The 55,631-nt window shown below is 63.7% G+C and carries 56 protein-coding genes (2 of these 56 running past the window's edge); 28 read left to right on the top strand and 28 right to left on the bottom strand.

The window, feature by feature from the left end; translation table 11 throughout:
• From rsmG to glmS, 15 genes are all read left to right on the top strand, one after another.
• Positions 1-449: the 3' portion of a 16S rRNA (guanine(527)-N(7))-methyltransferase RsmG gene (rsmG, locus tag LLJ08_RS20930; protein WP_014822276.1), read on the top strand. Its footprint begins 199 nt before the window's first position; the window shows 449 of its 648 coding nt (coding positions 200-648); the start codon falls outside the window, past its left edge; the stop codon is at positions 447-449.
• Positions 450-467: 18 nt separating this feature from the next.
• A complete protein-coding gene (locus tag LLJ08_RS20925) occupies positions 468-1,256 on the top strand; it encodes a ParA family protein (protein WP_014822275.1) in 789 nt (262 codons plus the stop codon).
• Between the two features lie 9 nt (positions 1,257-1,265).
• Positions 1,266-2,138: a ParB/RepB/Spo0J family partition protein gene (locus LLJ08_RS20920; protein ID WP_014822274.1), complete on the top strand. Its 873-nt coding sequence runs from the start codon at positions 1,266-1,268 to the stop codon at positions 2,136-2,138.
• Between the two features lie 127 nt (positions 2,139-2,265).
• Complete coding sequence (locus LLJ08_RS20915) at positions 2,266-2,670, top strand: F0F1 ATP synthase subunit I (RefSeq protein WP_371104282.1); 405 nt, start codon at positions 2,266-2,268, stop codon at positions 2,668-2,670.
• Between the two features lie 14 nt (positions 2,671-2,684).
• The gene (gene atpB, locus LLJ08_RS20910) at positions 2,685-3,539 is read left to right on the top strand and encodes a F0F1 ATP synthase subunit A (RefSeq protein WP_023446456.1); all 855 of its coding nucleotides are present in this window, start codon (positions 2,685-2,687) and stop codon (positions 3,537-3,539) included.
• Positions 3,540-3,596: 57 nt separating this feature from the next.
• Positions 3,597-3,824, top strand: coding sequence for a F0F1 ATP synthase subunit C (atpE, locus tag LLJ08_RS20905; RefSeq protein ID WP_003290909.1), 228 nt, complete (start codon positions 3,597-3,599; stop codon positions 3,822-3,824).
• Positions 3,825-3,916: 92 nt separating this feature from the next.
• Positions 3,917-4,387, top strand: coding sequence for a F0F1 ATP synthase subunit B (locus tag LLJ08_RS20900; RefSeq protein WP_014822271.1), 471 nt, complete (start codon positions 3,917-3,919; stop codon positions 4,385-4,387).
• A 12-nt stretch (positions 4,388-4,399) separates the two neighbouring features.
• A complete protein-coding gene (locus tag LLJ08_RS20895; protein ID WP_003291824.1) occupies positions 4,400-4,936 on the top strand; it encodes a F0F1 ATP synthase subunit delta in 537 nt (178 codons plus the stop codon).
• 15 nt (positions 4,937-4,951) lie between these two features.
• Positions 4,952-6,496 (top strand): F0F1 ATP synthase subunit alpha, encoded by a 1,545-nt coding sequence (gene atpA / locus LLJ08_RS20890; protein ID WP_003291823.1) that lies wholly within the window; start codon positions 4,952-4,954, stop codon positions 6,494-6,496.
• Positions 6,497-6,546: 50 nt separating this feature from the next.
• The gene (gene atpG / locus LLJ08_RS20885) at positions 6,547-7,413 is read left to right on the top strand and encodes a F0F1 ATP synthase subunit gamma (RefSeq protein WP_014822269.1); all 867 of its coding nucleotides are present in this window, start codon (positions 6,547-6,549) and stop codon (positions 7,411-7,413) included.
• A 30-nt stretch (positions 7,414-7,443) separates the two neighbouring features.
• The gene (atpD, locus tag LLJ08_RS20880) at positions 7,444-8,820 is read left to right on the top strand and encodes a F0F1 ATP synthase subunit beta (protein WP_003303688.1); all 1,377 of its coding nucleotides are present in this window, start codon (positions 7,444-7,446) and stop codon (positions 8,818-8,820) included.
• Positions 8,821-8,894: 74 nt separating this feature from the next.
• Positions 8,895-9,323 (top strand): F0F1 ATP synthase subunit epsilon, encoded by a 429-nt coding sequence (locus LLJ08_RS20875; protein ID WP_003303687.1) that lies wholly within the window; start codon positions 8,895-8,897, stop codon positions 9,321-9,323.
• Between the two features lie 138 nt (positions 9,324-9,461).
• Positions 9,462-10,823, top strand: a complete 1,362-nt coding sequence (gene glmU / locus LLJ08_RS20870; RefSeq protein ID WP_228207887.1) for a bifunctional UDP-N-acetylglucosamine diphosphorylase/glucosamine-1-phosphate N-acetyltransferase GlmU — start codon at positions 9,462-9,464, stop codon at positions 10,821-10,823.
• Between the two features lie 130 nt (positions 10,824-10,953).
• Positions 10,954-11,736 carry a DeoR/GlpR family DNA-binding transcription regulator gene (locus LLJ08_RS20865; protein ID WP_023446459.1) on the top strand — a complete coding sequence of 261 codons (783 nt, stop codon included), beginning with the start codon at positions 10,954-10,956 and terminating at the stop codon, positions 11,734-11,736.
• 2 nt (positions 11,737-11,738) lie between these two features.
• Positions 11,739-13,589 (top strand): glutamine--fructose-6-phosphate transaminase (isomerizing), encoded by a 1,851-nt coding sequence (gene glmS / locus LLJ08_RS20860; protein ID WP_228207886.1) that lies wholly within the window; start codon positions 11,739-11,741, stop codon positions 13,587-13,589.
• A 69-nt stretch (positions 13,590-13,658) separates the two neighbouring features.
• On the opposite strand, the gene LLJ08_RS20855 is transcribed toward glmS, so the two are convergent.
• The 4 genes from LLJ08_RS20855 to LLJ08_RS20840 form a co-directional block, all read right to left on the bottom strand.
• The gene (locus tag LLJ08_RS20855; RefSeq protein WP_023446461.1) at positions 13,659-14,213 is read right to left on the bottom strand and encodes a biliverdin-producing heme oxygenase; all 555 of its coding nucleotides are present in this window, start codon (positions 14,211-14,213) and stop codon (positions 13,659-13,661) included.
• Positions 14,206-16,611: a response regulator gene (locus LLJ08_RS20850; RefSeq protein WP_228207885.1), complete on the bottom strand. Its 2,406-nt coding sequence runs from the start codon at positions 16,609-16,611 to the stop codon at positions 14,206-14,208. Before LLJ08_RS20850 ends, LLJ08_RS20855 begins: the two co-directional genes overlap by 8 nt.
• Before the next feature lie 66 nt (positions 16,612-16,677).
• On the bottom strand, positions 16,678-17,151 hold the full coding sequence (locus LLJ08_RS20845; RefSeq protein ID WP_023446463.1) for a response regulator: 474 nt from the start codon (positions 17,149-17,151) through the stop codon (positions 16,678-16,680).
• Positions 17,151-19,421, bottom strand: a complete 2,271-nt coding sequence (locus tag LLJ08_RS20840) for an ATP-binding protein (RefSeq protein WP_228207884.1) — start codon at positions 19,419-19,421, stop codon at positions 17,151-17,153. Before LLJ08_RS20840 ends, LLJ08_RS20845 begins: the two co-directional genes overlap by 1 nt.
• Positions 19,422-19,648: 227 nt before the next feature.
• On the opposite strand from LLJ08_RS20840, the gene LLJ08_RS20835 reads away from it, so the two are divergent.
• Both LLJ08_RS20835 and LLJ08_RS20830 read left to right on the top strand, forming a co-directional pair.
• On the top strand, positions 19,649-20,059 hold the full coding sequence (locus LLJ08_RS20835) for an SMI1/KNR4 family protein (RefSeq protein ID WP_044313777.1): 411 nt from the start codon (positions 19,649-19,651) through the stop codon (positions 20,057-20,059).
• A gap of 82 nt (positions 20,060-20,141) precedes the next feature.
• Entirely contained in the window at positions 20,142-20,516 is a 375-nt protein-coding gene (locus LLJ08_RS20830) for a DUF3301 domain-containing protein (RefSeq protein ID WP_014822224.1), read from the top strand.
• Positions 20,517-20,520: 4 nt separating this feature from the next.
• Here LLJ08_RS20830 and LLJ08_RS20825 read toward each other — a convergent pair whose 3' ends face one another.
• A complete protein-coding gene (locus tag LLJ08_RS20825) occupies positions 20,521-21,489 on the bottom strand; it encodes a CobW family GTP-binding protein (RefSeq protein ID WP_473774570.1) in 969 nt (322 codons plus the stop codon).
• 88 nt (positions 21,490-21,577) lie between these two features.
• Between LLJ08_RS20825 and LLJ08_RS20820 the strand changes: the two genes are divergently transcribed.
• The gene (locus tag LLJ08_RS20820) at positions 21,578-21,940 is read left to right on the top strand and encodes an NADH:ubiquinone oxidoreductase (protein ID WP_228207882.1); all 363 of its coding nucleotides are present in this window, start codon (positions 21,578-21,580) and stop codon (positions 21,938-21,940) included.
• Positions 21,941-22,000: 60 nt separating this feature from the next.
• Here the strand turns inward: LLJ08_RS20820 and LLJ08_RS20815 are convergent, their stop codons facing one another.
• Positions 22,001-22,525, bottom strand: coding sequence for a DUF3617 domain-containing protein (locus LLJ08_RS20815; RefSeq protein WP_228207881.1), 525 nt, complete (start codon positions 22,523-22,525; stop codon positions 22,001-22,003).
• Positions 22,526-22,692: 167 nt separating this feature from the next.
• On the opposite strand from LLJ08_RS20815, the gene LLJ08_RS20810 reads away from it, so the two are divergent.
• The 4 genes from LLJ08_RS20810 to LLJ08_RS20795 all read left to right on the top strand — a co-directional run bounded on the left by LLJ08_RS20810 (position 22,693) and on the right by LLJ08_RS20795 (position 28,038).
• Positions 22,693-23,208, top strand: coding sequence for a sigma-70 family RNA polymerase sigma factor (locus tag LLJ08_RS20810; protein ID WP_228207880.1), 516 nt, complete (start codon positions 22,693-22,695; stop codon positions 23,206-23,208).
• The gene (locus LLJ08_RS20805; protein ID WP_228207879.1) at positions 23,208-24,170 is read left to right on the top strand and encodes a FecR domain-containing protein; all 963 of its coding nucleotides are present in this window, start codon (positions 23,208-23,210) and stop codon (positions 24,168-24,170) included. Before LLJ08_RS20810 ends, LLJ08_RS20805 begins: the two co-directional genes overlap by 1 nt.
• 99 nt (positions 24,171-24,269) lie before the next feature.
• Entirely contained in the window at positions 24,270-26,762 is a 2,493-nt protein-coding gene (locus LLJ08_RS20800) for a TonB-dependent siderophore receptor (RefSeq protein WP_228207878.1), read from the top strand.
• Between the two features lie 70 nt (positions 26,763-26,832).
• Positions 26,833-28,038: a PepSY-associated TM helix domain-containing protein gene (locus LLJ08_RS20795; protein ID WP_102833164.1), complete on the top strand. Its 1,206-nt coding sequence runs from the start codon at positions 26,833-26,835 to the stop codon at positions 28,036-28,038.
• Positions 28,039-28,351: 313 nt separating this feature from the next.
• On the opposite strand, the gene LLJ08_RS20790 is transcribed toward LLJ08_RS20795, so the two are convergent.
• From LLJ08_RS20790 to LLJ08_RS20770, 5 genes are read right to left on the bottom strand one after another with little or no spacing between them, the layout of a single operon-like run.
• Positions 28,352-28,987, bottom strand: a complete 636-nt coding sequence (locus LLJ08_RS20790) for an SCO family protein (protein ID WP_042924217.1) — start codon at positions 28,985-28,987, stop codon at positions 28,352-28,354.
• Between the two features lie 21 nt (positions 28,988-29,008).
• The gene (gene cyoE, locus LLJ08_RS20785; protein ID WP_014822215.1) at positions 29,009-29,908 is read right to left on the bottom strand and encodes a heme o synthase; all 900 of its coding nucleotides are present in this window, start codon (positions 29,906-29,908) and stop codon (positions 29,009-29,011) included.
• Positions 29,909-29,925: 17 nt separating this feature from the next.
• Entirely contained in the window at positions 29,926-30,981 is a 1,056-nt protein-coding gene (locus LLJ08_RS20780; protein ID WP_228207877.1) for a COX15/CtaA family protein, read from the bottom strand.
• Positions 30,982-31,033: 52 nt separating this feature from the next.
• Positions 31,034-31,612: a hypothetical protein gene (locus tag LLJ08_RS20775; RefSeq protein WP_228207876.1), complete on the bottom strand. Its 579-nt coding sequence runs from the start codon at positions 31,610-31,612 to the stop codon at positions 31,034-31,036.
• On the bottom strand, positions 31,587-32,324 hold the full coding sequence (locus LLJ08_RS20770) for an SURF1 family protein (RefSeq protein WP_228207875.1): 738 nt from the start codon (positions 32,322-32,324) through the stop codon (positions 31,587-31,589). Before LLJ08_RS20770 ends, LLJ08_RS20775 begins: the two co-directional genes overlap by 26 nt.
• A 70-nt stretch (positions 32,325-32,394) precedes the next feature.
• Between LLJ08_RS20770 and LLJ08_RS20765 the strand changes: the two genes are divergently transcribed.
• Positions 32,395-32,598, top strand: a complete 204-nt coding sequence (locus LLJ08_RS20765) for a twin transmembrane helix small protein (RefSeq protein WP_003303658.1) — start codon at positions 32,395-32,397, stop codon at positions 32,596-32,598.
• A gap of 4 nt (positions 32,599-32,602) precedes the next feature.
• On the opposite strand, the gene LLJ08_RS20760 is transcribed toward LLJ08_RS20765, so the two are convergent.
• From LLJ08_RS20760 to LLJ08_RS20725, 8 genes are all read right to left on the bottom strand, one after another.
• Positions 32,603-33,499 carry a cytochrome c oxidase subunit 3 gene (locus tag LLJ08_RS20760; protein WP_228207874.1) on the bottom strand — a complete coding sequence of 299 codons (897 nt, stop codon included), beginning with the start codon at positions 33,497-33,499 and terminating at the stop codon, positions 32,603-32,605.
• Positions 33,496-34,071, bottom strand: coding sequence for a cytochrome c oxidase assembly protein (locus tag LLJ08_RS20755; protein WP_228207873.1), 576 nt, complete (start codon positions 34,069-34,071; stop codon positions 33,496-33,498). Before LLJ08_RS20755 ends, LLJ08_RS20760 begins: the two co-directional genes overlap by 4 nt.
• An 88-nt stretch (positions 34,072-34,159) precedes the next feature.
• Positions 34,160-35,797: a cytochrome c oxidase subunit I gene (gene ctaD, locus LLJ08_RS20750; protein WP_003303652.1), complete on the bottom strand. Its 1,638-nt coding sequence runs from the start codon at positions 35,795-35,797 to the stop codon at positions 34,160-34,162.
• Between the two features lie 12 nt (positions 35,798-35,809).
• Positions 35,810-36,943: a cytochrome c oxidase subunit II gene (gene coxB / locus LLJ08_RS20745; RefSeq protein WP_228207872.1), complete on the bottom strand. Its 1,134-nt coding sequence runs from the start codon at positions 36,941-36,943 to the stop codon at positions 35,810-35,812.
• A gap of 232 nt (positions 36,944-37,175) precedes the next feature.
• Complete coding sequence (locus LLJ08_RS20740; RefSeq protein WP_003303649.1) at positions 37,176-37,442, bottom strand: hypothetical protein; 267 nt, start codon at positions 37,440-37,442, stop codon at positions 37,176-37,178.
• 109 nt (positions 37,443-37,551) lie between these two features.
• Complete coding sequence (locus LLJ08_RS20735) at positions 37,552-39,093, bottom strand: SulP family inorganic anion transporter (protein WP_228207871.1); 1,542 nt, start codon at positions 39,091-39,093, stop codon at positions 37,552-37,554.
• A 75-nt stretch (positions 39,094-39,168) separates the two neighbouring features.
• Positions 39,169-39,903 carry a carbonic anhydrase gene (locus LLJ08_RS20730; RefSeq protein ID WP_228207870.1) on the bottom strand — a complete coding sequence of 245 codons (735 nt, stop codon included), beginning with the start codon at positions 39,901-39,903 and terminating at the stop codon, positions 39,169-39,171.
• Between the two features lie 194 nt (positions 39,904-40,097).
• A complete protein-coding gene (locus tag LLJ08_RS20725) occupies positions 40,098-41,162 on the bottom strand; it encodes a PA0069 family radical SAM protein (protein ID WP_228207869.1) in 1,065 nt (354 codons plus the stop codon).
• Between the two features lie 299 nt (positions 41,163-41,461).
• Between LLJ08_RS20725 and LLJ08_RS20720 the strand changes: the two genes are divergently transcribed.
• Complete coding sequence (locus LLJ08_RS20720) at positions 41,462-42,532, top strand: acyltransferase family protein (RefSeq protein WP_023445741.1); 1,071 nt, start codon at positions 41,462-41,464, stop codon at positions 42,530-42,532.
• 94 nt (positions 42,533-42,626) lie between these two features.
• On the opposite strand, the gene LLJ08_RS20715 is transcribed toward LLJ08_RS20720, so the two are convergent.
• The 3 genes from LLJ08_RS20715 to prlC are packed head-to-tail and all read right to left on the bottom strand — an operon-like array spanning position 42,627 to position 45,738.
• Complete coding sequence (locus tag LLJ08_RS20715; RefSeq protein ID WP_228207868.1) at positions 42,627-43,406, bottom strand: DUF1835 domain-containing protein; 780 nt, start codon at positions 43,404-43,406, stop codon at positions 42,627-42,629.
• A gap of 5 nt (positions 43,407-43,411) precedes the next feature.
• On the bottom strand, positions 43,412-43,690 hold the full coding sequence (locus LLJ08_RS20710; RefSeq protein WP_023445743.1) for a YheV family putative zinc ribbon protein: 279 nt from the start codon (positions 43,688-43,690) through the stop codon (positions 43,412-43,414).
• Complete coding sequence (gene prlC, locus LLJ08_RS20705) at positions 43,687-45,738, bottom strand: oligopeptidase A (protein WP_104098288.1); 2,052 nt, start codon at positions 45,736-45,738, stop codon at positions 43,687-43,689. Before prlC ends, LLJ08_RS20710 begins: the two co-directional genes overlap by 4 nt.
• Before the next feature lie 257 nt (positions 45,739-45,995).
• Between prlC and LLJ08_RS20700 the strand changes: the two genes are divergently transcribed.
• Positions 45,996-46,532: a gamma carbonic anhydrase family protein gene (locus LLJ08_RS20700; RefSeq protein WP_228207867.1), complete on the top strand. Its 537-nt coding sequence runs from the start codon at positions 45,996-45,998 to the stop codon at positions 46,530-46,532.
• A gap of 6 nt (positions 46,533-46,538) precedes the next feature.
• On the opposite strand, the gene LLJ08_RS20695 is transcribed toward LLJ08_RS20700, so the two are convergent.
• A complete protein-coding gene (locus LLJ08_RS20695; RefSeq protein ID WP_044314221.1) occupies positions 46,539-46,964 on the bottom strand; it encodes a VOC family protein in 426 nt (141 codons plus the stop codon).
• Positions 46,965-47,060: 96 nt separating this feature from the next.
• On the opposite strand from LLJ08_RS20695, the gene LLJ08_RS20690 reads away from it, so the two are divergent.
• The gene (locus tag LLJ08_RS20690) at positions 47,061-48,044 is read left to right on the top strand and encodes a zinc-dependent alcohol dehydrogenase family protein (RefSeq protein WP_228207866.1); all 984 of its coding nucleotides are present in this window, start codon (positions 47,061-47,063) and stop codon (positions 48,042-48,044) included.
• 210 nt (positions 48,045-48,254) lie between these two features.
• On the opposite strand, the gene LLJ08_RS20685 is transcribed toward LLJ08_RS20690, so the two are convergent.
• From LLJ08_RS20685 to LLJ08_RS20675, 3 genes are all read right to left on the bottom strand, one after another.
• Positions 48,255-49,028 (bottom strand): MetQ/NlpA family ABC transporter substrate-binding protein, encoded by a 774-nt coding sequence (locus LLJ08_RS20685; protein ID WP_023445748.1) that lies wholly within the window; start codon positions 49,026-49,028, stop codon positions 48,255-48,257.
• A 198-nt stretch (positions 49,029-49,226) separates the two neighbouring features.
• Positions 49,227-49,904 (bottom strand): methionine ABC transporter permease, encoded by a 678-nt coding sequence (locus LLJ08_RS20680; protein ID WP_014822197.1) that lies wholly within the window; start codon positions 49,902-49,904, stop codon positions 49,227-49,229.
• Positions 49,904-50,911, bottom strand: coding sequence for a methionine ABC transporter ATP-binding protein (locus tag LLJ08_RS20675; RefSeq protein WP_090522809.1), 1,008 nt, complete (start codon positions 50,909-50,911; stop codon positions 49,904-49,906). The genes LLJ08_RS20680 and LLJ08_RS20675 overlap by 1 nt, the downstream gene beginning before the upstream one ends.
• 264 nt (positions 50,912-51,175) lie before the next feature.
• Here LLJ08_RS20675 and katE point away from each other — a divergent pair, with 264 nt between their 5' ends.
• On the top strand, positions 51,176-53,311 hold the full coding sequence (gene katE, locus LLJ08_RS20670; RefSeq protein ID WP_228207865.1) for a catalase HPII: 2,136 nt from the start codon (positions 51,176-51,178) through the stop codon (positions 53,309-53,311).
• Positions 53,312-53,513: 202 nt separating this feature from the next.
• Positions 53,514-55,001, top strand: a complete 1,488-nt coding sequence (locus LLJ08_RS20665; RefSeq protein WP_228207864.1) for a DASS family sodium-coupled anion symporter — start codon at positions 53,514-53,516, stop codon at positions 54,999-55,001.
• 42 nt (positions 55,002-55,043) lie between these two features.
• Here LLJ08_RS20665 and LLJ08_RS20660 read toward each other — a convergent pair whose 3' ends face one another.
• Entirely contained in the window at positions 55,044-55,556 is a 513-nt protein-coding gene (locus LLJ08_RS20660; RefSeq protein WP_228207863.1) for a M48 family metallopeptidase, read from the bottom strand.
• Between the two features lie 4 nt (positions 55,557-55,560).
• Positions 55,561-55,631, bottom strand: partial view of a zinc ABC transporter permease subunit ZnuB gene (gene znuB / locus LLJ08_RS20655; protein WP_125897957.1) — the 3' portion only. The gene runs 715 nt beyond the window's last position; 71 of the gene's 786 nt are visible here — the last part of the coding sequence; its start codon lies off the right edge, out of view; it ends in the stop codon at positions 55,561-55,563.

Here is a 55,631-nt window from a genome sequence, read left to right as displayed (position 1 = left end):
TGGTGTCCTTCGTTGCCGAGTCCGGACAGACCTGGCTGGACGTCGGCAGCGGTGGTGGCATGCCTGGCGTGCCGCTGGCGATCATGTTTCCTGATCGCAGCTTCACGCTGCTGGACTCCAATGGGAAAAAAACGCGATTCCTGACGCAGGTGAAGCTGGAGCTGAAACTGGCCAACCTCGAAGTCGTGCACAGCCGCGTCGAGCAGTTCCAGCCGGCGGAAGCCTTCGACGGCATCACCTCGCGCGCCTTCAGTTCCCTTGAGGACTTCGCCAGCTGGACGCGGCATCTGGGCAATACCCAGACGCGCTGGTTGGCGATGAAGGGCGTGCAGCCGGACGACGAACTGCAACGGCTGCCCGCCGACTTCCGCCTCGATGCCTGTCACGTACTCAAGGTTCCCGGTTGCCAAGGCCAGCGCCATCTGCTGATACTGCGCCGCACTTCATGACCCGGACAGACACTGACCATGGCTAAAGTTTTCGCCATTGCCAACCAGAAGGGCGGTGTCGCCAAGACCACCACCTGCATCAACCTTGCGGCTTCGCTGGTTGCCACGCGTCGCCGCGTGCTGCTGATCGATCTCGACCCCCAGGGCAACGCCACCACTGGTAGCGGTGTGGACAAGCTCGGACTGGAGTACTCGATCTACGACGTACTGATCGGCGAATGCAGCCTGGTGGATGCCATGCAGTTCTCCGAGCATGGCGGCTATCAGTTGCTGCCGGCCAATCGCGACCTGACCGCGGCGGAAGTGGCCCTGCTGAATCTGCCGGCCAAGGAAAAACGCCTGCGTGAAGCACTGGCACCGGTGCGGGAGAACTACGACTACATCCTCATCGATTGCCCGCCGTCGCTGTCGATGCTGACCATCAACGCGCTGGCTGCGTCGGACGGCGTCATCATTCCCATGCAGTGCGAGTATTACGCGCTCGAAGGGCTTACCGATCTGGTCAATTCGATCCAGCGTATCGGCCAGGCGCTCAACCCCAGCCTGAAGATCGAAGGCCTGCTGCGCACCATGTACGACCCGCGCAGCAGTCTGACCAACGATGTATCCGAACAGCTCAAGGCGCATTTCGGCGACAAACTCTACGACACCGTTATCCCGCGCAACGTCCGGCTCGCCGAGGCCCCCAGCCACGGCATGCCGGCGCTGGTCTACGACAAGCAATCCAAGGGCGCTCTGGCCTATCTGGCCCTGGCCGGTGAACTGTCGCGACGCCAGCGCCAGTCGGCGCGTGGCGCCCCCGCATAAGGACTACTCATGGCGACCAAGAAAAGAGGCCTAGGCCGTGGACTCGACGCCCTGCTCGGCGGCGCCAGCGTTTCGGCAATGCAGGAAGAGGCTGCGAAGGTCGATACCCGTGAACTCCAGCACCTGCCGCTGGACCTGATCCAGCGCGGCAAGTACCAGCCGCGCCGCGATATGGACCCGCAGGCCCTGGAGGAGCTGGCCCAGTCGATCAAGAACCACGGCGTGATGCAGCCGATCGTGGTGCGTCCCGTCAGCGGTGGCCGTTTCGAGATCATCGCCGGTGAACGTCGCTGGCGCGCCAGCCAGCAGGCCGGGTTGGAGAAGGTGCCGGCGCTGGTTCGCGAAGTGCCGGACGAGGCGGCCATTGCCATGGCGCTGATCGAGAACATCCAGCGCGAAGACCTGAATCCGATCGAAGAAGCCGTCGCACTGCAGCGCTTGCAACAGGAGTTCCAGCTGACCCAGCAGCAAGTTGCCGACGCGGTAGGCAAGTCGCGTGTCTCGATAAGCAATTTGCTGCGCCTGATTGCGCTGCCGGAAGAGATCAAGACGCTGCTGTCACACGGTGACCTGGAGATGGGCCACGCGCGAGCATTGCTAGGTCTGCCGGCGGAACAGCAGGTCGAAGGCGCGCGGCACGTTGTCGCACGTGGGCTGACCGTGCGCCAGACCGAAGCCCTGGTGCGTCAGTGGTTGAGCAGCAAGGAAACACCGAAAGCCGAAGTCAAGGTCGACCCGGACATCAGCCGTCTGGAGCAGCGCCTGGCGGAACGCCTGGGCTCTCCGGTGCAGATCAAGCACGGACAGAGGGGCAAAGGGCAGCTGGTGATCCGCTACAGTTCGCTGGATGAACTGCAGGGTGTATTGGCCCACATCCGCTGATACAAATTGTTTGTAGTGCCGGTCGGAAAATACTACCGGAGAGTTGAACCCTGGCTGGCCTGCTCCTATACTCGCCGCGCTTTTTTGACTGCGGACAATTATTTACGCGGCCTGCTACAGCGATGGAATTCAGGTGAACATACGCAACAGAACACCCTTCCATCGCCTTCCGGCATTTCGCGTATTGCTGATGCAGGCAATGGTCGTAGTAGTGACCGCTGTCTCATGTGGCCTGGTTTTTGGTATGGTCGCCGGCTACTCCGCGCTGTGCGGTGGTTTGATTGCGCTGTCAGCGAACGTGTATTTCGCGTACAAGGCCTTTCGTTACTTTGGCGCACGTTCGACTCAGGCGATCATCCAGTCGTTCTGGTCTGGCGAGATGGGTAAACAGATTCTGGCAGCAGCGCTTTTTGCGTTGGTGTTCGTGGGAGTGAAACCGCTGGAACCGATCGCCTTGTTTGCCGGCTATCTGCTGGTTCTGGGTGTCGGAGCAAGCGCGCTCCTGCTGATGAAAAACAATCCGAAGCATTGAGCATTGAGGCGTTTATGGCGAGTACCCCCGCTGAATATATCCAGCACCACCTGCAAAACCTCACCTACGGCAAGCTGCCGGCAGGTTACGAGCGTGCTGATGGCTCCGTTCTCGATCAGGCCACCTGGACCATCGCTCAGACGGGTCTGGAAGCTCGTGACATGGGCTTCATGGCATTCCACCTGGATACCCTCGGCTGGTCGCTGCTGATGGGCGCCATCTTCATCCTGCTGTTCCGCAGCGCCGCCAAGTCCGCCACGACCGGTGTACCGGGCAAGCTGCAGAACTTCGTCGAGATGTGCGTCGAGTTCGTCGAAGGCGTGGTGAAGGACACCTTCCACGGCCGCAATGCTCTGATCGCTCCGCTGGCGCTGACCATCTTCGTCTGGGTGTTCCTGATGAACAGCCTGAAGTGGATTCCGGTCGACTACATCCCTGGGCTGGCCAGCCTGCTGGGCCTTCCGGCGTTCAAGATCGTGCCAACCGCCGACCCGAACGGTACCTTCGGTCTGTCGCTCGGCGTGTTCATTCTGATCCTCTTCTACAGCGTCAAGGTCAAGGGTTTCGGTGGCTTCAGCAAGGAGCTGGCGTTCACTCCGTTCAACCACTGGTCGCTGGTGCCGTTCAACCTGTTCCTCGAGATTCTCGGCCTGCTGACCAAGCCGCTCAGCCTCGCGCTGCGTCTGTTCGGCAACATGTATGCCGGTGAGGTGGTGTTCATCCTCATCGCTCTGCTGCCGTTCTACGTGCAGTGGACCCTGAATGTGCCTTGGGCGATCTTCCATATCCTGGTGATCCCGCTTCAGGCCTTCATCTTCATGGTACTGACGGTGGTGTACCTGAGCTCTGCCCATGAAGAACATCACTGAAAACCGCTAACGCTTTAACCGAAAAACCTTAACCCCCCTTAGCTTCAGGAGCTTTACATGGAACTCGTCTACATCGCCGCCTCCATCATGATCGGTCTGGGTGCCCTGGGCACCGGTATTGGCTTCGCCCTGCTGGGCGGCAAGCTGCTGGAATCCACTGCTCGTCAGCCTGAGCTGGCTCCCCAGCTGCAAACCAAAACCTTCCTGATGGCCGGCCTGCTCGACGCCGTGCCGATGATCGGCGTTGGTATCGCGATGTACCTCATCTTCGTTGTCGCCGGTTAATCACTTTCCGGTTTGAGATGGGGTTCGCCGGGCGAGCCCCGTCGCCGTGGAATGACTCCCGCGTTGAACGAGATAGCACGAGGTAAATCGCTGTGAACATTAACTTGACGCTGTTCGGTCAAACGCTCGCCTTCGCTATCTTCGTCTGGTTCTGCATGAAGCTCGTCTGGCCGCCAATCACGGCAGCCATGGCAGCGCGCCAGAAGAAGATCGCTGAAGGACTGGATGCGGCAGGCCGTGCGCAGCAAGACCTGAAACTGGCTCAGGACAAGGTGTCCAACACCCTCCGCGAGACCAAGGAGCAGGCAGCCCAGATCATCGAGCAGGCGAACAAGCACGCCAATGCGATCATCGAGGAAGCCAAGCAGCAGGCACGTGTCGAAGGCGAGCGACTGGTCGCCGGCGCCCGCGCCGAGATCGAACAGGAAGTGAACCGTGCCAGGGACCAACTGCGCAATCAGGTAGCGGCTCTTGCCGTCGCCGGTGCAGAGAAGATCCTGGAGTCCCAGGTGGACGCCAAGGTGCACAACGAGCTGGTCGAAAAACTGGCCTCCCAACTCTAAGCGAGGCAAGCGATGATCAATACCCAGACGCTTGCTCGGCCTTACGCGAAAGCCGCTTTCGAGTTTGCCAGCGCCGCAGGAACGACCGAGTCCTGGTCGAAAATGCTGAACCTGGCCGCCATCGCTGTTGAAGTCCCAGAAGTCGCAGCGTTGCTGAACGACCCCCGCCTGACCAGCGAAAGCAAGGTCCAGGGGCTGGTGCGTCTACTCGGTGACGACGCCGACGAAGCTTTCCGCAACTACGTCCAGACCCTTGGCGAGAATGATCGCCTGTCGGTACTGCCGACCGTGTGGGAGCTGTACGAGGACATCAAGGCGCAAGCCGAGAAAACGCTCGAGGCAGAAGTTGAAACCGCCTTCGAGCTCAGCAACGAGCAACTCCAAACTTTGGCTGCCGCCCTGTCGAAGCGGCTAGATCGCACCGTCAACCTCCAGCAGGCCGTGAATCCTGCGCTGATCGGCGGCGTGTTGATTCGCGCCGGTGATGTGGTTGTCGACGGTTCGGTCCGCGGCAAACTGAGCCAGTTGGCCGAATCGTTGAAATCCTGATTTGAGGGTCATGGCATGCAGCAACTGAATCCTTCCGAGATTAGTGAAATCATCAAGCAGCGCATCGAGAAATCGAATGTCGCTGCTCAAGCCCGTAATGAGGGCACCGTCGTCAGCGTTTCTGACGGTATCGTACGTATCTACGGTCTGGCCGACGTCATGTACGGCGAAATGATCGAGTTCCCTGGCGGCATCTTTGGTATGGCACTGAACCTGGAGCAGGACTCCGTAGGTGCCGTGGTTCTGGGTAACTACCTGGGCTTGACCGAAGGCATGAGCGCCAAGTGCACCGGCCGCATCCTTGAAGTTCCGGTTGGTCCGGAACTGCTGGGCCGCGTTGTCGACGCACTGGGTAACCCGATTGATGGCAAAGGCCCGATCAACGCTCAGGCAACTGACGCGGTCGAGAAGGTTGCGCCGGGCGTGATCTGGCGTAAGTCCGTCGACCAGCCGGTGCAGACCGGTTACAAGTCGGTCGACGCCATGATCCCGGTAGGCCGTGGCCAGCGTGAGCTGATCATCGGCGACCGTCAGATCGGCAAGACCGCCCTGGCCATCGATGCCATCATCAACCAGAAGAACAGCGGCATCCGCTGCGTTTACGTTGCCATTGGTCAGAAGCAGTCGACCATCGCCAACGTGGTTCGCAAGCTGGAAGAGCACGGCGCGCTGCACAACACCATCGTTGTTGCTGCGTCCGCCTCCGAATCCGCTGCCCTGCAGTACCTGGCGCCTTACGCTGGTTGCACCATGGGCGAGTACTTCCGCGACCGCGGTGAAGACGCGCTGATCGTGTATGACGATCTGTCCAAGCAGGCCGTGGCGTACCGCCAGATCTCCCTGCTGCTGCGTCGTCCGCCGGGACGTGAAGCCTATCCGGGCGACGTGTTCTATCTCCACAGCCGTCTGCTGGAGCGTGCGTCGCGCGTTTCCGAAGAGTATGTCGAGAAGTTCACCAACGGTGCCGTAACTGGCAAGACCGGCTCGCTGACCGCTCTGCCGATCATCGAAACCCAGGCGGGCGACGTTTCCGCGTTCGTTCCGACCAACGTGATTTCCATCACCGATGGTCAGATCTTCCTGGAATCGGCCATGTTCAACGCAGGTATCCGTCCGGCCGTCAACGCCGGTATCTCGGTATCCCGTGTTGGTGGTGCTGCTCAGACCAAGATCGTCAAGAAGCTGTCCGGTGGTATCCGTACCGCTCTGGCTCAGTACCGTGAACTGGCTGCGTTCGCGCAGTTCGCTTCCGACCTCGACGAAGCGACCCGCAAGCAGCTGGAGCATGGTCAGCGCGTTACCGAGCTGATGAAGCAGAAGCAGTACGCGCCGATGTCCATCGCCGACATGTCCCTGTCCCTGTACGCCGCCGAGCGCGGTTTCCTGACGGACGTGGAAGTGGCCAAGGTTGGCGCCTTCGAGCAGGCCCTGATCGCCTTCTTCAACCGCGAGTTCGCCGATCTGATGGCGAAGATCAACGTGAAGGGTGACTTCAATGACGAAATCGACGCAGGCCTGAAGGCCGGTATCGAGAAGTTCAAGGCCACTCAAAGCTGGTAAGCCGCAGCGGGAGCCGTGAGGCTCCCGCCTGCTAACCCGATAGGTGTCAAATGGCAGGCGCAAAAGAGATTCGCAGCAAGATTGCGAGCATCAAAAGCACGCAGAAGATCACCAGCGCCATGGAAAAGGTGGCGGTCAGCAAGATGCGCAAGGCACAGATGCGCATGGCTGCCAGCCGCCCTTATGCGGAGCGGATCCGGCAGGTAATCGGCCATCTGGCCTTTGCCAACCCGGAATACCGTCATCCGTTCATGGTAGAGCGTCCGGTCAAGCGTGTCGGCTACATCGTCGTGTCGACCGATCGTGGTCTTTGCGGTGGCCTGAACATCAACCTGTTCAAGGTCCTGATCAAGAACATGAAGGAGTGGCACGATCAGAAGGTCGAAGTCGACCTCTGCGTGATCGGCAACAAAGGCGCGAGCTTCTTCCGCAGCTTCGGCGGCAACGTCGTCGCAGCGATCGGCAACCTCGGCGAAGAGCCGTCGATCAATGATCTGATCGGCAGCGTCAAGGTCATGCTGGACGGCTTCCACAATGGCCGTATCGATCGCTTGTACCTGGTATCCAACAAGTTCATCAACACCATGACCCAGAAGCCCACGGTCGACCAACTGCTGCCGCTGGCCGCAGACGAGAACGCCGAGCCGGTCAAGAAAGGTCAGTGGGACTACCTCTACGAGCCGGACGCCCAGCAGCTGCTGGACGCTCTGCTGGTACGGTTCATCGAGTCCCAGGCCTATCAGGCGGTGGTTGAGAACGGCGCAGCCGAACAGGCCGCGCGGATGATTGCCATGAAGAACGCAACCGACAACGCCGGTGAGCTGATCGGCGACCTGCAACTGGTCTACAACAAGGCCCGTCAGGCTGCGATCACTCAGGAAATTTCGGAAATCGTCGGCGGCGCTGCCGCGGTTTAAGAACGGTTCAAATATTCAGAGGAACCAAACATGAGTAGCGGACGTATCGTTCAAATCATCGGCGCCGTTATCGACGTGGAATTTCCGCGCGATGTGGTACCGAACGTCTATGACGCGCTGAAAGTTCAAGGCGCCGAGACCACCCTGGAAGTCCAGCAGCAGCTGGGCGACGGCATTGTCCGTACCATCGCCATGGGTTCGACCGAAGGCCTCAAGCGTGGCCTGGACGTCGTCAACACCGGCACCGGTATCTCCGTACCGGTCGGTAAGCAGACTCTGGGTCGCATCATGGACGTCCTGGGTAACCCCATCGACGAAGCCGGCCCGATCGGCGAAGAAGAGCGCTGGACCATCCACCGCGCTGCTCCGTCCTATGCAGAGCAGGCTGGCGGCAACGAGCTGCTGGAAACCGGCATCAAGGTTATCGACCTGGTTTGCCCGTTCGCCAAGGGCGGTAAGGTCGGTCTGTTCGGTGGTGCCGGTGTCGGCAAGACCGTAAACATGATGGAGCTGATCCGTAACATCGCGATGGAGCACAGCGGTTACTCCGTGTTCGCCGGTGTGGGTGAGCGTACTCGTGAAGGTAACGACTTCTATCACGAGATGAAGGACTCCAACGTTCTGGACAAGGTTGCCCTGGTTTACGGCCAGATGAACGAGCCGCCAGGAAACCGTCTGCGCGTGGCACTGACTGGTCTGACCATGGCCGAGAAGTTCCGTGACGAAGGTCGTGACGTTTTGTTGTTCGTTGACAACATCTACCGTTACACCCTGGCCGGTACCGAAGTATCCGCACTGCTGGGCCGTATGCCTTCCGCGGTAGGTTACCAGCCGACCCTGGCCGAAGAGATGGGCGTTCTGCAGGAGCGCATCACCTCCACCAAGAACGGCTCGATCACCTCGGTACAGGCCGTATACGTACCTGCGGATGACTTGACCGACCCGAGCCCGGCGACCACCTTCGCCCACCTCGACGCCACCGTCGTACTGTCGCGTGACATCGCCTCCCTGGGTATCTACCCGGCGGTCGATCCGCTCGACTCGACTTCGCGTCAGCTGGATCCGCTGGTCATCGGTCAGGAGCACTACGACACCGCTCGCGGCGTTCAGTACGTGCTGCAGCGCTACAAGGAGCTGAAGGACATCATCGCGATCCTCGGTATGGACGAACTGTCCGAGACCGACAAGCAGCTGGTATCCCGTGCTCGTAAGATCCAGCGCTTCCTGTCCCAGCCGTTCTTCGTGGCCGAAGTCTTCACTGGCTCGCCAGGCAAGTACGTTCCGCTGAAGGAAACCATCCGTGGTTTCTCCGGCATCCTCAATGGCGACTACGACCATCTGCCGGAACAGGCGTTCTACATGGTCGGCAGCATCGACGAAGCCATCGAGAAAGCCAAGAAACTGTAACTGGCGCGCCCGTTCGCGGGCGCCAACCAGCCTGACCGGCAGCTGCGGGTCAGGCTGATTACCGAGGCATGAACATGGCTATGACAGTGCATTGCGACATCGTCAGTGCGGAAGAAGAGCTGTTCTCGGGGCTGGTGGAAATGGTCGTCGCCCACGGCAACCTGGGTGACATCGGCGTTCTGCCGGGTCACGCGCCGCTGCTGACCGATCTCAAGCCGGGTCCGGTTCGAGTGATCAAGCAGGGTGGTGACGAGGAGATCTTCTACATCTCCGGCGGCTTCATCGAAGTGCAGCCGAACATGGTGAAGGTTCTCGCCGATACCGCTACGCGCGCCAAGGACATCGACGAAGCTGCCGCTCAGGCTGCCGTCAAAGCTGCCGAGAAGGCCCTGCACGAGAAGGGCGCGGAGTTCGATTACGGCTCCGCCGCCGCTCGCCTGGCCGAGGCCGCAGCCCAGCTGCGAACCATCGAGGCAATGCGCAAGAAGTACGGTCGGCACTGACCGACTCGCGACTTCATCGCGCACGAGTAAAAGGGTAGCCTTGGCTACCCTTTTTCTTTTTCTGCCATTTGTCGGCGCAGCTGCACCCTGACTACTTATGGGTGAACTGCCGGGCCGATACCGTTCAGGAATCGCTGCATGTCTCTCGATATCGTCATTCTCGCCGCTGGCCAGGGCACCCGCATGCGCTCGGCCCTGCCCAAGGTGCTGCACCCGGTTGCCGGAAAATCCATGCTTGGGCACGTCATCGATACGGCCCGCGCGCTGCAGCCACAGAGCATTCAAGTGGTCATCGGCCACGGTGCCGAGCAGGTGCGCCAGCGGCTGGCCGGTGAAGACCTCAATTACGTGGTTCAAGCCGAGCAGCTGGGTACCGGGCATGCAGTGGCCCAGGCGTTGCCGAATCTGTCGGCCGAGCGTGTGCTGATCCTCTACGGCGATGTGCCGCTGATCGAAGCCGAAACGCTACACCGCCTGCTGCAGAAGGTCGGGCCGGAGCAGCTGGCGCTGCTGACGGTTACGCTGGATGACCCGACCGGCTATGGCCGGATCGTCCGTGACGCGCGTGGTGAAGTGCAGGCCATCGTCGAGCATAAGGATGCCAGCGACGAGCAGAAGGCGATCCGCGAAGGCAATACGGGGATTCTCGCGGTTCCGGGAAGTCGTATCGGCGAATGGCTGGGTCGCCTGTCCAACAGTAACGCCCAGGGCGAGTACTACCTGACGGATGTGATCGCCATGGCCGTGGCCGATGGCCTGCGCGTCGCCACCGAGCAGCCGCTGGATGCAATGGAAGTGCAGGGCGCCAACGACCGCATCCAGCTGGCCGAGCTAGAGCGCCACTACCAGCAGCGCGCGGCCCGGCGCCTGATGGCGCAAGGCGTCACGCTGCGCGATCCGGCGCGCTTCGACGTGCGCGGGGAGCTCAGTGTCGGCCGTGATGTGCTGATCGATGTGAATGTGGTGCTGGAAGGCACGGTGGTCATCGAAGACGATGTGCAGATCGGGCCGAACTGCGTGATCAAGGACAGCACCCTGCGCCGCGGCGCGATCATCAAGGCCAACTCCCATCTGGAGGGTGCGGTAGTCGGCGAGAGTGCCGATTGCGGCCCGTTCGCGCGGCTGCGTCCAGGCAGCGTGCTCGGCGCCAAGGCGCATGTCGGCAACTTCGTCGAGCTGAAGAACGCGACCCTCGGCGATGGCGCCAAGGCCGGGCATCTCAGCTACCTCGGTGACGCCGAGATCGGCGCGCGGACCAACATCGGTGCCGGTACCATCACCTGCAACTACGATGGCGCCAACAAATTCAGGACGGTGATGGGCGAGGACGTTTTCATCGGTTCCAACAGTTCGCTGGTTGCACCGCTGAATCTCGGTGATGGCGCAACGACCGGCGCCGGTTCGACGATCACCGAGGACGTGCCGGCCCATACCCTGGGCCTCGGCCGCGGTCGCCAGCGCAATATCGAAGGCTGGCAGCGACCGAAGAAGCAGTCGTAGATCCGCGTTCGGCGCGGGATGCGGGCCTGCTTCCCGCTGTTGGTGGGTGACGCCGGATCGCCAGCAGCTTGCAGCCCGTAAGCACTTATGTTTTGATTCGCGCCGTTATCTTTCGAATCGAAACATATCTATGTCGAAGCGCAACACTCCACAACGTCGCCACGCGATCCTCGCCTTGCTCAACGAGCTCGGCGAGGTCAGTGTGGACGAGCTGTCGCGGCGCTTCGAAACCTCGGAAGTCACCATCCGCAAGGACCTCGCCGCACTCGAGAAGAACGGCCTGCTGCTGCGCCGTTACGGCGGGGCGGTACAGTTGCCACAGGAGCTGATCGGCGACAGCGTGCAGCCGGTGTCGCCCTGGAAGCAGGCAATTGCCGCCGCCGCTGTCGGCTGCATTCGCGAGCATGCGCGGGTCATTATCGACAGCGGCACCACCACGGCGGCGATGATTCCGCAACTGGGCCACAGACATGGCCTGGTGGTGATGACTAACTCGCTGAACGTGGCCAATGCCCTGCGTGAGCTGGAGCATGAACCGGTGCTGCTGATGACCGGCGGCACCTGGGACCCGCATTCGGAGTCCTTTCAGGGCCAGGTCGCCGAGCAGGTGCTGCGCTCCTATGACTTCGACCAACTGTTCATCGGTGCCGATGGCATCGATCTGGAGCGGGGCACCACCACCTTCAACGAACTGCTAGGGTTGTCCCGAGTGATGGCCGACGTCGCGCGCGAAGTCATCGTGCTCGCCGAGGCCGACAAGATCGGTCGGCGCATCCCCAATCTCGAGCTGCCCTGGAGCAGCGTGCATACCCTGATTACCGATGAGCGCCTCAGCGACGAGGCGCGCAGCAGCATCCTGGCCCGCGGCGTCAAACTGATCTGCGTGGCCGTCGAAACCAATCTGGAGACTTGAGCATGTGTGGCATCGTTGGCGCCGTCGCCGAACGCAACATCACCGCGATCCTTCTCGAGGGCCTCAAGCGCCTGGAATACCGTGGCTATGACAGTGCCGGCGTCGCCGTGCTGGACGAGAACGGCACACTCGAGCGTCTGCGCCGGAACGGTAAGGTCGCCGAACTGGAGCAGGCTCAGCAGCAGACGCAGCTGGCCGGCCGCCTGGGCATTGCGCATACCCGCTGGGCTACCCATGGTGCGCCCTGCGAGCGCAATGCCCATCCGCATTTCTCCGGTGACGATCTGGCCGTGGTGCACAACGGCATCATCGAGAACCACGAGGCGCTGCGGGCCCAGCTCAAGGAGATGGGTTACGTATTCCTCTCGGATACCGACACCGAAGTCATCGTGCACCTGCTGCACCACAAGCTCGATTCGCTCGGCGACCTCACCGCTGCGCTGAAGGCGGCGGTCAAGGAACTGCATGGCGCCTACGGACTGGCGGTGATCAGTGCGCGGCAACCGGATCGCCTGCTCGCCGCGCGCAGCGGCAGCCCGCTGGTGATCGGTCTGGGCCTGGGCGAAAACTTCCTCGCCTCGGACCAGCTGGCGCTGCGTCAGGTCACAGACCGTTTCATGTATCTGGAAGAGGGCGACATCGCCGAAATCCGCCGCGATGCGGTGCAGATCTGGGATGTCGACGGCCAGCCGGTGCAGCGCGAGGCCGTGCAGTACCACGAAGGTGCCGAGGCGGCGGACAAGGGCGAGTACCGCCACTTCATGCTCAAGGAGATTCACGAGCAGCCGAAGGTGGTGCAGCGCACCCTGGAAGGCCGGCTAGGCGATCATCAGGTGCTGGTGCAGGCGTTCGGACCGCAAGCCGCCGAGCTGTTCGCCAAAGTGCGCAATGTGCAGATCGTCGCCTGTGGCACCAGCTATCACGCCGGCATGGTCGCGCGTTACTGGCTGGAGGAGCTGGCCGGCATACCCTGTCAGGTCGAGGTTGCCAGCGAATTCCGCTACCGCAAGGTAGTGGTGCAGCCGGACACCCTGTTCGTCACCATCTCCCAGTCCGGCGAGACGGCAGATTCGCTGGCAGCGCTGCGTAACGCCAAGGCGCGCACCGAGCAGGAAGGGCGCTATCTCGCCAGCCTGGCGATCTGCAACGTCGGCATCAGTTCGCTGGTGCGCGAGTCGGACCTGACCCTGCTCACCCAGGCCGGCCCGGAAATCGGCGTGGCTTCGACCAAGGCCTTCACCACCCAGCTGGTTGGCCTGTTGTTGCTGACGCTGTCGCTGGGCCAGGTCCGGGGCACGCTTTCCCCTGCGCTCGAGGCCGAACTGGTCGACGAGCTGCGCCGGCTGCCGACCCGCCTGGGTGAGGCGCTGGCGATGGATGCTACGGTGGAGAAGATTTCCGAGCACTTCGCCGAGAAGCATCACACCCTGTTCCTCGGCCGCGGCGCTCAATATCCGGTGGCGATGGAGGGTGCGCTCAAGCTCAAGGAAATTTCCTACATCCATGCCGAGGCCTACCCGGCCGGTGAGCTCAAGCACGGCCCGCTGGCGCTGGTGGACGCCGACATGCCGGTGGTCACGGTGGCGCCGAACAACGAGTTGCTCGAAAAGCTCAAGTCCAACCTGCAGGAAGTGCGCGCCCGTGGTGGTGAGCTGATCGTCTTTGCCGACCGTGAAGCCGGGTTCGACAACGGTGAAGGGATCTTCGTGGTGAACATGCCGCATATCCACGATGTTCTTGCGCCGATCCTCTATACCCTGCCGCTGCAACTGCTGTCGTACTACGTTGCCGTGCTGCGCGGTACCGATGTCGACCAGCCACGTAACCTCGCCAAGTCCGTCACGGTGGAGTGACCGGCGAGCGCGCCAGAGAGCGTGTGTTGTTGTTGCGTAAAGCAAAGGCCCTGCGGGGCCTTTGTGCTTTCAGCCGTATTCGCAGTCGTGTTCCAGCGCGGCAGCTTCGGCGAACAGGGCGAAGGTCTGTTCGGCGGCGAGCAGCATCGGTTCCCAGGCGTAACTGGCAGCATGCTGTTCGAGACGGGCGAGGAAGGCCGGCCAGAGCCTGGCGACCTCACCATGCTCGAGGTAACGAATGGGGACGGTCTGGTTGGCCTGACGTACACGCCGTGCGAGCACGCGGCCACCCAGGCGAGACCCTTCCAGCACGTAGGCGACGCCCCAGCAGCTGGCGAAATCGTTCAATGACGGTATCGACAGCGCTGCTGGAGACGGGCATTCCAGTTCGGCCAGATCGGCCCATAAGGCATGACGGCGCACCCGCATCGGCCAGTCGTCGAGCAGAGCGGCGAAACCGGCGCGCTCCAGCGCGATCTCCGCGGCGCTGAGGACCCGGCTGTGGGCACGCAGGAAGCGACGATAATCGTCTGGCTGCTCGAGGCTGAAGTCCGAGAAGGCGGCATCTACTTGCTCATGTAGTGGCGCCGTGGCCTGTCTGAGGCGTGCGCGCAGCTCAGCCATCGGTCAGGCTGCCTTCGTTCAAAGCCAGATGAATCTTGCTCGCCAGTTGTTCCTCGCGGAACGGTTTCTGGATGATCGAGTAGCCGGCCAGACCCAGTTCGCACAGCTCGGCGTAGCCGGTCACGAAAATCACCGGCAGCTCGGGGTAGCGCGTGCGCACGGCACGGGCCAGTTCGCCGCCGTTCATGCCGGGCATGGCGAAATCGGCCAGCAGCAGATCGACCTCGATATCACCGGCCAGCAGCTGCAAGGCATGGTCGCCGCTATCCGCCTCGGTCACTGCGAAGCCGAGGTCCTGCAGCATCAGCGCGGTCACCTCACGCACGCTCGGATCGTCGTCTACCAGCAGGATGCTGTGCTGTGCATTGTCCTCGCGCGTCCCGGCGCTCACCGCCAGGATCGGCTCCAGCTGCTGCGGTGCCGCGGTGCGGGGCAGGAATACCTTGACCGTGGTACCCACGCCTTCGCGGCTTTCGATACGGGCACCGCCACCGGATTGCTTGGCGAAACCGAAAACCTGCGCCAGGCCGAGGCCCGAGCCCTTGCCGACCTCCTTGGTGGTGAAGAAGGGCTCGAACGCCTTGCTCAGCACTTCCTCGCTCATGCCGGTGCCGGTGTCGGTCACCGACAGCACCACGTACTCACCTGGGCCGGGATCTTCGGCGCGCAGTGCCGGTTCGCTGATCACCACGTTGCGCGTGCCCAGCGTCAGACGTCCGCTGTCACCCATGGCATCACGGGCATTGATCGCCAGGTTGAGGATGATCATCTCGATCTGGGTCGGGTCCACCAGCGCGTGCCAGATGTTGGCCTGGGTGTCGGTCTCGATGCTGACGCTGCCGCCGAGGGTGCTTTTCAGCAGGCTGAGCAGGCTGACCAGCGTATCGTTGAGGTCGACTGCCGCGGGCGTAAGCTGCTGGCGCCGGGCAAAGGCGAGCAGCTGGCTGGTCAGCGTTGCGCCGCGCTCGCCAGATTCGCGGATGTACTGCAAGCGACGCAAACTGCGTTCTGCCGGTGCGCCCTTCTCGAGATCGTTCTGCAGAAAGCTGGCGCTGGTGAGGATGACCGTCAGCAGGTTGTTGAAGTCATGGGCGACGCCGGCGGTCAGCTGGCCGACGGCTTCGAGGCGCTGCATCTGCTGCAGGGTCGCCTCGACACGTTCGCGCTCTTGGATCTGCGCGCGGAGCTCGCGGTTGGCCTCGGCCAGTTTGTCGACCGCGGCGATTTCGCTGGTGATGTCCCGCGCCGCCGAGTAGACGCGGCCGTCATCGGCGACCACCGACCAGGACAGCCAGCGGTAGCTGCCATCGCGATGGCGTAGGCGATTGACGAAGCGGTTGGTGACCTTGCCTTGGCCGACACGGGCATTTTCTTCCTGGGTCGCCTGCAGATCATCGGGATGCACCAGCCAGGTCAGCGGGTGCTGCATGAGCTGTTCCAGCGGCCAGCCGAAGGCATCCTCCCAGATCGGGTTGAGCGCGACCGGCATCATGTCCAGGCGGGTGACCGCCAGCAGGTCACGGGACAACTCCCAGGTGCGGTCACGTTCGCGGGTGCGCTCCTGCACGCGCTCGCCCAGGGTTTCGTTCATCTGCCTGAGGGTCTGGGTCGCCAGTTGCTGCTCGGTGATGTCCATCACCACGCCGACGAAGCGCGAGCATTGCCCGCCTTCGAAGAACGCCTGGCCGCGGGTTTCCATCCAACGCAGGCTGCCGTCATCGAAGAGCACGCGATAGGTGGTGCAGAATTCACCACCGTCTTCACCGGCGATGGCACGGGCGATTTCCTCGCGTATCCGCTCGCGGTCCTGCGGGTGGCAGAGGCGTTCGAACAGCGGCATGTCCACCGGGTCCTGTTCACCGATACCGAGCATGGCCCGGCAGCGCTGGTCCCAGATCAGCGCGCCACTCTGTGGTTCGTAGTCCCACATGCCCAGGCGTGCCGCATCGATGGCCAGGCGCGCGCGCACCTCGACCTCGCGCAAAGCCTGTTCGGCCTGCAGACGGCGGCGCCGTTCGTTGACTTCGGCCAGTGCACGTTCCACCGCCTTGGGCAGAAAGCCGAGGTTCTGCTTGAGCACGTAGTCGACGGCGCCGGAGCGCATCATGTTGACCGCGTGCTCCTCGCCAAAAACGCCGGAGAGAAAGATGAAGGGGGTCTGTGGCGCCAGCCGACGCGCTTCCTGTAGGGCCTGGCTGCCGGAGAAGCCTGGCAGGATGAAGTCCGCCAGGATCAGATCAAAAGCGCGTCGCTGCAGCGCTTCCACCACGCCGGCATGGCTGTAGACCAGCTCGGTATGCAGAGTGTAGCCACTGCGCTCCAGCGCCAACTGGGCGAGTTCGGCGTCGTGCGGGCTGTCCTCGATGAACAGGACGCTGATGTTCTTTGACGCTGGCATATCCATCCTGTCGAGGAAGCAGGAATCATCGAAACGGCCCGCCAGGCGCGGGCCGGCAATGCTCGTTCAGTTCTTTTCGTCTTTGTTGCGCGCGCGCTTGAGTCGCAGCGAACCGGGTGGTGGCTCGTTGAGCACGGCCCAGAAGATGCCGAGGTCGGAGATTGCGGCGACAAAATCTTTGAATTCGACCGGTTTGACGACGTAAGCGTTCACCCCGAGCTCATAGGCTTTCATCAGGTCGGGTTCTTCCCGCGACGAGGTCAGCATGACCACCGGAATGCTGCGCAGCTCGGCGGTCTCGCGGACGGTCTTGAGCACTTCCAGGCCGTCGACCTTGGGCAGTTTCAGGTCCAGCAGCAGCACTGCCGGATTGCCATCGGCGCGATCGGCGTAAGCGCCGGTGCGCTGCAGGTAGTTCAGCGCCTCGGCGCCGTCACGCATGATCACCACCTCATTGGCCAGCTGGCTGCGCTCCAGCGCGATCAGGGTGAGTTCCAGGTCGTGGGGGTTGTCTTCGACCAGCAGTATCGGTTTCAGCATCAGATGTCTCGGTCCAGGAGGGACGATGTGTAGGACAGTTTGGGGAGTGAGAAGTAGAACGTGGCGCCCTTGTCCAGCTGGCCTTCGGCCCAGACCTGGCCATCGTGGCGCTCGATGATGCGGCGCACGCTCGCCAGGCCGATGCCGGTGCCTTCGAACTCCTCCATGCGGTGCAAGCGCTGGAACACGCCGAACAGCTTGTTCGAGTACTGCATGTCGAAGCCGACGCCGTTGTCGCGCACATAGACCACCACCTCGCCGGCGCGTTGCTCGGCGCCCACTTCGATGACGGCCACCTCCCGGGTGCGGCTGTACTTGACCGCATTGTCGATCAGGTTGCGCAACACCATGTGAATGAAGGCGGCATCGGCGACGACGACCGGCATCGGCAGTAGGTGCCATTCGATTTGGCGACCTTCGCAATCGGGTACCAGCTCCTCGCGAATCGAGGCAACCAATGCAGCGAGGTTGACATCCGACAGGCGCAATGCCGAACGGCCCATCTGCGAGAAGCTCAGCAGGTTGTCCACCAGCGTGCCGGCAAAGCGTGCGGCGTCGGCAATGTTGTCGAGAAAGCGCATCCCGCGTTCGCTCAACTGCTTGCTTTCCATCTCGCTGAGCAGCTCGGTGTAGCCGGCGATGTGCCGCAGCGGTGCGCGCAGGTCGTGGGACACGCTGTAGGAGAAGGCCTCCAGCTCCTTGTTGCTGGCGCGCAACTCGCCGGCCAGCTGGGCCATTTCCTCGGCTTTGCGCAAGACGATACCGAGCACCGCATTGCGCAACTCCAGCGCGCCCTCGATCACCACCTGATCCCAGGGCTGCGCATAGCCGCGCAGGGTTTCCTGCCATTGTTCGAAGCTGTGTCGCGGAGTGAGCGCACCGCTCTGACGGTCGATCTGTTTTTCCGGCTGACCGGCCCAGTTGACGGTCTTGATCTGCTCGTGGCGAAACCAGATCAGATAGTGCGCGTGCAGGCGCGAGATGGAGATGGCCATGACCCCGGCACAGCGCTCGGCGAGCGCCGGCATGCCGGGGATGTCGCGGCCGACGCAGTCACTGTGGAAGACCAGCTCGTCGCGCCGTTCGCCCAGCCACTGCGCCAGCTGCAGGATCTGTTCATGCTCCGGCGTGTCGCCGACGGTTTCGCACTTGTCGGCGGAGATGATCGCCGCGCCGTCGGCACCGGCGAACCCCAGCACCACCTCGGGGAGATGGCGGAAACCCTCGACCACGCTGTCGCGATCGGCCATCGCCGCGAGCAGGTGGACGATCTGGTGGCGCAGTTCCAGCTTGCGCTGCGCGAGGGTCTCGCTTTCCCTCGCCTCGATCTGCAGCGAGAGGATGCGGCCGAGCAGCTCGCAGGCGGTGCGGGTCTGGTAGCTGACCGCACGCGGTTCGGCATCATGGCAGGAGATCAGCCCCCAGAGGCGGTCGCGAATGACGATGGAGATCGACATCGACGCCAGCGTGCCCATGTTGCGCATGTACTGCAGATGCACCGGGGAAACGCTGCGCAATGCGGCGAAGCTCAGGTCCAGTGGCGCGCCGGAGACCGGATTGAGCGCCGGCACCAGTGGCGAGGGTTGATAGTTGGCATCCTGGATCACCCGGATCAGGTTCTCGCGATACAGCCGGCGCGCCTGCTGAGGAATGTCGGCGGCCGGGAAGCACAGCCCGAGGTAGCTTGGATAGCCGGGGTCGGCGACCTCTGCCAGCACCACGCCGTTGTCTTCGGCATCGAAGCGATAGGCTTTGACGCGGCCGAAGCCGGTGATGCGCTTGACCTCCCGAACCGCCAGTTGGCAGAGCGCTTCGAGCTCGCGGCTGTCCTGCAGCTGGGCGACGAAGGTGCGCATCAGCGGGTAGAGGGTGTCGTAGGCCTGGCCCGAGGTTTCCGCGCGTTCGAATTCGAGGATCAGCTGGCCGCGATGGCGATGGCCGAGCAGGGCGAACGCCTGGCCGGCGACACCAGTGAGACCGATGCTCACATCGCTCAGGTGAAAGGGGTTGTGGTCGTCTTCGCTCAGTGCCGTGAGACCGGCTTCGAGGCGTGCGGTGGGCAGCAGGTTCGACAGTGGCTGACCGAGTAGCGAGCGGGCGTCGATTCCGAGCCAGTGCTGAACGTTTTCACTGGCCTGCTGCACGCGCAGTTCGGGTTCGCTGACCACCAGCAGGAAGCCATGGGGCTGGATGCTACCGGGGATATGGATCGGCTCGTCGGCGCATCGGTCGATGGCCTGGAGCAATTCCTGGGCTTCGGTAGTGGTCATTGCGTGTCCTTGTTCAGGTCCGAGCGGACCAGACGTGTCTGGCAGGCACCAATGCAAATTGCTACCTAAAATTCCGCAATTGTGCGTACTGAATCGGGCAAGTCGCTGTGAAGGTCTTAACCGAGCGTTTCGCTAGGCCATGCACTTTAACGCGACAGAACTAGCTCGCCAATCCGGCGGGCTGTATAAACGGGCCTTGCCCAGGGGCATACGACAGGAGGTGGGGTGTGGAAGAAGTCATCGAACAGCTGCGCGAGCTCAACGAGCCGGTGCCGGTACCGCTGGAACTGCCCGACGACGATCTCTTGGTGGAGATCGAGGAACAGCTGTTGATCAACCTCCCGTTTGGCCTGCGCGAGTTCCTGCTTCAGGTCAGCGATGTGATTTACGGGCGCCTGGAGCCGGTCACCGCCACCGATCCGCAGTCACACACCTACCTGCCGGAAGTCGCCGCCAATGCCTGGGATGCCGGCGTGCCGCGCGATCTGATCCCGATCTGCCAGGACGGGCGCGACTACTACGTGGTCGATCTGGAAGGCGAAGTCACCCTGTGGGACGGCGACGACTGCGAGCTGACCGATGAGGAAACCTGGGAGACCGTCTGGCATTGGGCGCGCGACGTCTGGCTGGAAAGCTGAAGCGGATATACGACGGTATCGACACGGCGTCGCCGCGACGGCCTGTTAAGCTGTGCGCCCGCCGGACACTTTCCGTTACTTCATGCTGACTCTGAGCAATCTGTTTCTGTTCATGCTGCTGGCTGCCGCCGGCGCCTGGCTGTGGCACTCCCACGGTATTCGCGAGCGCGCCCTGCAGGCGGTGCGCCGGCACTGCCAGAAGCTCGATGTGGAATTGCTCGACGGCAATGTAGCCTTTCGCAAGCTGACGCTGTTGCCGGATGCACGCGGCCAGCGCCGGCTCGCGCGTATCTACGGTTTCGAGTTCACCGTCACTGGTGAGCAGCGCCACCCAGGCACCATCGTCATGTTCGGTGCGCAGGTCGGTCGTATCGAACTGGCGGCGCATCCGTTTCAGCCCGCCGACGAGCCGGGGAGGGTGATTCAATTGGACGACTGGCGCCGCCCCCGCGAATGACAGGTCATTCGTCGATAAGGCACTCGACCATGCCCTGTTGCAGTTCCGCCTGCGACTGAGGTTCGCTGAAGATCAGCTCTATCCTTGAGTCCCGCCGCCATTCGCTGCTCCTGAAGACCAACGCCTGACCGTCCAGTGCGTTGGCTGACTGCCAATTGCTGCGGCCGTGGGCCACCAGCTTGGCGCGACGCCAGGGCCAGCGCGTCAGCCATTGCGAGAGCTGGCCGAGATCGAAACGCTGGCTCGGGTGCCAGCGCCAGCCGATGCTCCACTGCTCTGCTGTCGCCTGAACCTGGCAGATCGGCTGGCGCGGATCGAGCCACACCTGCGCCAGCGTCGCCGACCCGGAGGGCAGGGTGGTCGCGCGTGTCGGTTCACTGGCGCGAGCGCCGATACCGGGAAGCTGTTCCAGGGACAGCTGGCCTTGCGTGGTCCAGTAAAGCGGCTGCCCAGACAGCTGCTCGGCCAGTCGGGTACGGCTGGGTTGGTCCAGCGTTTCGCTCTTGTTCATCAGCAGCAGGCCGGCTTGGGCCAGGGCCTGCTGCTGGCTGTCGGGCAGGGGTTCGCCGCGGCTGAGGGCGGCGGCATCCAGTACCAGTACGGTTGGCTGGACGCTCAGCACGTTCTGCCATGGCGGTTGCCTGAGCTGCCGCAGCAATTCCGCCGGGTGGCCCAGGCCGGAGGGTTCGATCAGCAAGCGGTCTGGTTCTGCCTGACGCAGCAGGCGCGCCAGGCCGACCTGGAACGGCACGCCGTTGACACAACACAGGCAGCCGCCGGGGATCTCCGCCAGGCTGATGCCGTCTGCTTCGGTCGTCAGTAACGCGGCATCCAGCCCGATCTGGCCGAACTCGTTGATCAGCACCGCCCAGCGTTCGTCGGCGGGCTTCTGATCGAGCAGATTACGGATCAGGCTGGTTTTGCCGGCGCCGAGCGGGCCGCCGATGAGATGGGTCGGGATATGTTCGAGCATGGCGGCTATGGTGCGCATTTTGCGCTGGGTCTGAAAGGGGCGGGTGGCTCATGTTAAAGTCGCCGGCGATTCTCGGAGAGGTGAAATCGTGCGGTTACCGTTCTTGCTGACAGCCCTGTGCAGCCTGCTCGTCGCTGGCGATGTGATGGCCGAAGCGTGCGTCATTAACAGCCACGACGACCGCGTGGCAGTGAAGCTTTGCCAGGCAAACATCAACATTCCCGCAGAGCTGTTCCGCACCGGCTTCTGTCAGCCGCAGCTGAAGGATCACGAGGTCGAAGTCGAGTTCGTCGATCAGTGCCCGGACGGGGCCTTCGGTGTCTGCCGCAACGCGCAGGTGTCGAACATGCCGTACCGGCAGGACATTCACTATTACGGCATCGCCAGTGATGCGCGCTTTCTCCAGCCCGCTTGCGAGCAGAACAACCAGGGCAGTTGGGAGAAGAGCTGACTCCCGCCCAGCAGCCATGGGGGTTTCACGTGGAACCCCGGCTGATTTCCCGGTTGCCTTCTACCGAGCCGGTTTCAATGCGCCGCAATCGTCCGCTATCCAGCGCGCGTGGGATTCGATTCGCGAGGTACCAGTCTCGGTGCCCTGGCGGTATTGGCTTTCCACGGTACTGACGAGCTCCTTGTCGCTGATGAAGCGCGTCTCGCCCTGTCCTCGGGCATCAGGGCACTCGAACCTGAATTTCCACAGCTTGTCGCCACGCTCGGTGATCTCCTGGGTACAGGCCGGGTCATCCTGAAAGGGCAGCTCATCGGACTCAACCTGGGCCTTGCTTAGACAGATCTGCACGCCCTTGCCGCCGAGTTTCACGCCCTGCGCGGCCAGCATCTCCTCCATCATCCGGCGCTGGTCGGGGGGCAGGTTCTCCATCTGCGCCAGCATCGCGTCCATGCCGGGCATCTGTTGGCCGTCCACCTGTATATCGCCGCTGCTGAATTCCCAGAGGCCCGGCAGAATCTGCGCATGGGCTGGCAGCAGTGTCAGGGAGAGAAGCGCGAAAGCGGCCAGACGTGGCAGTTGAGTCATGAGCGTGCCTCCGGAGATGGGTTGTCCCTTCAGCCTAGTCGAGCTTTTTTCTGCACCGTGCTCGAACGGACGTCGGTCGACAAAAGAACGCGACACAGCGATTGCCGATGGATTTGTGCTGTTGAGAAGCGTTAGCATTAGCGCTTGCAGCGCTCATGGGAGGCCGCATGGCAACTGAAGGTATGGTTCGACAGCAGATGCTGCATCGGCTCTATGCCGAGCATCACGGCTGGCTTAACGGCTGGCTGCGGCGCCAGCTGGGCTGTAATCAGCGGGCGGCCGACCTCGCGCAGGACACCTTCGTGCGGGTGATGACCAAGGATCAGGACATGGGCGCCATCCGCGAACCCAGAGCCTACCTGCATACCATCGCCAAGGGCCTGTTGATCAACCATTGGCGGCGCCGACAGATCGAGCAGGCCTATCTTGATGCGCTGGCACTGCAACCCGAGCCCGTGGCGCCATCGCCGGAATCCCAGGCGTTGATCGTCGAAACCTTGCTGCAGGTCGACGCCATGCTGGCCCAGCTGCCGGCGAAGGTGCGCAGCGCCTTTCTCATGTCGCAGCTGCAGGGCATGACCTACGCCGCAATCGCCATCGAACTCGGCGTTTCCGAGCGGATGGTGAAGAAGTACATGGCTCAGGCCATGTTGCATTGCCTGCTGCTGGTGGCGGAGGACTGATGGGCATCGATTACCGCGTGCTGCAGGAAGCGGCGAAGTGGTTTGCCGTGTTACAGTCCGGTGCGGCCAGCGCTGGCGAGCGCCAGGCCTGGAGCGCGTGGCTGGAACAGCCGGAACATGCCCGCGCGTGGGCCAAGGTCGAACGCATCAGTGGCCAGTTCCAGCCGCTGGCCGACGATGCCGTCGGGCGCACCGCCGGCGCGATGTTGCACAGCCGCCAATCGAACCGTCGCCAGGCACTGAAGGTGCTGTCCGTGCTTTGTGGCGGCGCGGCACTGAGCCTGGCCGGCGGATCGCTGCCCTGGCGACAGTGGACGGCCGATGAGCGGACCGCGGTTGGTGAGGTGCGCGATCTGCGCCTGGCTGATGGCTCGCAGCTCTGGCTGAACACCGATACCGCGGTGGATATTGCCGATGACGCGACCGCGCGCAGGCTGGCGCTTTACCACGGTGAGCTGCTGGTCGATGCCTCGCCCAGCCAAGGCGGGCGGCCGTTGCTGCTGACCAGTCGTGAAGGTCGCGTGCGCAGCGAGCAGGCCGCGCGTTTCTCGCTGCGCCAGGAAGATGGCCATACCCGCCTGAGCGTGTTCGCTGGCGTTGTGGATATCCAGCTGGACGGCTTAGGCATCACCCGTGTGGCGGCCGGGCAGCAGACCGATTTCAGTCGCCGCTACATCGCCCCCCTGTCGGCGGCCCGTGCCGAACATCAGGCCTGGGCGAGCGGCGTATTACTGGCCGACAACCAGCGCCTGGAAGATTTCCTCGTCGAACTGTCGCGCTATCGACACGGCTATCTCGGTTGCGATCCGCGTATCGCCGATCTGCGTGTGGTCGGCGCCTTTCCCCTCGGTGACACCGAGCGTGTGCTGGATGCGCTGGCGGCGACGCTGCCGGTGCGCATCGAGCGGCGCATGGCCTGGTGGGTCAGCCTCGAACCTGCCGCGACACGAGGTGGCGTGTAGTTCGTTGCGGACACGAATAAAAAATATTCGCATCTGCAGTTCCCTTTCTTCGATCTGGTTGGGCATAGGGCTAAATCCGTCACTCGAACAGGAACACCCATGCGCTCGACCGCCTTGCCGTTCATTCCCAATCGCTCCCGCGCCTTGGCGCTCGGCATTCGTGCCGCGCTGCTGTGCCTGCCGCTGGCCAGCGTCGTGCCCGGCGCTGCCATGGCGCAGTCTGCGACCCAGCAGGTGGTGCGCAGCTACGACATTCCCGCCGGCCCGCTCTCCAGCGCACTGAGCCGTTTCGCCGGTGAAGCAGGTGTGCTGCTCTCGGTGGATGGCAGCCTGCTGCAGGGCCTGGACAGCAACGGCCTGCAAGGGCAGTACGGCGTTGACGACGGTTTCGCTGCGTTGCTTCAGGGTAGCGGCCTGCACGCCGTCCGCGACAGCCAGGGCAACTACTCGCTAGCGCGCCGTAGCGCGCAGACCGATGCCGTCGAACTGCAACCGATGACCGTCGAAGGCTTCGCCCTGGGCAACGCGCTGGGTTCGATGGAAGGCTACAACGCGACCCACAGCAGCGTGGCGACCAAGACCAGTATGCCGTTAGCAGAGACTTCGCAGACCGTTTCGGTGGTCACCCGCCAGCAGATCGAGGATCAGGGTTCACGCTCGATCGCTCAGGCGGTGCGCTATACGCCGGGACTGATGAGTACGCCGTACGGTGCGACGACGCGCTACGACTATGTCGCCATGCGCGGCATCACCGATGGCTCGGTGGACAACCTTTACCTCGACGGTCAGAAGCTGCTGGGCGACAGCGGCACTTACAGCAGTCTGCAGGTCGATCCGTACTTCATCGAGCGCATCGACATCCTCAAGGGACCGTCCTCGGTGCTCTATGGCCGCAGCCTGCCCGGGGGGCTGGTGGCGATGACCAGCAAGAAGCCGCAGAAGGAAGCTAGCCGCCAGCTGCAGTTCTCCTACGGCAGCAATGATTACAAGCAGGCAGCGTTCGACTTCACCGGGCCTCTGGATGACGAGCGCATCAGTTATCGATTGGTCGGCGTGGCCAAGGATGCCGACAACCAGGTCGATGGAATCGAGGAGCAACGCTTTGCGGTGATGCCCTCGGTGAGCATCGACTTCACCGAAGACACCCGCCTGACCTTGCTGGCGATGCTGCAACGCGATCCGGAGAGCGGCTACCACGGCGGATTACCGGCCGATGGCACGGTGACGTCGCGCAACGGTCAGCGCATCTCGCGCAGCTTCTTCGAGGGCGATGAGGACTACGAGAAGTTCGAGCGCGACCAGCAGATGATCGGCTATCAGCTCGAGCATCGTTTCAACGATGTCGTTTCGGCGCGGCAGAACTTCCAGTACCTGGACTCCACCGTGGACTCGGGGCAGGTTTATCAGTACGGCTACGTGGCCCCAGGTTCCGATGAACTGGTGCGCTACTACACCGGGGCCGACGAAGCGCTGCACGCCTGGACCATCGACAACCAGTTGCAGTTCCTCTTCGATACCGGCGCACTCAGCCATACTCTGGTGACCGGCCTCGACTACCAGCGGCGCAAGGCCAAGGTGGTTTACGACGCAGCCTACGGCCTGCCCTCGGTCAATCCCTACACCGGTGCCGTAGGTGCGGGCAGCCCGGTGTTCTACCACCAGTACGACGAAACCCGTGAGCTGGAGCAGACAGGCCTCTATGTGCAGGACCTGATCAGCCTCGGCAACTGGCGCTTCTCGCTGGGTGTTCGCCAGGATTGGGTAGACGTCTCGTTCGATCACACCAACGATGCGAGCTACGGCGATCAGTCCGATAGCGCCAAGCTCGAGCAATTCACTGGTCGCGTTGGTGTGCTCTATGCCTTTGATAACGGCCTGTCGCCCTACGCCAGCTACTCCGAGTCGTTCAATCCCAACGCCACTGCGGCCTATAACGCGAATGGCAGCGGCGGCTTCGACATCACACTGCTTGATCCGACTGAAGGCGAACAGTACGAGGTGGGCCTGAAGTATCAGCCGCTGGGCACCGATGATCTCTACACCATCTCCTACTTCGACTTGAAGCAATCCAACCTGGCGAACAAGGATTCCAACGAGAACTTCTACCGCGCGGTTGGCGAGCTCACTTCCAAGGGCCTGGAAGTCGAAGCTCGTCTGCGGCCGCTGGAACAGGTCAATGTCATCGCCAGCTATACCTACATGGACGTCGAGTATTCCAAGGACTTCACCGGTGCTGCCGGCGTCAACAATCGCGGCAACACGCCCAACGCGGTGGCGCGCAACATGGCCTCGCTGTGGACCGACTACACCTTCGACCGAGGGCCGTTGGCCGGGCTGCAGGTTGGCGGTGGCGCACGCTACTTCGGCAAGAGCTGGGCTGACGCGGAGAACACCCTGCGCATTCCGTCCTACACGCTGTACGACGCCATGCTTGGTTATGACCTGTCTCGCGTCGGGCTGCAGGGTGTCGGCGTGCGTCTGAACCTGAACAACCTCACCGATGAGAAGTACGTCGCCGCGTGCAACAGCCTGAGCCAGTGCTACTACGGCGAGGAGCGCAATGTCATGGCTACCGTGACCTACGACTTCTGATCAACGCTGAACTGCCGCCGGCCCCACAGGGCCGGCGGCTTTGTGCTTTCTGAAGGACGGACAACCGACGATGCGTTCCATTCTCGTGCTCCTGCACCGCTACATCGGCCTGGCCACGGCGATCTTCCTGTTTCTCGCCGGCATTACCGGCAGCATCCTGGCCTTCCATCACGAGCTGGACGAATGGCTCAACCCGGAGTTCTACCACACCACCAGCGAGGGCCCGGTGCTGGCGCCGGGAACGTTGGTGGAACGCGTCGAGCAGGCCAACCCGCGCATGCAGGTCTGGTACATGGAGTTTCCCAGTGAGCCCGGTCACGCCGCTTTGATGGCGCTGGTGCCGCGTAACGATCCGGCAACTGGCAAGCCGTATGGCGAGCGCCCGGTGGTGCAGTACGTCGATGCGGTGAGCGGCGACCCGGTGGGCACGCGCTACTGGGGCGAATGCTGCTTCTCGCGCAAGAACTTCGTGCCCTTCATCCTCGAGTTTCACTACAACCTGTCGCTGCCGGGCAACTGGGGGCTGTGGTTGATGGGTATCGTGGCGATCGCCTGGGTGATCGATTGCTTCGTCTCGCTGGTGCTGACCTTTCCTCGTGGCCGGCCGTTCTTTTCCAAGTGGTGGACGTCCTGGAAGATCAAGCGCCAGCGCATGAACCACGACGTACACCGCGCAGGCGGCCTGTGGCTGTGGCTGCTGCTCACGCCGGTGGCGGTCAGTAGCGTGGCGATGAACCTGCCGGAGCAGGTGTTCAAGCCGGTGGTATCGCTGTTCTCGCCCGTTGAGCCGAGCGTCTACGAGGCCCGCGGGCGGATGCCGGCTGAGCAGTTGGGCACCACCGCTTACGACTTCCACCAGGCGTACGACTACGCCATGCAGCACGCCGCCGAACTCGGCCTGAGCGAGGCAATCACCGAGCTGTACTACAGCTTCGAATACAACTTCTACGGCGCCGGCTTCGGCGAGCACGACAGCAACCAGGGCAACGCCTGGCTGTTCTTCCACGGCACCGACGGTCGTCTGCTGGGGCAGGAGATTCCCGGCCAGGGCACGCTGGGGCAGCAGTTTCATCTGCTGCAGCCGGCGATCCATGGCGGGCGCATCCTCGGCCTACCAGGGCGCATCCTCATCGCCGTTCTGGGCGTGGCGATCGCGGTGTTGTCGGTCACCGGTGTGGTGATCTGGTGGCGCAAGCGACGAGCACGCATCAGCGCGGTGCTGCGTGAACCTCGCAGGGGAAGCGCGGCGTCGGTAAGTTCGGTCGGTGAGCCATGATGGCCATGAGGTGAAGCGTCCCCTCAACCCTATGCTGGGCGCCCCAGCCGTCCCCCCGGAGGGGGCGAGGGGGTGGATCGCAGAGGTATGTGAGTATTACGGCAGTGTTTGATGATTGTGCAGCCAAAGATGGTTGCTGCGCCGTGCTGACGTCCGAAGCGTGCCGCCTCTGGGCCGGGTGTTGATTCGCCAGAGCCTGCGCCATCATCGAACAGTCCCCTCGCCCCTTGGGGAGAGGGCTAGAGGGGGCGGGCTTCCAGGCCCAGCGCCAGCTATGGTCGGTACACCGCGAGCGCCAACAGGCTCGCTTTCCTCACTCCGCCTGCTTGACCAGCTCAGGCAACTGCTCGGCCAGTTTCTGCACCCGCAAAGGCGAGCGGATAAAGCCCTGCTGCCGACCATCCGGGCCGATCAGGACCAGGTTGCCGCTGTGGTCGACGGTGTAGTTTTCCTTGCTGGTATCGCCGGGTATGAAGGGAATGCCGACGCCGTTGGCTAGGGTCTGGATGTCGTCCAGCGGGCCGGTAAGCCCCTGGAAACCGGCGTTGAAGTAGCCGAGGTATTCCTTGAGTTTTTCCGGCGTGTCGCGATTCGGATCGACGCTGACGAGGATGATGCGCAGCTGGTCGCGCACGGCGTCCGGCAGCATGCCGTTGAGTTGGCGCAGTTCGGCCAGGGTAGTGGGGCAGATGTCCGGGCAGAAGGTGTAGCCGAAGAACAGCAGCGTCCACTGCCCGTCCAGTTCGTTCAGTTTCACCGCTTCGCCGTCCTGGTCCGTCAGGCTCAGCGACGGCACCGTGCGGCTCTGCGGCAGCACGACGATGCCGGCATCCAGCAACTGCGTGGGGTCGAGCTGGCGCTGGCTGTTGAGCACCTTGGAAACCGTCAGCCCGACGACCAGCGCGATCAGCGCCACGAGAATGAAGACGGTTTTCTGGATGCGGGTCATGGATGTCCTTTGGGCGACTATCTAGAAATCGAGCAGCAGATAATGATCAACCAGCAGCGCGATGAACAGCGCGAACAGGTACCAGATGCTGAATTTGAAGGTCTTGATTGCCGCATGTGGCCGGCTGTCGCGGTACAGCGCGATCGTCCAGTAGAGGAAGCGTGCACCCAGCAACGCTGCGGCGGCGAGGTACAGCGGGCCGCTCATGTGAATGGCGAACGGCATGAAGCTGACCGCCAGCAGCATCACCGTGTAGAGCAGGATATGCACCTTGGTGTAGTGCACGCCGTGGGTCACCGGCAGCATCGGCACGTTGACCTTGGCGTACTCGTCCTTGCGGTGAATCGCCAGCGCCCAGAAGTGCGGCGGCGTCCAGGCGAAGATGATCAGCACCAGCAGTAGCGGTTCGGCGGTGACCTGGCCGGTCACCGCGACCCAGCCGAGCAGCGGCGGTGCGGCGCCGGCGAGTCCGCCGATGACGATGTTCTGCGGCGTGGCGCGTTTGAGAAAGCCGGTATAGATCACCGCATAGCCGATCAGCGAGGCCAGGGTCAGCCAGGCGGCGAGGGCATTGGTGAAGGTCAGCAGCAGGGCCAGCCCGCTGACGCCGAGGACGAAGGCGAAGGTCAGTGCCGCCGCTGGCGAGACCCGGCCTTCGGCCAGGGGGCGTTTGTGGGTGCGGGCCATCACCGAATCGATCTGCCGGTCCACCACATGGTTCACCGCCGCCGCGCCACCGGCACACAGGGCGATGCCCAGATTGCCGAACAGCAGCACCGTCCAGGGCACGCCGGCGCGGGTGGCGAGGAACATGCCCACCAGCGAGGTGATGAGCATCAGCAGCACCACCTTCGGCTTGGTCAGCTCCAGGTAGTCGCGCCAGCTGGCCTGGGCGCTGCGTTCGCTGAGTAGAGTCGCCATGGGGGTTCTCCTTGTGGTCATGCGCGGGGCAGATCGAGCTGCCCCGTCGTGTTCGAAATCGATGCTGGCTCGGTTTGCCGGGCGGCATGTGCAGGCTCGCGCAGCCGGTAATTGACCAGCACCAGCACCAGCAGCAGCGCGGCACCGCCGCCGTTGTGCGCTACGGCGACCGTCAGCGGCAAGTTGAGCAGCACGTTGCTGATGCCCAGCCCGACCTGCAGCGCCAGCGCGGCGATGAGCAACCCGGCCAGCCGGCCGAGGCCGCGGCGTATGAGCATGGCAGCGAGCAAGAGCAACACCAGCGTCACGCACAGCGCGCCGATGCGGTGGGTAAGGTGGATGGCCGTGCGCGCCTCGCCATAGAGCAGGCCGCCGAGGTAATTCGGGCCGATGTCGTGGTGGGCCAGGTTGAAGGCGTTGGCGAAGTCCATCCGCGGCCACCATTCGCCATGGCAGGTGGGGAAGTCGGTGCAGGCGACGGCCGCATAGTTGCTGCTGACCCAGCCGCCGAGGGCGATCTGGGCGATCACCGCGAGTATGGCGATGCCGGCGAATTTGCGCAGACGACCGTCGATGGCTGGCAACGGAGCAAAGGCGCCGGACAGACGCAGGCACAGCAGGAACAGCAGGCTGAGGGTGGTGAAGCCGCCGAGCAGGTGCGCGGTAACCACCTGCGGCCAGAGCTGCAGGGTTACCGTCCACATGCCGAAGATTGCCTGGGCGATGACCACCGCGAGCAGCAGCAGCGGCAACTTCACTGGCTGCCCGGGTTGGCCGCGACGGCGTACCGCCTGCGCCGCCATGGCGAGAATCACCAGCCCCAGCGCGCCGGCGAAATAGCGATGGATCATCTCGTTCCAGCCCTTGGTCACTTCCAGTGGCGCCTCGGGAAAGCGCAGCGCGGCGAGGTTCTGCTTTTGCTCGCTCATGGGCACGGCGAGAAAACCGTAGCAGCCTGGCCAGTCAGGGCAGCCGAGGCCGGCGTGGGTCAACCGCGTATAGGCACCGAGCAGCACGACCACCACCGCCAGCAGCGTGGCGATCAGGGCGAGGCGGTATCCGGGTTTGGCCATCGGTTTCTCCTTGGGCGGCCAGTTTGGGACCCCAGCGAAGCGGCAGAGTGCGTCAGCCGATCTGCGAGATCTTCAGCAGGTATTTCAGGTCATCGAGGATTGCCTTGCCGTCGGCTTCGGCGTCGTATCGCAGCACCAGGTTGCCGTGCGGATCGACGATCCAAAGCTGCGGCGTGGCCGGTGCTTCGGGGTTGCGGGCATACACGCCGGCGTCGAGGCCATGGCGTTGCAATTGCGGATACTCGCGACGCAGGCGTTGCTCGTAGGCCTCGTCCAGAGCGGTGGCGCTGGCCAGGGCGTGGCTGGCGCGGGCGGCTTCGCGAGCCAGGCCGATATTGATCTGGCGGGCCAGGTAGACCAGCTGCTGGCACTGCGTTTCGCAGCCCTGCGGGGCGGTGACCAGCAGCTCCCAGCGCCGTTCGGAGTCGGCTGCAGTCACGCCGATGGCTGCGCGGTCCTGACCGTTGGCGATCAGCACGCCGTCGTAGCTGCGGGTCTGTGGAACCCAGAAGCCGAAGCGATACATCGCCGACGCCAGTAGCATCGGGCCGAGTACCACGGTGATTATCAGCAGCAGTTGCAGCCGGCCACGACCGCGCTTCGGCTCACGGCCGGCAAGGGTTGGATTCATCGTTGTCACTGTGCTTCTCCCGTGCCTGATGCACGCCGAAGTAGATGAACAGCGCCAGCAGGGCGGCTGCCATGGCAAACCACTGCACGGCGTAGCCCAGATGCTGCGACGGGCGCATGCTGGTGATCGCCCAATCGGCGCGGTAGGCGCTGGGGCCGGGCTCCAGACGCAATTCATGGATCACGCCTTCGCGGCCGGCCTGCTGCCACATCGCCTCGATGTCGACGTGGTTGATCAGGCGCGGCCAGCCCTCGGCCGTGCGGTGGCTGAAGATGAACGGCTTTCCTGGCGGTACGTAGACCCAGGCTGCGAGCTTCAAAGACTGCGCTGGTGTGTCGAAGGCCGGCGGCACGCGGCGATCGGGCCAGGGAATCCAGCCGCGGTTGACCATTACCCAACGGTCGCTGAGCTCGTCATGAAAGGGCTGCAGCAGCTCTACGCCAACCTGGCCGTCACGGGTGCGGCTGTCGAGCAGGAAGCTGTGCTCGGCATCGAAACGACCCTGCAGATGCACGCGGGAAAAGGCCGGCTGGGCGCTGCTTTCGATCTGCTCCGGTGACAGCGGCGCAGCTTGCTGCCTCGCCTCCTGGCGTGCCAGCAGATCGCGCTTTTGTTCGCCGCGCTCCAACTGCCAGAAGCCCAGCCAGACCAGTACCGGCAGCATGGCCAGCACCAGCAGGGTAGGCAGCAGCCCCGGCCTGAAGCTGCTCATGCCCGGCAGCCTGATGTGTCGATACGGCTGGCTATACTCCACCCCCAATACCCCTGTCGTGGAATCGCTCATGCTCAAGGCGGCGATCGTTCTGTTGTTAGTGGCCACGCTGGTCAGTCTGTTCAGTGGGTTGTTCTTCCTGGTCAGGGACGAGGGCCGCACCTCCCGCGTGATCACGGCCCTGTTCATCCGGGTCAGCCTCAGCGCACTGACCGTTGCGCTGATCGGCTGGGGTTTCTATACGGGGCAGCTGCGCCCCGCCTTTGGTTTCTGATTCGCTAGATCACATAGACGAAGACGAACAGCGCGATCCACACCACGTCGACGAAGTGCCAGTACCAGGCCGCTGCCTCGAAACCGAAGTGCTGTTCCGGGCTGAAATGCCCGCGCAGGATGCGCACCAGCATCACCGTGAGGATGATCGCGCCCATGGTCACGTGGGCGCCGTGAAAGCCGGTGAGCATGAAGAAGGTTGCGCCATAGATGCCCGAGCCCAGGGTCAGCCCCAGTTCGGTGTAGGCATGCACGTACTCCTCGATCTGCAGGACCAGGAACGCGGCGCCGAGCAGCACGGTCAGCGCCAGGCCGATATTCAGGTGCTGGCGATTGTTCTTGCGCAGCGCGTGGTGCGCCCAGGTCAAGGTGAAGCTGGAGCTGACCAGCAGGATGGTGTTGATCAGCGGCAGGCCCCAGGCACTGATGGTGCCTTCCGGTGCCGGATAGAGCTTGGGATCTGGGGTGTTGAGCAGTGGCCAGGTGTATTCGAAGTTGGGCCAGAGCATGTTGCTGATGCCCTTGTCGCCTTCGCCGGCCAGCCAGGGGCCGGCCCAGTAGCGGATGTAGAACAGCGCGCCGAAGAAGGCGAGGAAGAACATCACCTCCGAGAAGATGAACCAGCTCATGCCCCAGCGGAACGAGCGGTCCATCTGTGCGCTGTACAGCCCGGCGCGGCTTTCCTTCACCACGGCGCCGAACCAGCCGAACATCATGTAGGCGATCAGCAGCGCGCCGACGAAGAAGATCATCGGCCCGCTGGACTCGTCACGCCCGGCTTTCAGGTCGTTGAACCAGCTGCCCAGGCCGTAGAAGGTGACCAGCAGGGCGATTGTGGCGATGATCGGCCATTTGCTCTGATCAGGAACGTAATACTGCTCGTGGGTGGTCTGTTGGCTCATTGCAGACTCTCCTTGGCCGGGGCCGATGTGGCGTTGACGGCCACCGGCGGCTGGCGGGACGTGATGTCGAACAGCGTGTAGGCAAGGGTCAGGTTGTGCACGTCGGCGGGCAGGTCGCGATCGACGATGAAGCGCACCGGCATTTCGATGCGCTCGCCCGGTTGCAAGACCTGCTGGGTGAAGCAGAAGCATTCGGTCTTGTGGAAGTAGGCCGCCGCCCGCGACGGCGAGACGCTGGGGATCGCCTGGGCGGTCATCGGCTTGTCGGTCGGGTTGTAGGCGACGAAACGAATCTCCTGGCTGGCGCCCGGGTGCACGCTGAGCTGGTCAGCCAGCGGGCCGAACTCCCAGCGCATGCCGGCCGCGTTGGTGGCGAGGAACTGCACCCGCACGGCCCGCGCCGCGTCGGCGCTCTGCGAGCCGGTGTAGGCGCCGGCGGTCTTGCCGTTGATGCCGAACGCCTGGCACATGACGTCGTAGATCGGCACCAGCAAGAAGCCGAAACCGAACATGCCGGCCACGACGAACAGCAGGCGGCGGACCAGGCGCCGGGTGGGCAGGGACTCGTTCATGAGAGCCTCCCCGTTTGGTGGGAGCGGGCCTTTTCGCGGTCGACCTGGCAGACCCGTCCGGGCCTGCCAGCGACGCCCTGTTGCCTGCTCACGGCGTCAGCTCCCCGCCGGTGCCCTTGCGGTGCTCGTGCACATCGCTCATGTCCGGGGGTGTCTGGAAGGTGTGGTAGGGCGCCGGCGACGGCACGCTCCATTCCAGCCCCTCGGCGCCGTCCCAGGGCTTGGCTGGTGCCGGTACGCCGCCGCGAATGCACTTGATGACGATGAACAGGAAAAGCAGCTGGGTGGCGCCGAACATGAAGGCGCCGACGCTGGAGACCATGTTGAAGTTGGCGAACATCATGTTGTAGTCGGGGATGCGCCGCGGCATGCCGGCCAGGCCGACGAAGTGCATCGGGAAGAACGCCAGGTTCATGCCGATGAAGCTCATCCAGAAATGCAGCTTGGCCAGGGTCTCGTCGTACATGTGCCCGGTCCACTTGGGCAGCCAGTAGTAGGCCGAGGCGAAGATGCCGAAGATCGCTCCCGGAACCAGCACGTAGTGGAAGTGCGCCACCACGAAGTAGGTGTCGTGGTACTGGAAGTCTGCCGGGGCGATGGCCAGCATCAGCCCGGAGAAACCGCCGATGGTGAAGAGGATGACGAAGGCCACGGCGAACAGCATCGGCGCCTCGAAGGTCAGCGAGCCGCGCCACATCGTCGACACCCAGTTGAACACCTTCACCCCGGTGGGCACGGCGATCAGCATGGTGGCGTACATGAAAAACAGCTCGCCGGTCAGCGGGATGCCGACGGTGAACATGTGGTGCGCCCAGACGATGAAGGAGAGGAAGGCGATCGCCCCGGTGGCGTAGACCATCGAGGTGTAGCCGAACAGCGGCTTGCGGCTGAACGCCGGGATGATCGAGCTGACCGCACCGAAGGCCGGCAGAATCATGATGTACACCTCGGGATGGCCGAAGAACCAGAACACGTGCTGGAACAGCACCGGGTCGCCGCCACCGGCCGCGCTGAAGAAGCTGGTGCCGAAGTGGATGTCCATCAGCATCATGGTCACCACGCCCGCCAGCACCGGCATCACCGCGATCAAGAGGAAGGCGGTGATCAGCCAGGTCCAGACGAACAGCGGCATCTTCATCAGCGTCATGCCTGGCGCGCGCAGGTTGAGGATGGTGGCGATCACGTTGATCGCGCCCATGATCGAACTGATTCCCATGAGGTGGATGGCGAAGATGAAGAAGGTCACCGACTCCGGCGCGTAGGTGGTCGACAGCGGTGCATAGAAGGTCCAGCCGAAGTTCGGCCCGCCGCCTTCCATGAACAGCGTCGAGACCAGCAGGCCGAAGGCTGCCGGCAGCAGCCAGAAGCTGAAGTTGTTCATCCGTGGCAGCGCCATGTCCGGCGCGCCGATCATCAGCGGGATCATCCAGTTGGCCAGGCCGACGAAGGCCGGCATTACTGCGCCGAACACCATGATCAGGCCGTGCATGGTGGTCATCTGGTTGAAGAATTCCGGCTGCACGATCTGCAGGCCCGGCTGGAACAGCTCGGCGCGGATGACCATGGCCATCGAGCCGCCGAGCAGGAAGGCGCAGAAGCTGAACCACAGGTACATCGAGCCGATGTCCTTGTGGTTGGTGGTCAGCAGCCAGCGCGAGAGACCCTTGGCCGGGCCGTGGTGGTGGTCATGTCCGGCATGACCATGATCGTCGATCACTGCACTCATCACCGAATCCTCTTACTGGGTGGCTTCTTCGGCCTGTTTGAAGTCGAGCACGTCTTTCGGCGTGACCATTTCGCCGGTCTCGTTGCCCCAGGCGTTGCGCTCGTAGGTGATGACCGCGGCCAGGTCGACTTCCGACAGCTGCTTGCCGAAGGCCGCCATGGCGGTGCCCGGCTTGCCGTTGACGACGATGTCGATGTGCGCCTCGATATCGCCGGTGGCGATAGTCGAGCCCTTGAGGGCCGGGAACATCGGCGGGATGCCTTCGCCGCCAGCCTGGTGACAGGACGCGCACGAGGTCTGGTAGATCTTCTCGCCGCGTTCGGTGAGTTCTGCCAGCGTCCAGTCCTTGCTGGTCAGTTCGGCCACTTTGGCGGCCTCTGCTTTCTTCTCGCCGAGCCAGGCGGCGTAGTCCTCGGCGGATTTGACCTCCACCACCACCGGCATGAAGCCATGGTCCTTGCCGCACAGCTCGGTGCACTGGCCGCGGTAGATGCCGGGCTCTTCGACGCGGGTCCAGGATTCGTTGATGAAGCCGGGAATGGCGTCCTTCTTCACCGCCAGATCCGGCACCCACCAGGAGTGGATGACGTCTGCCGCGGTGATCAGGAAGCGCACCTTGGCGCCGGCGGGAATCACCAGCGGCTCGTCGACTTCCAGCAGGTAATTTTCGCCCTTGGGCGCCTGGTTGTTGATCTGCTCGCGCGGCGTGGTGAGGTTGCTGAAGAACTCCACGTCCTCGCCCAGATACTTGTAGTGCCACTTCCACTGGTAGCCGGTGATCTGCACGTCGACGTCCGATTCGCTGGAGTCGTAGATGTGGATCAGCGTGCGCGTCGCCGGGATCGCCATGCCCACCAGGATCAGTAGCGGGATGACCGTCCAGAGCACCTCGACGCGGGTGTTTTCGTGGAAGTGAGCGGAATGCTGACGCTTGGAGCGGCGGTGCGCGACCATCGACCAGATCATCACGCCGAATACCAGCACGCCGATGACCACACAGATCCAGAAGATCGTCATGTGCAGATCGAACACCGAACGGCTGACGTCGGTGGCGCCGGAGCGCATGTTCACGTCCCAGGCCGCCTGGGCCTGGCCAAATATTGCCGAAAGCCCAAGCCCCATCCAGATGCATGGATGTCGAGACATTGCGGGTTCCCCTTATGATTCTTGTTATCCCGCCGACCGCCATCGCACCGCCGAAAATCGGCTGGCCGGGGAAACCATTCCCGTCATGCCAGCTACGTTTTCGATCGGTCCGATTCTGCCCAACGCCACCCGCGAAACGCTCGCTGGCGACATGGACGCTTGCACGCGCAGTCGGAACTCAATCAGGTACGCCTACGATTCGGAGTATAGACAGCGATCCCACTCTGGCAATTTAAGCGCGGGGCGCGTCTGGCTCGGGCTGTGTGGGGGCATCGTTCTTCTTCACCCCACGCAGGTTCATCAGCGCCAGGCAGACCTGCAGGGTGATCAGCGCCCAGGCCTCGGCGTGCCAGCCCCAGATCACCCAGAGCAGGTTGCTCAGCAGAAAACAGCAGAAGCCGACGAAGCGCCGGCCGGGCTGCAGCGAGCCGATCAGCCAGGCGGCGATCACCGTGACCACCATGGCCGGCCATTGCAGCAGATCGATATAGACGTCCAATTCAATCCTCCAGAAGCGCCGGCAGCGCATGGGCTTACCCGATGCGCTGCCGGCTAGATGCACGTTGTGCATGGTCGTGTCTGAAAGATGAGGGGGCTGGTCGCCCTGATTAGTTCCCGTCGGCCGCCGCGGCAAGATGCACGGCCTGCCGGCGGCGACCTTCGACCCGCCGAGTCAATGCCCGCGGCTCGATGATCAGCCGTGCGCCGCTGGCCTGGTTGGCGCGCTGCCATTCTTCCAGCAGCTCCATGCAGGCATGGTCGATGTACTGCAGGTGTGTCATCGGCACATGCACGCAGGCATTCTTCGGTACGCCATCCAGCGCGCGGGCCAGTCGCGGCACCTTCAGAAAGGTCGCTGCGCCCTGCATGCGCAGTTCGACCCGGCGGCCTTCCTGCACCACCGTGACCCTCAGCCGCGAAGCCTGCCAGGCCAGTTGCCCCAGGGTCAGTGCGAAGCCCAGCAGCACGCCGGTCAGCAGGTCGGTGGCGACGATGGTCAGCGCCGTGGCGAGATGGATCAGCATGGCCATGCGCCCGTAGCGGCCGAGCTGGCGCAGCGCGTTCAGGTCGATCAGCTTGAGCCCGGTGTAGACCAGCACACCGGCCAGGCTGGCGATTGGAATCTGCTCCAGCAGCGCGGTCAGCAGCACCACCGCGGCCAGCAGCCAGAGCGCGTGCAGCATGGCCGACAGCCGCGTGCGCGCCCCGGCCTGCACATTGGCCGAGCTGCGCACGATCACGCCGGTCATCGGCAGCGCGCCGAGCACACCGCAGAGCATGTTGCCGACGCCCTGGGCGGTGAGCTCGCGGTCGAAATCGGCGCGCGGGCCCTGGTGCATGCGGTCAACCGCCGCCGCCGACAGCAGGGTTTCGGCGCTGGCGATAAAGGCCACGGCCAGCGCCGCGACCAGCAGACCGGGATCGGCGAAGGCCAGCAGATCGGCCGGTTGCAGCCAGCTGATGGCATCGGCGAGATTGTCCGGCACCTCGACACGGCGCACGTCGAGCCCCAGCCATAGCCCCGCCAGCGTTGCCGCCGCGACGCCCAGCAGCGCGCCGGGCAGCAGGCGTAGGCGCTGCGGCTTGAGCCGATCCCATGCCCACATGCAGGCGATGGTCAACAGGCCGAGAGATGCGGCGATCAGCCCGTTACCGCCGCCGGAAAACGGCAGCGCGGCCCATAAAGCGGCGGGAAAGGCGCTGATATTGTCCAGTCCGGAGGCTTCCGGCTGCCCGTCCAGCATCATGTGCAACTGCGACAGCACGATGAGGATGCCGATGCCGGCCAGCATGCCGTAGACCACTGCCGGCGCGGTGACGCGGAACCAGCAACCCAGCTTCAGCCGACCGGCCAGCAGTTGCAGCGCACCGGCCAGCAGCAGGATCGGCCCGAGCATGGCCGCTCCGTATTGCTGCACCAGTTCGAACACCAGCACCGTGAGTCCGGCGGCCGGGCCGCTGACCTGCAGGGGTGCACCGGCCAGCCAACCCACCACCAGCCCGCCGACGATGCCGGTGATCACGCCTTTGGCGGGCGGCATGCCCGAGGCGATGGCGATGCCCATGCACAACGGCAGGGCCACCAGAAAAACCACCACGGACGCCATCAGGTCACGCGGCAGCGTTGTTTTGAGCGTTTCTGCATTCATTCGAAAATCCTCGACACGCGGCGACGCCTCCGGGACGCCGCCTGAAGCGACAGCCAATGCCTTGTGGCCGGCAGTTCAGACCTGCAGGTAGCGCGGTGCGGGCGTTGCCACCGGTAGCGGGCCGTCGCCGTCCAGCGGCGCGAAACGGCCACTGGTGGCGTCGTAGGCGAGGATTTCGCTGGTCTCGATGCAATAGACCCAGCCGTGGATCGACAGCTGACCGCCGGCGAGGCGCGCGGCGACCGAGGGATGGGTGCGCAGGTGGTCGAGTTGGGCCACCACGTTCTCTTCGGTGAGCACGCCGAGGGCTTCGCCGGCGGCGCAGCTGCAGTTCTGCTCCACCAGGCTGCGCGCCACTTCGCAATGGCGTAGCCAGGCCTTCACCGTGGGCATCCGCTGCAGGCCGCTGGGGTCGAGAACCGCTTTCATCGCGCCGCAGTCGGAATGCCCGCAGACGATGATGTGCTGCACGTTGAGCGCCATTACCGCGTACTCGATGGCGCTGGAGACGCCGCCGTTCATCTGGCCGTAAGGTGGCACCACATTGCCGACGTTACGGGTGACGAACAGGTCGCCGGGCGAACTCTGGGTGATCAGCTCGGGAACGATGCGCGAGTCGGCGCAGGTGATGAACATCGCACGCGGCTGCTGGGCCCTGGCCAAGCGGGCGAACAGCGCCTGCTGTTCGGGATAGACCTCGGTGCGAAAGCGGCGAAAGCCATCGACCAGATGGGCGAAGGATTCGTCGGCGCTTTCGCCACGTGCGGATGGTTCGTTGCGCTCGGCGCGAGCGGTGAATATTTCACGCATGGTGGTCTCCTGATGCAGGGCAAGGCATGCCAGCACTCATCCAGGCCGGTTGTGCGGCTGGTGACTGGCTGGTCACATTTGCCCCGAGGCTAGTCAGCGAGACTTAACTGAAACTGAACGAACCGCTCTAGGACGAGCCTTTTCGGCTTTCTGATTCCTGTCGTAGTGATGGCGCTGGCGGCGCTTTCGAGGTCTCAGAGCAACGACATCTGCGAACCCGGCACGGCAAAACGGCTGCAATCCAGGCCGTAGTTCTGATCCCGTCGATTGAAGCCCAGGCGCTTGCACGCCAGCTGAAAGCGTTGCGCCAGCAGCTGGGCGAATTGGCCTTCACCGCGCATGCGGCTGCCGAAGCGGCTGTCGTAATCCTTGCCGCCGCGCGATTGGCGCACCAGGCTCATGACATGGGCAGCGCGCTGCGGAAAATGCTCCTGCAGCCATTCATCGAACAGCGTCGCCACTTCGTGGGGCAGGCGCAGCAGCACATAGCCGGCCGAGCGCGCACCGGCTTCGCGGGCGGCTTCGAGCATCCGCTCCAGCTCCATGTCGTTGATCATCGGAATCATCGGCGCGCACATCACGCTGACCGGCACGCCAGCCTCATGCAGGGTGCGCAACACCCGCAGCCGCGCCGAGGGTGAGGCCGCGCGCGGCTCCATGATGCGTTTCAGCTCGTCGTCCAGCGTGGTCAGGCTGACCGAAACGCTGACCAGCCGCTGCTCGGCCAACGGCACCAGCAGATCGAGATCGCGCAGCACCAGCGAACCCTTGGTAATGATGTGCACGGGGTGCTTGAAGCGCAGCAGGATCTCCAGCGCCTGGCGCGTCAGCCGCTGCTCGCGCTCAAGCGGCTGATAGGCATCGGTGTTCACTCCCAGGGCGATCGGTTGCGGCACGTAGCCCGGCTTGGAGAGTTCCTGTTCGAGGCGCTCGGCGAGGTTGGTCTTGGCGATCAGCCGCGTCTCGAAATCGATGCCTGGCGACAGGTCCCAATAGGCGTGACTGGGCCGCGCGAAGCAGTAGATGCAGCCGTGTTCGCAGCCTCGGTAGGGGTTTACGGAGCGATCGAAACCCACGTCAGGCGACTGGTTACGGGTCAGTACGCTCTTGGCCGTCTCCAGGCGCACTTCGGTGGCGCGGGTCGGCGGCACGTCCTGTTCCCAGCCGTCGTCGTATGCCTCGCTGCGTGTCGGCGCGAAACGGTTGTCCGGGTTGATCGCAGTGCCGCGGCCGCGTGGTGTGGCACGGGGGAAGCTCATGGGGTGTCGGTCCGATTACTGTTCATTCATACAGTAATCGTCTCGACGACAGCGCGCCAGCGCCGCTGATCGGTGCTGCCTGCTACCGCCTGTCGGTTGGCTCGGGAACATTTGCGCTGCGCTCGGGACAAAGGGGCTGACCGGGTAACGCTTGCACGCGCGAGCGACGCCTGTCGTGGCGGCCGGCAAACAACAAGGACGATCGGAGCGCGGTGCGCGACCGATCCGGCAGTACCGGCATGCACCGCTTGCGTGCGCCCCTTTTCTTAGTCACTGCCGTTACTCGTCAGGAGCAGACCATGCATCCCACCGGCTCTTTCCACACCCGGGAGAATAATTTCGACTTCCTGCGCTTCTTCGCTGCGGCGCTGGTGCTGTTCGCCCACAGCTATCCGCTGGTTGGCCGCCGTGGAGATGAACCCCTGACGTTGCTCACCGGCTACGAAAAGGGCGGCTCGATCGCCGTCGGCATCTTCTTCGTCATGAGCGGCTATCTGATTGCCTCGTCCTGGCTGGCCAGCAGCAGCCCGAAAAGCTTCCTGATCAAGCGGGCGCTGCGCATCTTTCCGGCGTTGATCGTCGCGGTATTGCTCTCGGTGTTTGTCATTGGGCCGCTGGTCACCCATCTGACCCTCGGCCAGTATCTCGCGGCCGACGGCACCTGGACCTATCTGCAGAACATCCTCTTGGTGACACGCTACGAGCTGCCCGGCGTATTCACCGGCAACGTCTACCCCGACGTGGTCAACGGCTCGCTGTGGACGTTGCCGCTGGAAGTGCTGATGTACATCGGCGTGATGATTCTCGGGCTAACCGGTTTCCTCAAGCGCCGGCTGATCTTCCTGCCGATTGCCGTGCTCGCCGTCGGGCATTTCTGGCTGCTGGGCAAGCTGGGTATCGAGTCCTACTTCATCAAGAACATCTTCAAACTGGGGCTGCTGTACTACAGCGGCTCGGCACTGTTCCTCTATCGCGACGACATCCCCTGGCGCGGCTGGATCGCGGCGCTGTTGTTCGCCGCGCTGGTGGCAACCTTCCGTACCGACATCGGCCCGCTGGTTTACTTCATCGCACTGCCGTATCTGGTGCTCTATCTGGCCTACGCGCCGCTGCCGCTGATCTCGCGTTTCGGCAAGTACGGCGATTTCTCCTATGGCCTGTACATCTACGCCTTCCCGTTCCAGCAGCTGACCATCTACCTGTTCGGTCCGCAGGTCGGCGTGCTCGGCCTGACGCTGATCGCTTTCGTGCCGACGCTGATCCTCGCCGCACTGTCCTGGCACCTGATCGAAGCGCCGGCGATGAAGCTCAAGCGTCTGTTTGCTTCGCCACCACAGCCGGGGCGGGCGACGCCGAAGGTCGAAGGCTGATTTGGACTGATACAAAAACACGGAACCCGCCACTTGGCGGGTTCTTTGTTTTAGAGCTTGGGCGCGCCGAGTCTTGGCAGCGAAGTGAAGTCTTTCACCTCATGACTCGGCGCACCTGCAGATCACGGTAACCGGCTGTTGGATCGCCCTGTACCTCCAGACGCCCTGCGGCAGCCAGTACACGGGCGCGCCAGTAGAGGAAGAAATCCGTGGGAAAGAAGCCGTCGCAATGGCGCATGACCTCGGCCATCGCACGCGCCAGCGGAGCGAATTCGTCCGGGCTGGCAGCGACCAGCGCCGCGTCGATCAGTCGATAGTCTTCGCCCCGAAACGCCCCCTCGAACCAGCGGCGAATGTCATGCGAGCTGGCGCACTGCTCGTGCCAGACCGCAGCGAGTTCAGCCTGGCGAGACGCGGGAACCGCCTGTGGGCTGTATAGCGCCGCCAGTGCCTCGGGCGAATGCATGGACACCGCCTTGCGCTGGCCGGCGCGGCTGTCTCCGGTGCCGCAAGCGACTTCGTGCAACCCGCAGCTGGAGCCCCGCAGCAGCGCGGCGATGCGAGCCAACAGCAGCTGTTCGGATGCGCTGTCGCCGTGCCAGACCGTTACGGCTGCAGCCTGTTTGGCTAGGTTGGTTAGCCAGAGCGCATCAGCCGCCAGCTCATCGGCGAACACCGGGCGTGGCGCCACCTCTGCGGGCCAGACCTGCTCCCAGAATGCGGCGCGAGCAGCGCAAGGCGCACGATCCACATCATTCAGCGGTCCGACAGCCAGGTCGTCGCGCAACACTCGCACCTGTGCCTCGGGCTCGAGCCTGGCCAGCAGCGCACGTACGCTGTCGCCGGCCAGGTCGCCGCAGGTCAGGTGCAGCACAGTGGCTACTCGGGCTTCTTCAACTTCGGATTAGGGAAAAACTGCACCGACTGCACCTGCGGGTTGGCCGGCTTGGGCTGGACCTTGTTCACCCGCGTGCCCAGCTCCATCGGTACGGACTGGCCCTGTGCGTTGAGGGTGTCGGCGTAGCCGCAGTCGATGCATTCGCGGTGCGGCACACCGTCAACGTCCCACATCTTGATGCAGTCCGTGCCGCTGCATGCGGGGCACACGGCCCCGGCGATGAAGCGCTTGGTGGTGACACGGGTTACTTCGTCGTTCATGCCGCGGCCTCCGCTACCAGCCCGAGGTGGCGCAGCAGGGCGTCGATGGACGGCTCGCGGCCTCGGAAATCGACGAACAGTACCATCGGCTCCTGGGAGCCGCCACGGGCCAGGATCGCCTCGCGGAAGGCGCGCCCGGTCTCGGAGTTGAACACGCCTTCTTCCTCGAAGCGCGAGAAGGCATCGGACGACAGCACCTCGGCCCACTTGTAGCTGTAGTAACCGGCGGCATAACCGCCAGAGAAGATGTGCGCAAAGCTGTTGGGGAAGCGGTTGTAGGCCGGTGGGCGCATCACCGAGACCTCGTCGCGGATGTGCTCGAGTACCTGCAGCACGCTGCGACCGTCGCCATGGGTGGCGTGGAGTTCGAAGTCGAACAGGGAGAACTCCAGCTGGCGCGCCATCATCATGCCGGACTGGAAGTTCTTCGCCGCCAGCATCATGTCCAGTTTGTCCTGCGGCAGGCGCTCGCCGGTCTGGTAGTGGCCGGAGATGTGCGCCAGGCCTTCGGGGTCCCAGCACCAGTTCTCCATGAACTGGCTCGGCAGCTCCACGGCATCCCAGGCTACGCCGTTGATGCCTGAGGCACCGGCGTGCTCGACCTGGGTCAGCAGGTGGTGCAGGCCATGGCCGAACTCGTGGAATAGCGTGGTGACTTCGTCGTGGGTCAAGAGCGCAGGGCGCTCGCCCACCGGCGGGGTGAAGTTGCAGACCAGATTGGCCACCGGCGTCTGCAGCGTGCCAGCGGCAGTGCGGCGCTTGTCGCGGGCGCCATCCATCCAGGCGCCGCCGCGCTTGTTCGGCCGCGCATAGAGGTCGAAGAAGAAGCGCCCGACGTGCTGGCCGTTCTCGGTGATCTCGAACAGGCGCACTTCCGGATGCCAGCCGTCGAAGCCCTCCAGCTCGTGAATCTCGATGCCGTACAGGCGCTGGACGATACAGAACAGCCCGGACAGCACCTTGTCGATCGGAAAGTAGGCGCGCAGTTCTTCCTGGTTCAGGCTGTAGCGCTGCTGGCGCAGCTTCTCGGCGTAGTAGCCGAGGTCCCAGCTCTGCAGATCGTCCAGACCCTGCTCGGCGGCGAAGGCGCGCAGTTCGGCCAGATCACGCTCGGCGAACGGTTTGCTGCGTACCGCCAGGTCGCGCAGGAAGCTCAGCACCTGCTCGGTGGATTCGGCCATCTTGGTCGCCAGCGACAGTTCGGCGAAGTTGCCGTAGCCGAGCAGTTGCGCCAGTTCGTGGCGCAGCTCGAGAATCTCGGCCATTACCGGACCGTTGTCGAACTGCCCGGGGTTCGGGCCCTGGTCCGAGGCGCGGGTGCAGTAGGCGGTGTAGACCTCCTCGCGCAGGTCGCGGTTGTCGGCGTAGGTCATCACCGCGTAGTAGCTGGGGAATTCCAGGGTGATCAGCCAGCCGTCGAGGCCCTTGGCCTTGGCCGCCTCGGCCATCTGTGCCTTGGCCGAGTCGGTGATGCCGGCCAGCAGGCTTTCGTCGGTGATGTGGCGGGTCCAGGCCTGGGTCGCGTCCAGCAGCTGGTTGGAAAACTTGCTGCCGAGCTCCGCGAGCTTCATCTGGATGGCGCCGAAGCGTTGCTGCTCGACCGGCGGCAGGTCGATGCCGGACAGGCGGAAGTCACGCAGCGAATGCTCGAGGATGGTCTTTTGCGCCACTTCGAAGCCAGCCGCCGCGGGGTTTGCAGCCAGTGCCTGGTAGGCCTCAAACAGGTCGCGGTTCTGTCCGAGTTCGGTGTAGTAGGCCGACAGCTTGGGCAGGCAGGCCTCATAGGCGGTGCGCAATTCCGGGCTGTTGCACACGGAATTGAGATGACCGACCGGCCCCCAGGCCCGCGCGAGGCGATCGTTCAGCTCGTCGAGGCCGACCACCAGGGTCTGCCAGTCGAGGCTCTCGGCCGGGCGGCTGAGCAGTTCCTGGATCGCCACGCGGTTGTCACCGAGGATGGTGTCGATAGCCGGCTCGACGTGCTCCGGGCGAATCTCGGAATAGGGCGGCAGGTCGAATTCTTGCAGCAGGGGATTGTTCGCGCTCACGGGGACACCTTGTGACGAAGAGGATTGCAGGCCGCTCACTGGAGCGAGGCTGGACAGGCCAGCGCGCAGGCAGATGTCCTAGATGGACGCGCTGCCGCGCTTTTTCAACGCCGGGCGACGAAACGCGCCGCCGGGCAAGCAGCCGGTAGTTAACTCTGACCACGCCGGGCGGCATGCTGCTCAGGCCTGGTTTAACGCGGCAATGCCGGCCATCTTAATTACAATCGGCCCTCCCCGCAGCCAAAGAGGTTTCTATCGTGGCGATACGCAGCTACCACAACAGCACTCCACAACTGGGCGAGCGCGTGTTCGTCGACGACTCCGCGGTGGTCATCGGCGATGTCGAGATCGGCGCCGACAGCTCGGTCTGGCCGCTCACGGTGATCCGCGGCGACATGCACCGCATCCGCATCGGCGCGCGCTCGAGCATCCAGGACGGCAGCGTGCTGCACATCACCCACGCCGGGCCGTACAACCCGGATGGCTTCCCGCTGACCATCGGCGACGAAGTCACCGTAGGCCACAAGGTCACCCTGCACGGCTGCACCCTGGGCAATCGCATCCTGGTCGGTATGGGCTCGATCGTGATGGACGGCGCGGTGGTCGAGGATGAAGTGATTATCGGCGCCGGCAGCCTGGTGCCGCCGAGCAAGACGTTGGAAAGCGGCTATCTCTACGTTGGCAGCCCGGTAAAGCAGGCCCGTCCGCTGACCGAAAAGGAGCGCAGCTTCTTCAGTTACACCGCCGGCAACTACGTGAAGCTCAAGGATCAGCACATCGCCGAGCGCGACTGATCCTGCTCACTTGGCGAACAGCTGACTCATGTCCTTGAACGCCTTGAACTCCAGCGCATTGCCGCAGGGGTCGAGCAGGAACATGGTCGCCTGTTCGCCGACCTGGCCCTGGAAGCGCACGTAGGGCTCGATGACGAAGCGCGTGCCGCGCGCCTTCAGCCGCTCGGCCAGTGCCTCCCATTGTTCCCAGCCAAGCACCACGCCGAAATGCGGCACCGGCACGTCGTGGCCGTCCACCGGGTTGCTGTGGGCCGCCTCCTGATGCGGCATCTTCGGCGCTTCGTGGATCACCAGCTGGTGGCCGAAGAAATCGAAATCCACCCAGTGTTCGCTGCTGCGACCCTCGGCGCAGCCGAACGCCTCGCCGTAGAAGGTGCGGGCGGCCGCCAGATCGTGGACGGGAATGGCAAGGTGGAAGGGCGAAAGCGTCATAGATGGCACTCCTGAGCATGGGACGCTTCGAGTCTAGAGCCTTTTTCCACCGATCGGCCTACGCTCAGCAGAACGGAGACGAAAGGAGGGACGTCGATGCGAGCCATGTTGCTGGAACAGATTGGCCAGCCGTTGCAGCTGCGCGAGCTGCCCGAGCCGCAACCGGGGCCCGGTGAGCTGCGGGTAAAAGTGCTGGCCTGCGGCGTGTGCCGCACCGACCTGCACGTGGTGGATGGCGAATTGCCGGAGGTGCCGCTGCCGATCATCCCGGGTCACGAGATTGTCGGCCGCGTCGATGCGTTGGGCGAAGGCGTCAGCGGCTTCGAACTGGGCCAGCGGGTCGGCGTTCCCTGGCTCGGGCATACCTGCGGCACCTGCGGCTATTGCCAGCACGCTGAGGAAAACCTCTGCGACGCGCCGCAGTTCACTGGTTACACCCGGCCCGGCGGCTATGCCGAATACGTCGTGGCCGACGCGCGCTTCGCCTTCGACCTTGGCGAGGAGGGCGACGCCGTGGCGCTGGCGCCACTGCTCTGTGCCGGGCTGATCGGCTGGCGTTCGCTGGTCAAGGCCGGCGACGGCAAGCGTCTGGGCCTGTACGGCTTCGGCGCCGCGGCGCATATCGTCATGCAGGTGGCGCGCTGGCAGGGGCGGGACGTGTATGCCTTCAGCCGCCCGGGCGATGTGGCCGCGCAGGACTTCGCCCGTTCACTGGGTGCGCTCTGGGCCGGTGATTCCAGCCAGGCGCCGCCTGTACCGCTGGATGCCGCGATCATCTACGCACCGGCCGGCGAGCTGGTGCCGGCCGCATTGCGCGCCGTGCGCAAGGGCGGCCGGGTGGTCTGCGCTGGCATCCACATGAGCGACATCCCGAGCTTTCCCTACGACATCCTCTGGCAGGAGCGCGAGCTGGTTTCGGTGGCCAACCTGACCCGTCAGGACGGCCTGGACTTCTTCCCGGTCGCCGCGCAGGTCGGCATCCATACCGAAACCCATGCCTACCCTTTGGAACAGGCCAACCAGGCGCTGGACGATCTGCGCCATGGGCGGTTCCAGGGCGCGGCAGTGCTGGTGCCGTGAAGAGCATGCTGCGCGAACCATTTCGTGGGCCCGCGTCCTGATATGGCTTGGTCGTAGGGTGGATCGCGCTTTATCGATCCACGGGGTGGCCTCCACCGAGTGGCCATCGCTGAGCGGCGCCGCGGTGGATGTAAAAGGCGACATCCACCCTACGGCCGAAAACGAAAAACCCCGCCGAGGCGGGGTTCGTTCAGGACCGCGCGGTCACGGTCAGAAGGCCGGAACGACGGCACCCTTGTACTTTTCCTCGATGAACTTGCGCACTTCTTCGCTGTGCAGCGCGGCGGCCAGCTTCTGCATGGCGTCGCTGTCCTTGTTGTCCGGACGGGCAACCAGGATGTTCACGTAGGGCGAGTCGCTGCCTTCGATGACCAGGGCGTCCTGGGTCGGGTTCAGCTTGGCTTCCAGCGCGTAGTTGGTGTTGATCAGCGCCAGGTCGACCTGGGTCAGCACGCGCGGCAGGGTCGCCGCTTCCAGCTCACGCACCTTGATGTTCTTCGGGTTCTCGGCGATGTCCTTCGGCGTGGCGGTGATGCCGGCGCCGTCCTTCAGCGTGATCACGCCGGCCTTGGCCAGCAGCAGCAGGGCGCGACCGCCGTTGGTGGCGTCGTTGGGGATGACCACGGTGGCGCCGCTGGGCAGCTCGTCCAGCGACTTGACCTTGCTCGAGTAGGCACCGAAGGGCTCGATGTGCACACCGGCGACGCTGACCAGATCGGTGCCCTTGCCCTTGTTGAATTCATCCAGGTACGGCTGGTGCTGGAAGAAGTTGGCGTCCAGACGCTTTTCGGCAACCTGGATGTTCGGCTGCACGTAGTCGGTGAAGACTTTCACGTTCAGCTCGACGCCCTGCTCGGCCAGTTGCGGTTTGACGAACTCCAGCAGCTCGGCGTGCGGCACGGCGGTGGCGGCCACGGTCAGGGTTTCGGCGGCCTGTGCGGAAAATGCCGCGACGGTGGCCAGGGCGGCAATCAGTTTTTTCATCGTTCGGTTCCTTCGTAGGTAGATCAGGGTGCGAAGTTCGCTCGCCCTAGCAAGCCGTCGAAAAACTAGCTGCGTTGGCAATACTGCGTTAAAAACAGGCTCGGACTGCTCATTTAGAGTACTAAACTCCGCGTCCTCACCTGTTTTTGCCTTGTCTTGCCTGCCTCGCCTACGTTTTTTCAACGGCCTGCTGATGGTTCATTTGCGCGAAAAATGGGTGACCAGTCTGTCGCCGACGCTTTGCAGCACCTGCACCAGCACCAGCAGCAGGACCACGGTGACGACCATCACGTCGGTCTGGAAGCGCTGGTAGCCGAAGCGGATGGCCAGGTCACCGAGGCCGCCGGCCCCCACCACACCGGCCATTGCGGTGTAGGACACCAGGGTGATGGCGGTGACGGTAATGGCGGCGATGATGCCCGGACGCGCTTCCGGCAGCAATGCGCTGAAGATGATCTGCCGCGTCGTGGCACCCATCGCCTGGGTCGCCTCGATGATGCCGCGGTCCACCTCGCGCAGCGCGGTTTCTACCAGGCGCGCGAAGAACGGCGCAGCGCCCACCACCAGCGGCGGGATGGCGCCAGCCACGCCCAGCGAGGTGCCGGTGATCAGCACGGTGAAGGGGATCATCACGATCAGCAGGATGATGAACGGCAGCGAGCGCAATACGTTGACCACGAATGACAGCGCGGCATACAGCGGCGCGTTTTCGAACAGCTGGCGCGGACCGCAGAGAAACAGCAGCACGCCCAGCGGCAGGCCAAGCAGGATGGTGAACAGCAGCGAGCCGCCGAGCATCAGCAGGGTGTCCAGCGTCGCCAGCCAGATCTCGTACCAGTCGACATTCCCTAACAAGGAGCTGAAAAGGGCTTCCATCAGCGCAATACCTCCACGTGCACGTCAGCGGCCTGCAGTTGTGCCATTGCCGCTGCCATGTCACCGCCGATCAGCGCCAGCGTGAGCTGGCCGTAGGGGGTGTCCTTGATGCGATCGATGCGCCCGGACAGGATGCTGTAGTCGACCCCGGTTTCACGGGCGACCGTGCCTAGCAGCGGCTTGTAGGTGGCGTCGCCCTGGAAGGTCAGGCGCAGGATGCGGCCCGGCACATGAGCGAAATCGTCGTGCAGCTCGCTTTCATCCATCGCCTCGTCTTCCAGCACGAAGCGCTGGGTGGTCGGGTGCTTGGGATGCAGGAACACTTCGGTGACCGGCCCCTGTTCGACGATGGCACCGGCATCCATCACCGCGACGCGGTCGCAGACGCGGCGGATGACGTCCATCTCATGGGTGATCAGCACGATGGTCAGCTTCAGTTCGCGATTGATCTCGGCCAGCAGCTGCAGCACCGAGGCGGTGGTCTGCGGATCGAGGGCACTGGTCGCCTCGTCGCAGAGCAGGATGCTCGGCTCGGTGGCCAGCGCACGGGCAATACCGACGCGCTGCTTCTGACCACCGGAGAGCTGCGCCGGATACTTGCGCGCGTGGTCCTTGAGGCCGACACGGTCGAGCAGGGCGGCGACGCGGGCGTCGATCTCACTGCGCGAGCGGATGCCGGCCAGGCGCAGCGGCATGGCGACGTTGTCGGCCACGGTCTTGGACATCAGCAGGTTGAAGTGCTGGAAGATCATCCCGACGCGCTGGCGGAAGCGCCGCAGGCCGTCGGCATCGAGCGCGGTGACATCTTCGCCGTTGACCAGGATGCGCCCGCCGGAGGGTTCCTCGAGGCGGTTGATCAGACGCAGCAGCGTGCTCTTGCCGGCGCCAGAATGGCCGATCAGGCCGAAGACTTCACCGGAGGCGATCTCCAGCTGCGTCGGCTGCAGGGCAGGGACGTCTCTGCCGCCGGTCCGATAGGTTTTGTGGACTTGATGGAATTCGATCACGGGCGAACCTTGTGGGTGCGGCGTTCGTTGCCGGGATATTCGGCGAAAGCCGGGCATTCTACCCGTTTGCCGGCGAGGTCGCTTGTCTGTGCCGCTGCGATTGAGCAAATGCATCGGGCTTATAGCCAAAGCAAATCGGTTCGGCCGGCAACCATGTAGCCGCTATAGGGGTCACTAACCGGTACGCCGTGAAATGATCACGCATCAGGTCCAGACCGTGGCCCGATCGTTCGCGGTTCAGCTCACCGCTAATGGAGGCCCATCATGACCGAAAAGACCCCTAAACAGAGCGAGCTGGCCGGCACCGATACCGTCGACCGTGCCAACCACAACGCCAAGCTCGACCAACTGGAAGAATTTCGCAGCGACGCCACCGGCGAGGCGCTGCGCACCAACCAGGGCGTAAAGATCGCTGACAACCAGAACACCCTCAAGGCCGGCGACCGTGGGCCCTCGCTGCTCGAAGACTTCATCATGCGCGAGAAGCTCACCCACTTTGACCACGAGCGCATCCCCGAGCGCATCGTGCATGCGCGTGGTTCGGCGGCGCACGGTGTGTTCGTCAGCTACGCCGACCACAGCTGGCTGACCAAGGCCTCGTTCCTCGCCGCCGAAGGCAAGGAAACCCCAGTCTTCACGCGCTTCTCCACCGTGCAGGGCTCGCGCGGCTCGGCAGACACCGTGCGCGACGTGCGCGGCTTCGCCACCAAGTTCTACACCGACGAGGGCAACTTCGATCTGGTCGGCAACAACATGCCAGTGTTCTTCATTCAGGACGCGATCAAGTTTCCGGACTTCGTGCATGCGGTGAAACCCGAGCCGCACAACGAGATCCCGCAGGCACAGTCGGCTCACGACAGCTTCTGGGACTTCGTCTCGCTGACCCCGGAATCGGCGCACATGGTGCTCTGGACCATGTCCGACCGCGCTCTGCCGCGCAGCTACCGGGCGATGGAAGGCTTCGGCGTACACACCTTCCGCCTGATCAATGCCGAGGGCGTCAGCCGCTTCGTCAAGTTCCACTGGAAGCCGGTGGCCGGCGCCTTCTCGCTGGTCTGGGACGAGACGCTGAAGATTGCCGGCAAAGACCCGGACTTCAACCGCCGCGACATGTGGGAGTCCATCGAGATGGGCGACTACTTCGAGTGGGAGCTGGGCGTACAGGTGGTGGAAGAGGCCGACGAGCACAAGTTCGATTTCGACCTGCTCGACCCGACCAAGATCATTCCCGAGGAGCTGGTGCCGGTGCAGAAGCTCGGCAAGATGACCCTCAACCGCAACCCGGACAACTTCTTCGCCGAAACCGAGCAGGCCGCCTTCCACATCGGCCACATCGTTCCGGGCATCGACTTCACCAATGACCCGCTGTTGCAGGGCCGGTTGTTCTCCTACACCGACACCCAGCTGCTGCGTCTCGGTGGGCCAAACTTCCACGAGATCCCGATCAACCGTCCGCTGTGTCCGTTCCACAACAATCAGCGCGACGCCTTCCATCGCCAGACCATCCACAAGGGCCGCGCCAACTACGAGCCCAACTCGATCGACAGCGGCTGGCCCAAGGAAACCCCACCGGCGGCCCAGGGCGGCGGCTTCGAGAGCTATCCGGAGCGCGTCGAGGGCCACAAGATCCGCAACCGCAGCGAATCCTTCGGCGACCACTTCTCCCAGGCCACGCTGTTCTGGAACAGCATGAGCGCGCCGGAGAAGGAGCACATCATCGGCGCCTACACCTTCGAGCTGGGCAAAGTGGAGCGGGTGTTCATCCGCGAACGCCAGGTCAACGAGATCCTCGCCAATATCGACCTGGAGCTGGCCCGCCGTGTCGCCGAGAACCTGGGTCTGCCGGCGCCGAGCGCACCGACCGTGGCGCCGAAGACGCCAACCCCGCAGGATTCGCCGGCGCTGAGCCTGATGAACCATGCACCGGGCAACATCAAGTCGCGCAAGGTGGCCATCCTGGTAGCCAACGGCGTCGATGGTGCGGCGATCGATGCGTTCAAGGCCAAGCTGGCCTCGGAGGGCGCGCTGGCCAAGATCATCGGCCCGTCACCGGCGCCGGTGAAAACGGCGGACGGCAAGATGCTGCCGGTCGACGCCGCGATGGACGGCATGCCCTCGGTGATGTTCGACGCCGTGTTCGTCCCCGGCGGCGCCGATGCGGCGGCGGCCATGGCCAAGTCCGGCGAGGCCAAGCACTACGTGCTGGAGGCCTACAAGCACCTGAAACCTATCGTCATGCTCGGTGCGGCGCGGCCGCTGCTGGCATCGCTGGGCCTGCAACCCGACAGCGGTCTGCTGGAGGGTGACGATGTGGACGGTGTGTTCGGCAACTTCGCCCAGGCTCTTGGCCAGCATCGGGTCTGGGCCCGCGAGGCTGCGGCGGAGGCAATTCCCGCCTGAGGTTTGCGCAAGGTTCGGCGCGGGCGCCAGCCCGCTCGAAACGTGCTGCGAGCCATCGACCACAGAACGCCGGCGCATGCCGGCGTTCTGCTTTTTTTTTACTTGGTTAAATCGCCGCAAAGGCCGCAATAGACACAGGTCATGGTCTCGCTGATCTGGCTTGCCCATGCTGAAGGCGTCTGTCAGCGGATGGAGCCATACCATGAGCGATACCCCTAACGTAGCCCTTCGCCAGGGTCTGCTTGGCATCCCGATCGGTCTGTTGGTGGCCGTACTGGCGCTGATTGGCGTGCTGCTGATGCCACTGCCTGCCGACCTGCCCGTGGCCGGCCAGCGAGTGCTGGCGATCCTGGTGTTCGCGGTGGTGGTGTGGATCACCGAAGCGGTGTCCTATGAGGTCAGCGCTATCATGATCACCGCGCTGCTGGCGTTCCTCATCGGTACGGCGCCTACGCTGGAAAACCCCGAGGTCGCCTACGGCACCTCAAAGGCGATCGGTATGGGGCTTTCCGGCTTCGCCAATCCGGCATTGGCGCTGGTAGCCGGAGCCCTGTTCATCGCTGCGGCGATGACCCTGACCGGGCTCGACCGGCGCATTGCGCTGATGACCCTATCCAGGGTCGGCACCAGTTCGCGGCATATCCTCGGCGGCACGCTGGTGGTCATCGTCCTGCTCAGCCTGGTGGTACCCAGCGCCACGGCGCGCGCCGCCTGCGTGGTGCCGATCATGCTTGGCATCATCACCGCATTCGGGATCGACAAGCGTTCGAACTTCGCCGCCGGCATGATGATCATCGTCGCCCAGGGCACCAGCATCTGGAACATCGGCATCCAGACCGCAGCGGCGCAGAACCTGCTGCTGGTGGGCTTCATGGACAAGCTGCTGGGTGAACGAGTCAGCTGGATCGACTGGCTCATCGCCGGCGCACCCTGGGCCGTGCTGATGTCCTTCGTCCTGCTGGTCATCGTGCTCAAGCTGCTGCCGCCGGAAACCGAGCGGATAGCCGGTGGCAAGGAAGCCGTGGCACGCTCGCTCGCCGAACTTGGGCCGATGACCTCGGCGCAGAAGCGCCTGCTCGCCGTGTCCATTGGGCTGCTGCTGTGCTGGGCCACCGAGGGCAAGTTGCACAGCTTCGACACCACCAGCACCACCTATGCCGGCCTGGTGATTCTGATGCTGCCGCGCATCGGCGTGATGAACTGGAAGGAGGTTCAGGCGCGGGTGCCCTGGGGCACGGTGATCGTCTTCGGTGTTGGTATCAGCCTCGGCACGGTATTGCTCACGACTCAGGCCGGACAGTGGCTGGGCGCGCAGGTGGTCGCTCACACCGGGCTTGGCGTGGTGGGGCCGCTGGGCATTTTCGCCATTCTCGGTGCCTTCCTCATCGTGATCCATCTGGGCTTTGCCAGTGCCACGGCGCTGACATCGGCGATGCTGCCGATCCTGATCTCGGTGTTGCTCAGCCTGCCAGGGGATTTCAGCCGGCTGGGGATGACCATGCTGCTCGGCTTTGTCGTCAGCTATGGCTTCATCCTGCCGATCAACGCGCCGCAGAACATGGTTTGCCTGGGCACCGAGACCTTCAGCGCCCGGCAATTCGCCAAGGTCGGCGTGCTGGTAACGCTGATCGGCTATCTGAGCATGTTGCTGTTCGCGATGACCTGGTGGCGCTGGCTGGGTTGGATCTGAGCGGCACTACATTTTGGATCGACGCCTGGCAGCACTGATGCGCTAGGCATTCTTGCCCGGTAGCGCCTCCAGCTCGCGCCAGTGCAGGAACAGGCGCAGATCGAACTCGATCTGCCCATAGCCCGGCAGCATGTGTTCGCAGAGCTTATAGAAGGCGCGGTTGTGCTCGCTCTCACGCAGATGGGCGAGTTCGTGCACCACGATCATCTGCAGGAATTCCGGCGCCGCCTCGCGAAACAGTGCGGCGACGCGGATCTCCTTCTTCGCCTTGAGCTTGCCGCCCTGCACCCGTGACACCGCGGTATGCAGGCCCAGCGCGCGATGTGTCAGGTCCAGGCGATTGTCATAGAGCACCTTGTCGATCGGCGGCGCGCTTTTCAGATAGTCCTGCTTGAGCTTCTGCACGTAGCCGTACAGCGCCTTGTCACTCTGCACTTCGTGCCGTGCCGGGTAACGACGCTGCAGATAGTCACCCAGGCGCCGCTCGGCGATCAGCTGGCGAACCTGCGCCAGCAGCGGCTCCGGGTAGCCGCGCAGGTATTTCAGATCGGTCATGGCCTCAGGCCCTGCGAGGCCAGGCGAAGCTGAGCAGGAACAGCGCGGCGGCGCTGACCACGATGGACGGCCCGG

This window comes from Stutzerimonas chloritidismutans (assembly GCF_020783375.1).
Taxonomy (GTDB): Bacteria; Pseudomonadota; Gammaproteobacteria; order Pseudomonadales; family Pseudomonadaceae; genus Stutzerimonas; species Stutzerimonas kunmingensis.
The sequence above is the reverse complement of the archived record's forward strand: the minus strand, read 5'-3'. Positions and strand labels throughout refer to the sequence as shown.

Coding starts and splice junctions, on each gene's coding strand:
- LLJ08_RS20925 (WP_014822275.1), top strand. CDS start 468: ATGGCTAAAGTTTTCGCCATTGCCAACCAGAAGGGCGGTGTCGCCAAG.
- LLJ08_RS20920 (WP_014822274.1), top strand. CDS start 1,266: ATGGCGACCAAGAAAAGAGGCCTAGGCCGTGGACTCGACGCCCTGCTC.
- atpB (WP_023446456.1), top strand. CDS start 2,685: ATGGCGAGTACCCCCGCTGAATATATCCAGCACCACCTGCAAAACCTC.
- atpE (WP_003290909.1), top strand. CDS start 3,597: ATGGAACTCGTCTACATCGCCGCCTCCATCATGATCGGTCTGGGTGCC.
- LLJ08_RS20895 (WP_003291824.1), top strand. CDS start 4,400: ATGATCAATACCCAGACGCTTGCTCGGCCTTACGCGAAAGCCGCTTTC.
- atpA (WP_003291823.1), top strand. CDS start 4,952: ATGCAGCAACTGAATCCTTCCGAGATTAGTGAAATCATCAAGCAGCGC.
- atpG (WP_014822269.1), top strand. CDS start 6,547: ATGGCAGGCGCAAAAGAGATTCGCAGCAAGATTGCGAGCATCAAAAGC.
- atpD (WP_003303688.1), top strand. CDS start 7,444: ATGAGTAGCGGACGTATCGTTCAAATCATCGGCGCCGTTATCGACGTG.
- LLJ08_RS20875 (WP_003303687.1), top strand. CDS start 8,895: ATGGCTATGACAGTGCATTGCGACATCGTCAGTGCGGAAGAAGAGCTG.
- glmU (WP_228207887.1), top strand. CDS start 9,462: ATGTCTCTCGATATCGTCATTCTCGCCGCTGGCCAGGGCACCCGCATG.
- LLJ08_RS20865 (WP_023446459.1), top strand. CDS start 10,954: ATGTCGAAGCGCAACACTCCACAACGTCGCCACGCGATCCTCGCCTTG.
- glmS (WP_228207886.1), top strand. CDS start 11,739: ATGTGTGGCATCGTTGGCGCCGTCGCCGAACGCAACATCACCGCGATC.
- LLJ08_RS20855 (WP_023446461.1), bottom strand. CDS start 14,213: ATGGCTGAGCTGCGCGCACGCCTCAGACAGGCCACGGCGCCACTACAT.
- LLJ08_RS20850 (WP_228207885.1), bottom strand. CDS start 16,611: ATGCCAGCGTCAAAGAACATCAGCGTCCTGTTCATCGAGGACAGCCCG.
- LLJ08_RS20845 (WP_023446463.1), bottom strand. CDS start 17,151: ATGCTGAAACCGATACTGCTGGTCGAAGACAACCCCCACGACCTGGAA.
- LLJ08_RS20840 (WP_228207884.1), bottom strand. CDS start 19,421: ATGACCACTACCGAAGCCCAGGAATTGCTCCAGGCCATCGACCGATGC.
- LLJ08_RS20830 (WP_014822224.1), top strand. CDS start 20,142: ATGCTGACTCTGAGCAATCTGTTTCTGTTCATGCTGCTGGCTGCCGCC.
- LLJ08_RS20825 (WP_473774570.1), bottom strand. CDS start 21,489: ATGCTCGAACATATCCCGACCCATCTCATCGGCGGCCCGCTCGGCGCC.
- LLJ08_RS20815 (WP_228207881.1), bottom strand. CDS start 22,525: ATGACTCAACTGCCACGTCTGGCCGCTTTCGCGCTTCTCTCCCTGACA.
- LLJ08_RS20810 (WP_228207880.1), top strand. CDS start 22,693: ATGGCAACTGAAGGTATGGTTCGACAGCAGATGCTGCATCGGCTCTAT.
- LLJ08_RS20805 (WP_228207879.1), top strand. CDS start 23,208: ATGGGCATCGATTACCGCGTGCTGCAGGAAGCGGCGAAGTGGTTTGCC.
- LLJ08_RS20800 (WP_228207878.1), top strand. CDS start 24,270: ATGCGCTCGACCGCCTTGCCGTTCATTCCCAATCGCTCCCGCGCCTTG.
- LLJ08_RS20795 (WP_102833164.1), top strand. CDS start 26,833: ATGCGTTCCATTCTCGTGCTCCTGCACCGCTACATCGGCCTGGCCACG.
- LLJ08_RS20790 (WP_042924217.1), bottom strand. CDS start 28,987: ATGACCCGCATCCAGAAAACCGTCTTCATTCTCGTGGCGCTGATCGCG.
- cyoE (WP_014822215.1), bottom strand. CDS start 29,908: ATGGCGACTCTACTCAGCGAACGCAGCGCCCAGGCCAGCTGGCGCGAC.
- LLJ08_RS20780 (WP_228207877.1), bottom strand. CDS start 30,981: ATGGCCAAACCCGGATACCGCCTCGCCCTGATCGCCACGCTGCTGGCG.
- LLJ08_RS20775 (WP_228207876.1), bottom strand. CDS start 31,612: ATGAATCCAACCCTTGCCGGCCGTGAGCCGAAGCGCGGTCGTGGCCGG.
- LLJ08_RS20770 (WP_228207875.1), bottom strand. CDS start 32,324: ATGAGCAGCTTCAGGCCGGGGCTGCTGCCTACCCTGCTGGTGCTGGCC.
- LLJ08_RS20765 (WP_003303658.1), top strand. CDS start 32,395: ATGCTCAAGGCGGCGATCGTTCTGTTGTTAGTGGCCACGCTGGTCAGT.
- LLJ08_RS20760 (WP_228207874.1), bottom strand. CDS start 33,499: ATGAGCCAACAGACCACCCACGAGCAGTATTACGTTCCTGATCAGAGC.
- LLJ08_RS20755 (WP_228207873.1), bottom strand. CDS start 34,071: ATGAACGAGTCCCTGCCCACCCGGCGCCTGGTCCGCCGCCTGCTGTTC.
- ctaD (WP_003303652.1), bottom strand. CDS start 35,797: ATGAGTGCAGTGATCGACGATCATGGTCATGCCGGACATGACCACCAC.
- coxB (WP_228207872.1), bottom strand. CDS start 36,943: ATGTCTCGACATCCATGCATCTGGATGGGGCTTGGGCTTTCGGCAATA.
- LLJ08_RS20735 (WP_228207871.1), bottom strand. CDS start 39,093: ATGAATGCAGAAACGCTCAAAACAACGCTGCCGCGTGACCTGATGGCG.
- LLJ08_RS20730 (WP_228207870.1), bottom strand. CDS start 39,903: ATGCGTGAAATATTCACCGCTCGCGCCGAGCGCAACGAACCATCCGCA.
- LLJ08_RS20725 (WP_228207869.1), bottom strand. CDS start 41,162: ATGAGCTTCCCCCGTGCCACACCACGCGGCCGCGGCACTGCGATCAAC.
- LLJ08_RS20720 (WP_023445741.1), top strand. CDS start 41,462: ATGCATCCCACCGGCTCTTTCCACACCCGGGAGAATAATTTCGACTTC.
- LLJ08_RS20710 (WP_023445743.1), bottom strand. CDS start 43,690: ATGAACGACGAAGTAACCCGTGTCACCACCAAGCGCTTCATCGCCGGG.
- LLJ08_RS20695 (WP_044314221.1), bottom strand. CDS start 46,964: ATGACGCTTTCGCCCTTCCACCTTGCCATTCCCGTCCACGATCTGGCG.
- LLJ08_RS20690 (WP_228207866.1), top strand. CDS start 47,061: ATGCGAGCCATGTTGCTGGAACAGATTGGCCAGCCGTTGCAGCTGCGC.
- LLJ08_RS20685 (WP_023445748.1), bottom strand. CDS start 49,028: ATGAAAAAACTGATTGCCGCCCTGGCCACCGTCGCGGCATTTTCCGCA.
- LLJ08_RS20680 (WP_014822197.1), bottom strand. CDS start 49,904: ATGGAAGCCCTTTTCAGCTCCTTGTTAGGGAATGTCGACTGGTACGAG.
- katE (WP_228207865.1), top strand. CDS start 51,176: ATGACCGAAAAGACCCCTAAACAGAGCGAGCTGGCCGGCACCGATACC.
- LLJ08_RS20665 (WP_228207864.1), top strand. CDS start 53,514: ATGAGCGATACCCCTAACGTAGCCCTTCGCCAGGGTCTGCTTGGCATC.
- LLJ08_RS20660 (WP_228207863.1), bottom strand. CDS start 55,556: ATGACCGATCTGAAATACCTGCGCGGCTACCCGGAGCCGCTGCTGGCG.